Source organism: Zhenhengia yiwuensis (genome assembly GCF_014384995.1).
GTDB classification, from domain to species: domain Bacteria; phylum Bacillota; class Clostridia; order Lachnospirales; family Cellulosilyticaceae; genus Zhenhengia; species Zhenhengia yiwuensis.
In genome coordinates this window covers 1-54398 of the sequence record NZ_JACRSY010000008.1, presented here as the reverse complement: position 1 = coordinate 54398, position 54398 = coordinate 1, and the positions used below count along the sequence as shown (strand labels likewise).

Annotated in this window: 82 protein-coding genes and 1 tRNA gene (1 of these 83 running past the window's edge); 75 read left to right on the top strand and 8 right to left on the bottom strand. The window is 33.8% G+C overall.

The features are described 5' to 3' along the window. The 3 genes from secD to H8718_RS06425 all read left to right on the top strand — a co-directional run. On the top strand, positions 1-1094 hold the 3' portion of the coding sequence (secD, locus tag H8718_RS06435; protein WP_249332324.1) for a protein translocase subunit SecD. 175 nt of this gene lie to the left of the window's left edge; only the last 1094 of its 1269 coding nucleotides appear in the window; the start codon falls outside the window, past its left edge; the stop codon is at positions 1092-1094. A 2-nt stretch (positions 1095-1096) separates the two neighbouring features. Then, a complete protein-coding gene (gene secF / locus H8718_RS06430; protein WP_249332323.1) occupies positions 1097-2035 on the top strand; it encodes a protein translocase subunit SecF in 939 nt (312 codons plus the stop codon). Positions 2036-2355: 320 nt separating this feature from the next. Beyond that, positions 2356-2428: transfer RNA gene (locus tag H8718_RS06425), tRNA-Lys, on the top strand. A gap of 164 nt (positions 2429-2592) precedes the next feature. On the opposite strand, the gene H8718_RS06420 is transcribed toward H8718_RS06425, so the two are convergent. Together H8718_RS06420 and H8718_RS06415 are read right to left on the bottom strand one after the other, a co-directional pair. Next, on the bottom strand, positions 2593-3714 hold the full coding sequence (locus H8718_RS06420; RefSeq protein ID WP_249332322.1) for a tyrosine-type recombinase/integrase: 1122 nt from the start codon (positions 3712-3714) through the stop codon (positions 2593-2595). Positions 3715-3765: 51 nt separating this feature from the next. Next, entirely contained in the window at positions 3766-4203 is a 438-nt protein-coding gene (locus H8718_RS06415; protein WP_249332321.1) for a helix-turn-helix domain-containing protein, read from the bottom strand. Positions 4204-4481: 278 nt separating this feature from the next. Between H8718_RS06415 and H8718_RS06410 the strand changes: the two genes are divergently transcribed. The 46 genes from H8718_RS06410 (at position 4482) to H8718_RS06190 (ending at position 38726) form a co-directional block, all read left to right on the top strand. Beyond that, positions 4482-4724, top strand: a complete 243-nt coding sequence (locus tag H8718_RS06410; protein ID WP_249332320.1) for a hypothetical protein — start codon at positions 4482-4484, stop codon at positions 4722-4724. Next, positions 4714-4977 carry a helix-turn-helix domain-containing protein gene (locus tag H8718_RS06405; protein ID WP_249332319.1) on the top strand — a complete coding sequence of 88 codons (264 nt, stop codon included), beginning with the start codon at positions 4714-4716 and terminating at the stop codon, positions 4975-4977. The genes H8718_RS06410 and H8718_RS06405 overlap by 11 nt, the downstream gene beginning before the upstream one ends. After that, positions 4961-6202 carry an SNF2-related protein gene (locus H8718_RS06400; protein ID WP_249332318.1) on the top strand — a complete coding sequence of 414 codons (1242 nt, stop codon included), beginning with the start codon at positions 4961-4963 and terminating at the stop codon, positions 6200-6202. The genes H8718_RS06405 and H8718_RS06400 overlap by 17 nt, the downstream gene beginning before the upstream one ends. Positions 6203-6219: 17 nt before the next feature. Then, positions 6220-6741, top strand: coding sequence for a sigma-70 family RNA polymerase sigma factor (locus H8718_RS06395; RefSeq protein WP_249332317.1), 522 nt, complete (start codon positions 6220-6222; stop codon positions 6739-6741). A gap of 89 nt (positions 6742-6830) precedes the next feature. After that, positions 6831-7031 (top strand): VRR-NUC domain-containing protein, encoded by a 201-nt coding sequence (locus H8718_RS06390; protein WP_249332316.1) that lies wholly within the window; start codon positions 6831-6833, stop codon positions 7029-7031. Further along, entirely contained in the window at positions 7028-7210 is a 183-nt protein-coding gene (locus tag H8718_RS06385) for a hypothetical protein (protein WP_249332315.1), read from the top strand. The genes H8718_RS06390 and H8718_RS06385 overlap by 4 nt, the downstream gene beginning before the upstream one ends. Continuing rightward, positions 7207-8760, top strand: coding sequence for an AAA family ATPase (locus H8718_RS06380; protein ID WP_249332314.1), 1554 nt, complete (start codon positions 7207-7209; stop codon positions 8758-8760). The genes H8718_RS06385 and H8718_RS06380 overlap by 4 nt, the downstream gene beginning before the upstream one ends. Before the next feature lie 6 nt (positions 8761-8766). After that, a complete protein-coding gene (locus H8718_RS06375) occupies positions 8767-9228 on the top strand; it encodes a DUF669 domain-containing protein (protein WP_249332313.1) in 462 nt (153 codons plus the stop codon). A 48-nt stretch (positions 9229-9276) separates the two neighbouring features. Then, positions 9277-9456: a hypothetical protein gene (locus H8718_RS06370; protein ID WP_249332312.1), complete on the top strand. Its 180-nt coding sequence runs from the start codon at positions 9277-9279 to the stop codon at positions 9454-9456. Beyond that, positions 9453-9962 carry a nucleotide modification associated domain-containing protein gene (locus H8718_RS06365; RefSeq protein WP_249332311.1) on the top strand — a complete coding sequence of 170 codons (510 nt, stop codon included), beginning with the start codon at positions 9453-9455 and terminating at the stop codon, positions 9960-9962. Before H8718_RS06370 ends, H8718_RS06365 begins: the two co-directional genes overlap by 4 nt. Position 9963: 1 nt before the next feature. Next, the gene (locus tag H8718_RS06360; RefSeq protein ID WP_249332310.1) at positions 9964-10203 is read left to right on the top strand and encodes a hypothetical protein; all 240 of its coding nucleotides are present in this window, start codon (positions 9964-9966) and stop codon (positions 10201-10203) included. Next, positions 10200-11372, top strand: coding sequence for a NupC/NupG family nucleoside CNT transporter (locus tag H8718_RS06355; protein WP_249332309.1), 1173 nt, complete (start codon positions 10200-10202; stop codon positions 11370-11372). The genes H8718_RS06360 and H8718_RS06355 overlap by 4 nt, the downstream gene beginning before the upstream one ends. After that, complete coding sequence (locus tag H8718_RS06350) at positions 11372-11557, top strand: hypothetical protein (protein WP_249332308.1); 186 nt, start codon at positions 11372-11374, stop codon at positions 11555-11557. Before H8718_RS06355 ends, H8718_RS06350 begins: the two co-directional genes overlap by 1 nt. Positions 11558-11589: 32 nt before the next feature. Then, positions 11590-12138: a thymidine kinase gene (locus H8718_RS06345; protein WP_249332307.1), complete on the top strand. Its 549-nt coding sequence runs from the start codon at positions 11590-11592 to the stop codon at positions 12136-12138. Between the two features lie 22 nt (positions 12139-12160). After that, complete coding sequence (locus tag H8718_RS06340; protein WP_249332306.1) at positions 12161-12808, top strand: deoxynucleoside kinase; 648 nt, start codon at positions 12161-12163, stop codon at positions 12806-12808. Between the two features lie 291 nt (positions 12809-13099). After that, on the top strand, positions 13100-14860 hold the full coding sequence (locus tag H8718_RS06335; RefSeq protein ID WP_249332305.1) for a hypothetical protein: 1761 nt from the start codon (positions 13100-13102) through the stop codon (positions 14858-14860). 2 nt (positions 14861-14862) lie between these two features. Continuing rightward, positions 14863-15120: a hypothetical protein gene (locus tag H8718_RS06330; protein ID WP_249332304.1), complete on the top strand. Its 258-nt coding sequence runs from the start codon at positions 14863-14865 to the stop codon at positions 15118-15120. Between the two features lie 251 nt (positions 15121-15371). Beyond that, positions 15372-17255 carry a DNA primase family protein gene (locus H8718_RS06325; protein WP_249332303.1) on the top strand — a complete coding sequence of 628 codons (1884 nt, stop codon included), beginning with the start codon at positions 15372-15374 and terminating at the stop codon, positions 17253-17255. Between the two features lie 334 nt (positions 17256-17589). Then, the gene (locus H8718_RS06320; protein ID WP_249332302.1) at positions 17590-18036 is read left to right on the top strand and encodes a sigma-70 RNA polymerase sigma factor region 4 domain-containing protein; all 447 of its coding nucleotides are present in this window, start codon (positions 17590-17592) and stop codon (positions 18034-18036) included. Positions 18037-18375: 339 nt separating this feature from the next. Next, positions 18376-18612 (top strand): HNH endonuclease, encoded by a 237-nt coding sequence (locus tag H8718_RS21040; protein ID WP_408646570.1) that lies wholly within the window; start codon positions 18376-18378, stop codon positions 18610-18612. Positions 18613-18749: 137 nt separating this feature from the next. Continuing rightward, positions 18750-19157 carry a hypothetical protein gene (locus tag H8718_RS06315; RefSeq protein WP_249332301.1) on the top strand — a complete coding sequence of 136 codons (408 nt, stop codon included), beginning with the start codon at positions 18750-18752 and terminating at the stop codon, positions 19155-19157. A gap of 131 nt (positions 19158-19288) precedes the next feature. Further along, positions 19289-19756, top strand: coding sequence for a phage terminase small subunit P27 family (locus H8718_RS06310; RefSeq protein WP_249332300.1), 468 nt, complete (start codon positions 19289-19291; stop codon positions 19754-19756). Next, complete coding sequence (locus H8718_RS06305; RefSeq protein ID WP_249332299.1) at positions 19756-21429, top strand: terminase large subunit; 1674 nt, start codon at positions 19756-19758, stop codon at positions 21427-21429. Before H8718_RS06310 ends, H8718_RS06305 begins: the two co-directional genes overlap by 1 nt. 15 nt (positions 21430-21444) lie before the next feature. After that, a complete protein-coding gene (locus H8718_RS06300; protein ID WP_249332298.1) occupies positions 21445-22704 on the top strand; it encodes a phage portal protein in 1260 nt (419 codons plus the stop codon). Beyond that, positions 22688-23290: an HK97 family phage prohead protease gene (locus tag H8718_RS06295; RefSeq protein ID WP_249332297.1), complete on the top strand. Its 603-nt coding sequence runs from the start codon at positions 22688-22690 to the stop codon at positions 23288-23290. The genes H8718_RS06300 and H8718_RS06295 overlap by 17 nt, the downstream gene beginning before the upstream one ends. Positions 23291-23363: 73 nt before the next feature. Beyond that, positions 23364-24572 (top strand): phage major capsid protein, encoded by a 1209-nt coding sequence (locus H8718_RS06290; protein WP_249332296.1) that lies wholly within the window; start codon positions 23364-23366, stop codon positions 24570-24572. Then, a complete protein-coding gene (locus H8718_RS06285) occupies positions 24572-24865 on the top strand; it encodes a head-tail connector protein (protein ID WP_249332295.1) in 294 nt (97 codons plus the stop codon). The genes H8718_RS06290 and H8718_RS06285 overlap by 1 nt, the downstream gene beginning before the upstream one ends. 11 nt (positions 24866-24876) lie before the next feature. Continuing rightward, entirely contained in the window at positions 24877-25203 is a 327-nt protein-coding gene (locus H8718_RS06280; RefSeq protein ID WP_249332294.1) for a phage head closure protein, read from the top strand. 1 nt (position 25204) lies between these two features. After that, the gene (locus tag H8718_RS06275) at positions 25205-25669 is read left to right on the top strand and encodes an HK97 gp10 family phage protein (protein WP_249332293.1); all 465 of its coding nucleotides are present in this window, start codon (positions 25205-25207) and stop codon (positions 25667-25669) included. After that, positions 25670-26116: a phage tail terminator family protein gene (locus tag H8718_RS06270; RefSeq protein WP_249332292.1), complete on the top strand. Its 447-nt coding sequence runs from the start codon at positions 25670-25672 to the stop codon at positions 26114-26116. 12 nt (positions 26117-26128) lie between these two features. Further along, positions 26129-27232 carry a phage tail sheath C-terminal domain-containing protein gene (locus H8718_RS06265; protein WP_249332291.1) on the top strand — a complete coding sequence of 368 codons (1104 nt, stop codon included), beginning with the start codon at positions 26129-26131 and terminating at the stop codon, positions 27230-27232. A gap of 52 nt (positions 27233-27284) precedes the next feature. Further along, on the top strand, positions 27285-27716 hold the full coding sequence (locus H8718_RS06260; RefSeq protein ID WP_249332290.1) for a phage tail tube protein: 432 nt from the start codon (positions 27285-27287) through the stop codon (positions 27714-27716). 102 nt (positions 27717-27818) lie between these two features. After that, the gene (locus tag H8718_RS06255; RefSeq protein ID WP_249332289.1) at positions 27819-28238 is read left to right on the top strand and encodes a phage tail assembly chaperone; all 420 of its coding nucleotides are present in this window, start codon (positions 27819-27821) and stop codon (positions 28236-28238) included. A 169-nt stretch (positions 28239-28407) separates the two neighbouring features. Beyond that, entirely contained in the window at positions 28408-30606 is a 2199-nt protein-coding gene (locus tag H8718_RS06250) for a phage tail tape measure protein (protein WP_249332288.1), read from the top strand. Positions 30607-30618: 12 nt separating this feature from the next. Then, positions 30619-31251, top strand: a complete 633-nt coding sequence (locus tag H8718_RS06245; RefSeq protein WP_249332287.1) for a LysM peptidoglycan-binding domain-containing protein — start codon at positions 30619-30621, stop codon at positions 31249-31251. Next, complete coding sequence (locus H8718_RS06240) at positions 31251-32195, top strand: XkdQ/YqbQ family protein (protein WP_249332286.1); 945 nt, start codon at positions 31251-31253, stop codon at positions 32193-32195. The genes H8718_RS06245 and H8718_RS06240 overlap by 1 nt, the downstream gene beginning before the upstream one ends. A 4-nt stretch (positions 32196-32199) precedes the next feature. Then, positions 32200-32616 carry a DUF2577 domain-containing protein gene (locus H8718_RS06235; RefSeq protein WP_249332285.1) on the top strand — a complete coding sequence of 139 codons (417 nt, stop codon included), beginning with the start codon at positions 32200-32202 and terminating at the stop codon, positions 32614-32616. Beyond that, positions 32613-33017, top strand: coding sequence for a DUF2634 domain-containing protein (locus H8718_RS06230; RefSeq protein ID WP_249332284.1), 405 nt, complete (start codon positions 32613-32615; stop codon positions 33015-33017). The genes H8718_RS06235 and H8718_RS06230 overlap by 4 nt, the downstream gene beginning before the upstream one ends. Further along, positions 33010-34065, top strand: a complete 1056-nt coding sequence (locus tag H8718_RS06225) for a baseplate J/gp47 family protein (protein WP_249332283.1) — start codon at positions 33010-33012, stop codon at positions 34063-34065. The genes H8718_RS06230 and H8718_RS06225 overlap by 8 nt, the downstream gene beginning before the upstream one ends. Further along, on the top strand, positions 34058-34561 hold the full coding sequence (locus H8718_RS06220; protein WP_249332282.1) for a putative phage tail protein: 504 nt from the start codon (positions 34058-34060) through the stop codon (positions 34559-34561). The genes H8718_RS06225 and H8718_RS06220 overlap by 8 nt, the downstream gene beginning before the upstream one ends. Positions 34562-34571: 10 nt before the next feature. Further along, a complete protein-coding gene (locus H8718_RS06215) occupies positions 34572-36446 on the top strand; it encodes a phage tail-collar fiber domain-containing protein (protein ID WP_249332281.1) in 1875 nt (624 codons plus the stop codon). A gap of 30 nt (positions 36447-36476) precedes the next feature. Next, the gene (locus H8718_RS06210; protein ID WP_249332280.1) at positions 36477-36779 is read left to right on the top strand and encodes a hypothetical protein; all 303 of its coding nucleotides are present in this window, start codon (positions 36477-36479) and stop codon (positions 36777-36779) included. Between the two features lie 29 nt (positions 36780-36808). Then, positions 36809-37054 carry a hypothetical protein gene (locus H8718_RS06205; RefSeq protein WP_249332279.1) on the top strand — a complete coding sequence of 82 codons (246 nt, stop codon included), beginning with the start codon at positions 36809-36811 and terminating at the stop codon, positions 37052-37054. A gap of 15 nt (positions 37055-37069) precedes the next feature. Next, on the top strand, positions 37070-37849 hold the full coding sequence (locus H8718_RS06200; protein ID WP_249332278.1) for an N-acetylmuramoyl-L-alanine amidase: 780 nt from the start codon (positions 37070-37072) through the stop codon (positions 37847-37849). A gap of 393 nt (positions 37850-38242) precedes the next feature. Continuing rightward, positions 38243-38413, top strand: a complete 171-nt coding sequence (locus H8718_RS06195) for a hypothetical protein (protein ID WP_249332277.1) — start codon at positions 38243-38245, stop codon at positions 38411-38413. A 100-nt stretch (positions 38414-38513) separates the two neighbouring features. Continuing rightward, the gene (locus tag H8718_RS06190) at positions 38514-38726 is read left to right on the top strand and encodes a hypothetical protein (protein WP_249332276.1); all 213 of its coding nucleotides are present in this window, start codon (positions 38514-38516) and stop codon (positions 38724-38726) included. Between the two features lie 338 nt (positions 38727-39064). Here H8718_RS06190 and H8718_RS06185 read toward each other — a convergent pair whose 3' ends face one another. Further along, complete coding sequence (locus tag H8718_RS06185) at positions 39065-39250, bottom strand: ribbon-helix-helix domain-containing protein (protein ID WP_249332275.1); 186 nt, start codon at positions 39248-39250, stop codon at positions 39065-39067. A 164-nt stretch (positions 39251-39414) separates the two neighbouring features. Between H8718_RS06185 and H8718_RS06180 the strand changes: the two genes are divergently transcribed. The 6 genes from H8718_RS06180 (at position 39415) to H8718_RS06155 (ending at position 42355) form a co-directional block, all read left to right on the top strand. Beyond that, a complete protein-coding gene (locus H8718_RS06180; protein WP_249332274.1) occupies positions 39415-40008 on the top strand; it encodes a helix-turn-helix domain-containing protein in 594 nt (197 codons plus the stop codon). A gap of 224 nt (positions 40009-40232) precedes the next feature. Continuing rightward, positions 40233-40409 (top strand): hypothetical protein, encoded by a 177-nt coding sequence (locus tag H8718_RS06175; protein ID WP_249332273.1) that lies wholly within the window; start codon positions 40233-40235, stop codon positions 40407-40409. A 10-nt stretch (positions 40410-40419) separates the two neighbouring features. Next, positions 40420-40686 (top strand): hypothetical protein, encoded by a 267-nt coding sequence (locus tag H8718_RS06170; RefSeq protein WP_249332272.1) that lies wholly within the window; start codon positions 40420-40422, stop codon positions 40684-40686. A gap of 2 nt (positions 40687-40688) precedes the next feature. After that, positions 40689-41618 (top strand): ParM/StbA family protein, encoded by a 930-nt coding sequence (locus tag H8718_RS06165; protein ID WP_249332271.1) that lies wholly within the window; start codon positions 40689-40691, stop codon positions 41616-41618. A 34-nt stretch (positions 41619-41652) separates the two neighbouring features. After that, the gene (locus H8718_RS06160) at positions 41653-42159 is read left to right on the top strand and encodes a hypothetical protein (protein WP_249332270.1); all 507 of its coding nucleotides are present in this window, start codon (positions 41653-41655) and stop codon (positions 42157-42159) included. Positions 42160-42172: 13 nt separating this feature from the next. Beyond that, a complete protein-coding gene (locus tag H8718_RS06155) occupies positions 42173-42355 on the top strand; it encodes a hypothetical protein (RefSeq protein WP_249332269.1) in 183 nt (60 codons plus the stop codon). 249 nt (positions 42356-42604) lie between these two features. On the opposite strand, the gene H8718_RS06150 is transcribed toward H8718_RS06155, so the two are convergent. From H8718_RS06150 to H8718_RS06135, 4 genes are read right to left on the bottom strand one after another with little or no spacing between them, the layout of a single operon-like run. Continuing rightward, the gene (locus tag H8718_RS06150) at positions 42605-43780 is read right to left on the bottom strand and encodes a tyrosine-type recombinase/integrase (protein ID WP_249332268.1); all 1176 of its coding nucleotides are present in this window, start codon (positions 43778-43780) and stop codon (positions 42605-42607) included. Further along, complete coding sequence (locus H8718_RS06145; protein ID WP_249332267.1) at positions 43781-43945, bottom strand: hypothetical protein; 165 nt, start codon at positions 43943-43945, stop codon at positions 43781-43783. Between the two features lie 2 nt (positions 43946-43947). Further along, entirely contained in the window at positions 43948-44388 is a 441-nt protein-coding gene (locus H8718_RS06140) for an ImmA/IrrE family metallo-endopeptidase (protein ID WP_249332266.1), read from the bottom strand. 20 nt (positions 44389-44408) lie between these two features. Continuing rightward, on the bottom strand, positions 44409-44816 hold the full coding sequence (locus H8718_RS06135) for a helix-turn-helix domain-containing protein (protein ID WP_249332265.1): 408 nt from the start codon (positions 44814-44816) through the stop codon (positions 44409-44411). Positions 44817-45094: 278 nt separating this feature from the next. Between H8718_RS06135 and H8718_RS06130 the strand changes: the two genes are divergently transcribed. Together H8718_RS06130 and H8718_RS06125 are read left to right on the top strand one after the other, a co-directional pair. Further along, positions 45095-45976 carry an ORF6N domain-containing protein gene (locus H8718_RS06130; protein WP_249332264.1) on the top strand — a complete coding sequence of 294 codons (882 nt, stop codon included), beginning with the start codon at positions 45095-45097 and terminating at the stop codon, positions 45974-45976. A gap of 14 nt (positions 45977-45990) precedes the next feature. Beyond that, on the top strand, positions 45991-46200 hold the full coding sequence (locus H8718_RS06125; RefSeq protein WP_053985033.1) for a hypothetical protein: 210 nt from the start codon (positions 45991-45993) through the stop codon (positions 46198-46200). Here the strand turns inward: H8718_RS06125 and H8718_RS06120 are convergent. Further along, the gene (locus H8718_RS06120; RefSeq protein WP_249332263.1) at positions 46189-46452 is read right to left on the bottom strand and encodes a hypothetical protein; all 264 of its coding nucleotides are present in this window, start codon (positions 46450-46452) and stop codon (positions 46189-46191) included. The genes H8718_RS06125 and H8718_RS06120 overlap by 12 nt on opposite strands. 107 nt (positions 46453-46559) lie before the next feature. On the opposite strand from H8718_RS06120, the gene H8718_RS06115 reads away from it, so the two are divergent. From H8718_RS06115 to H8718_RS06035, 18 genes are all read left to right on the top strand, one after another. After that, a complete protein-coding gene (locus tag H8718_RS06115) occupies positions 46560-46823 on the top strand; it encodes a hypothetical protein (protein ID WP_249332262.1) in 264 nt (87 codons plus the stop codon). Positions 46824-46826: 3 nt separating this feature from the next. After that, positions 46827-47036, top strand: coding sequence for a helix-turn-helix domain-containing protein (locus H8718_RS06110; RefSeq protein ID WP_249332261.1), 210 nt, complete (start codon positions 46827-46829; stop codon positions 47034-47036). A 5-nt stretch (positions 47037-47041) separates the two neighbouring features. Then, positions 47042-47269 (top strand): helix-turn-helix transcriptional regulator, encoded by a 228-nt coding sequence (locus H8718_RS06105; protein WP_249332260.1) that lies wholly within the window; start codon positions 47042-47044, stop codon positions 47267-47269. 112 nt (positions 47270-47381) lie between these two features. Then, on the top strand, positions 47382-47507 hold the full coding sequence (locus H8718_RS20540) for a hypothetical protein (protein ID WP_283246163.1): 126 nt from the start codon (positions 47382-47384) through the stop codon (positions 47505-47507). Between the two features lie 14 nt (positions 47508-47521). Continuing rightward, positions 47522-47701 (top strand): hypothetical protein, encoded by a 180-nt coding sequence (locus tag H8718_RS06100; protein ID WP_249332259.1) that lies wholly within the window; start codon positions 47522-47524, stop codon positions 47699-47701. Continuing rightward, complete coding sequence (locus H8718_RS06095) at positions 47702-47908, top strand: hypothetical protein (RefSeq protein WP_249332258.1); 207 nt, start codon at positions 47702-47704, stop codon at positions 47906-47908. It abuts the gene before it with no gap. Next, entirely contained in the window at positions 47905-48279 is a 375-nt protein-coding gene (locus H8718_RS06090) for a hypothetical protein (protein WP_249332257.1), read from the top strand. The genes H8718_RS06095 and H8718_RS06090 overlap by 4 nt, the downstream gene beginning before the upstream one ends. Then, positions 48246-48620 carry a hypothetical protein gene (locus H8718_RS06085; RefSeq protein WP_249332256.1) on the top strand — a complete coding sequence of 125 codons (375 nt, stop codon included), beginning with the start codon at positions 48246-48248 and terminating at the stop codon, positions 48618-48620. Before H8718_RS06090 ends, H8718_RS06085 begins: the two co-directional genes overlap by 34 nt. 1 nt (position 48621) lies before the next feature. Next, on the top strand, positions 48622-49350 hold the full coding sequence (locus tag H8718_RS20780; protein WP_249332255.1) for an HNH endonuclease signature motif containing protein: 729 nt from the start codon (positions 48622-48624) through the stop codon (positions 49348-49350). Between the two features lie 11 nt (positions 49351-49361). Further along, a complete protein-coding gene (locus H8718_RS06075) occupies positions 49362-49574 on the top strand; it encodes a hypothetical protein (RefSeq protein ID WP_249332254.1) in 213 nt (70 codons plus the stop codon). Between the two features lie 56 nt (positions 49575-49630). Further along, positions 49631-49822: a hypothetical protein gene (locus tag H8718_RS06070; protein WP_249332253.1), complete on the top strand. Its 192-nt coding sequence runs from the start codon at positions 49631-49633 to the stop codon at positions 49820-49822. Next, complete coding sequence (locus tag H8718_RS06065; protein WP_249332252.1) at positions 49819-50745, top strand: YqaJ viral recombinase family nuclease; 927 nt, start codon at positions 49819-49821, stop codon at positions 50743-50745. The genes H8718_RS06070 and H8718_RS06065 overlap by 4 nt, the downstream gene beginning before the upstream one ends. Before the next feature lie 13 nt (positions 50746-50758). Beyond that, positions 50759-51592 carry a recombinase RecT gene (locus tag H8718_RS06060; RefSeq protein WP_249332251.1) on the top strand — a complete coding sequence of 278 codons (834 nt, stop codon included), beginning with the start codon at positions 50759-50761 and terminating at the stop codon, positions 51590-51592. A gap of 102 nt (positions 51593-51694) precedes the next feature. Continuing rightward, positions 51695-52378: a hypothetical protein gene (locus H8718_RS06055; protein ID WP_249332250.1), complete on the top strand. Its 684-nt coding sequence runs from the start codon at positions 51695-51697 to the stop codon at positions 52376-52378. A gap of 2 nt (positions 52379-52380) precedes the next feature. After that, a complete protein-coding gene (locus tag H8718_RS06050; RefSeq protein WP_249332249.1) occupies positions 52381-53061 on the top strand; it encodes a replicative helicase loader/inhibitor in 681 nt (226 codons plus the stop codon). Positions 53062-53065: 4 nt separating this feature from the next. Continuing rightward, a complete protein-coding gene (locus tag H8718_RS06045) occupies positions 53066-53209 on the top strand; it encodes a hypothetical protein (protein ID WP_249332248.1) in 144 nt (47 codons plus the stop codon). A 113-nt stretch (positions 53210-53322) separates the two neighbouring features. Beyond that, a complete protein-coding gene (locus H8718_RS06040) occupies positions 53323-53754 on the top strand; it encodes a RusA family crossover junction endodeoxyribonuclease (RefSeq protein WP_249332247.1) in 432 nt (143 codons plus the stop codon). A 65-nt stretch (positions 53755-53819) separates the two neighbouring features. Beyond that, entirely contained in the window at positions 53820-54179 is a 360-nt protein-coding gene (locus H8718_RS06035) for a hypothetical protein (RefSeq protein WP_249332246.1), read from the top strand. The last annotated feature ends 219 nt before the right edge of the window (positions 54180-54398 follow it).

The window sequence follows — 54398 nt, the reverse complement described above, 5'->3', positions numbered from 1 at the left end:
CAGCAATTGAGAATCCAACTGAAGAGGATATGGATGCAGCTATTCAGATGATCCGTACGAGACTAGATAAAGAAGGTTATACGGAGGCTGATGCCGCTAAAGAAGGCACAAATCGTATTCGTGTAGATATTCCAGGTGTAGAGGATGCTCAAGCGGCAATTGACAGTATTGGTGCAGCAGCTATGCTTAAATTCTTCGACCAAGAAGGTAATGAAATTTTAACAGGTAAAAATGTAGAAAAAGCTACCCCAGTTGTAGTACCAAACAACTTAGGTGCACAAGAACCAGCTGTGTCTATTAAAATGGATGCAGAGGGCACTAAAATTTTCTCAGAGTTTACAAAGAATAATATAGGCAAACCTATTTTTATTAAATTAGATGACCAAGTTATTAGCCAAGCGAGCATTTCAGATCATATTTCAAATGGAGAAGGTATGATTTCAGGCAGCTTTACAACAGATGAGGCTAAACAATTAGCCGAACGTATTGAGGCAGGGTCACTTCCATTTGCACTTAATGCCATTTCGTCTAAAGGTGTAGGAGCTAAGCTTGGTATGGATGCATTAGATACAAGTATTAAAGCAGGTGTAATCGGTTTTATCTTTATCTTAATCTTTATGGTTGCTCTTTACAGATTTAGTGGTATGGCATCAGATATTGCACTTGTAATCTATGTAGCACTTCTTCTTATCGTATTAAGCTTAACAAGTGCAACACTTACATTACCAGGTATTGCAGGTATTATCTTGTCAATTGGTATGGCTGTTGATGCTAATGTTATTATCTTTACACGTATTAAAGAAGAACTTGCAGTAGGTAGAAGTGTACGTTCAGCGATTGATGCTGGATTTAATAAAGCGTTCAGTGCTATTTTAGATGGTAACGTAACAACACTCATTGCAGCAGGAGTACTTTATACACTGGGCAGTGGAGTTATCAAAAGCTTTGCAACAACACTTGCTATCGGTATTGTCGTATCTATGTTTACAGCACTTGTTGTAACAAGGATTTTACTCAAACTTTTAGTAGAAATGGGTATTGATAAGCCAGTGTTATATGGAGCAAAAAAACATACTGAAGAAGGGAGAGCATAAAAATGAAAAACTTACGCGTAATTGAAAATAGAAAAATCTTTTTCATTCTTTCTTCAGTTCTTATTTTAGTAGGATTGCTTGCAATGCCGTTTAACGCTATGCGTGGCAATGGTATGCTTAATTATGATATTGAGTTCAAAGGTGGTTCTGTTATGCAGATTGACCTTGGACAAGATGTGAATCCACAAACTGATATTTTACCAATTATTAATGAAGTCATTCCAGATGCTTCACCAAGGCTGCAAAAAGTAACAGGGACAACAGAGCTTGTTATTACAATGAAACCAACAACATCGGAACAAAGAACACAATTATATGAGGCACTAGCTGAAAAATATAATTTAACAGGTGAGAAAAAAGATATTCTTTCAACAGATTCTAACTTTGCACCAACAATCAGTGGAGAGTTTAAAATGAAAGCTATTCAGGCTGTATTACTTGGTGCAATCCTTATGTTAATTTATATTTCAATTCGTTTCAAAGACTTTAAATTTGGTGCAAGTGCTGTACTGGCACTTCTTCACAACGTACTTATTATGTTAGGTGTTTATGCATTATTTAGAATTCCACTTAACAATTCATTTATTGCAGCAATGCTTACAATCATTGGATATTCTATTAATGATACTATTATTATTTTCGATCGTATTCGTGAGAATAAAGGTAGAATTAAAGGAAGTGATGAAGAAGTTATTGATATAAGCGTAGGACAAACTGTAACACGTTCAATTAATACATCTATTACAACACTTGTAATGGTAGTGCTTCTTTACTTCTTAGGAGTATCTTCAGTAAAAGAATTTGCTTTCCCACTTGTAGTGGGGATTATCGCAGGTACTTACTCATCAATTTTCATTGCCAGTCCATTATGGTATGAAATGAGAAAGTTCCAAAGAAAACATAACAAAAACAAAGTAGGCAAAAAGGCTACTGCTAAATAAAGAGTTGATAAAAGGACTGACACGAAGAGAATTTGGTGGCAGTCCTTTTTGTCATAAAGGGGTTTTCTTTTTATAATCTCATGTTCATCCTCTATAAAGCTGGCAGCTATAACAGCATCAATACACTGACTATGAGCTTATGAATGTACTTGGTCAATCAGGGAACTAGAGGTGGAAGAGCTATAATTAAGGTAAAAAGCACCTACAAGGAATAGGTAGAGTGTATGATTTATTAAAATTATAGAAAAAAATAATAATAAAGTATTTACAATTTGGAATACATATTATATAATAAGCAAGTACACAAAGTTGTGTCATCTGGATCGTTAGCTTAGTTGGTAGAGCATCAGACTCTTAATCTGAGGGTCCTGGGTTCGAGTCCCAGACGGTTCATTAATTGATAAGACTAGAAAAGCCACTATTATCAAGGGTTAGAGCCTTGTTTAATAGTGGCGAGTATTCTCAAAAACTGTCACGTTTTTTCACGTTTTTTCACTATGTTTCACAAAAGTAGGTGGGCGAAAAGTGGGCGAAAAAAGTGGGCAAAAAAAATAATATCAAGTTAAATCATTGAAAAGAGCATCCAGTTTATCGGCTGATGCTTTTTTTGTTTCCTCTAAAACATGACCATATATATTTAAGGTGGTTTGTATGTCTTTATGTCCCACTAGGTCTTGGATGGTTTTTGGACTTTCACCAGCTTCAATCAAACGGGTTACATATGTGTGTCTTAGGGTGTGTAGTCCAAAATTAGGAAGTCCAGCATTAGTACATATTCTGTCATGGTATTTTCTAACATTCCTTGCTGATTGTACATTACCAGTTGTAGTACCAAAGACATATTTATTTAGGTCATTCGGTTTAAGGGGTTCAAGTCTATCATAAAGAAATGTAGGTAGTGGTATGGTTCGGTATGATTTACGCTTGGGTGGCGTTGTAAGCGTTTTTGAATCGCTAGGTGTACCGTCACTAGCATAAGTTCTAACACGCCTTACAGATTGATTTATAGCGATTGTACGCTTAGTAAAATCAATATCTTTCCAAGTTAATGCTAGAATTTCACCAATTCGCATACCCGTAAATAGTGCCGTTAGATATAGATTACCATGTAATTCACCCTCTAGGGCTTTAATATATGCCCTTTGCTGGTCACGGCTTAATATTTCAATCTCCTTTGGGTCTTTGTCTTTATTAGGTATAATTGCACCCTTTACAGGGTTTGTTGCAATTAGGCGATTATTTACAGCACTATCAAAGGCTTGTAAAAGAACTAAATAATATTTTTTGATCGTGGAGTATGCCAAATTATCATATTCATTTAAGAAGTTTTGAACATCTATGGGTGAAACATCTTTCAACTGCATCTTACCTATTTTAGAGTGCTTTATATTATTGTTATATATCGTCATGTAGCCTTCAAATGTGCCAGCCGATACTTTGTTATACTTGTTTACTAAAAGATGCGTATAAGTCCATTCTGATACTGTATACGCCTTATTATTAGCAAGTCCCTTAAATTGATTTAGTTGTTCGTTCCACTCATCCATTTTTTTCTTGGCTTTTGGTTTTGTACTAGCACTAAATTCTTTTTTATTACCTAGCACATCTGTAAACCTAACACGCCATCGCTGATAAGTTTTACCGTTTCTTATCTCTTCACGTTTTTTAAAAGTAGCCATGCTAAGTCCCTCCTAAGTTGAAAAAAGAAGCGTATGCATTATACACTTCTTTTATTTTCTTGTGTCTTTAAACTCTTCTAATACTTTCTTTCTTGTTTCAGCTAATGCTTCAACATATACTTGAAGCATATTTAATTCATGTTCTGTAATGTCCACTAATTCTACATTAGAGAATATTTGTTTTATCTTACCTAACATTTCAAAAGTCTTAGCTTCATTCTTTAGGCGTTCCACATCATACTTTCTCGACCATTCCTCAAATTTAGAACGGTTATCAGATTTACCCATAAGCCAATCAAGACTGACTTTGAAGTAATCAGCAATGGCACTTAGAGAGGATGCATTTGGAACTGTACCATTTATCCATTTTCTTAAAGTACCATTTCCTAAATTACAAGCCCGTTCAACTTCAACGAGTGTCAATTTCTTTTCCTCACAAAGCATTTCGATGCGTTCCCCTAAAAGAGTTTTTTCTTTAGATATAGTCATGCTATTTCTCCTTATGTGCAAGTTTTTTCAAGGTTATTCGATTTCTTTCAATTTTTTTTCTTATTTTTTCTTTACACTTAGAAAGTAATCGCATATTATTAGTATGTAAACGTTAAAAAAGGAAAAAGTTTACAACTTTCTTGATGCGTATGAAAACATGAATTTAAGTTGAAAAAAAAGGAATCTCTCACCCCTTATATTATCTTATTTTCATGTGAATGTAAACGTATTTAAGAGAAAATATGAAAAAAAATGAATGGAAAAAGGAAAAAAAGCTAATGAGACAACACATTAAATTAACACGAATCTCTAAAACCATGAACATTTCACATGATGCGATGGTTAGTATTATTGCCTTGATTGTTATTAAATTCCCTAAATCAGTTAATGAATTTAAGCTAGTCAATGATGAAATGTATGTATCTGAAAAGGGACTAGACTTAATCATTGATTTTTTCTGTAAAGTCACTAAAGTGTATGACCTTATGGACTTAGCACTTGAATTTGAAAATGACAAATAAAGAACTAGAGCAACAGCTTTTTCTATTAACAAAAAGAGTTGAAGAACTTGAAACTGAAAAAGCATCCTTACTTGGAAAGTTGTATAAAATTTCCGATGTTGCTGAATTACTAGGAGTTAGCCAGCGTACAGTATATCACATGATAGAACGTGGGGAACTTCCAACGGTTAAATTTGGTACAACTAGAGTGCGTGCAACTGACCTTTTAAAACTGATAGGGAACAATGAGGAATACCATGAACAAACCGTCTAACGTAACACTATATCCACACCAAGAAAAGGCGTTAGAACTCACTAGAGGTCAAAATAAAGTGGCTTATTATTTAGATATGGGACTTGGTAAAACATTTTGTGCAACAGAAAAGATGATGGAGTTAGAAAGTGATTACACCTTAATAGTATGTCCAAAATCATTAATTGATACATGGATAAAGCACTTAGAGGTGAATTATTTTTACTTAACTGTTAGAGATTTATCTAAAATAAAAGGTGACATTATATTTGATTCTAATGTTGGTGTAATTAATTATGATGTGGTGTGGCGTAGACCCGAATTACTAAAGCTAAAAAATTTCACTTTGATACTTGATGAAAGTTCATATATAAAAAATGATACTTCAAAAAGAACAAAGTTCATAATGAAACTTAAACCTAAAAATACAATCTTACTAAGTGGTACGCCTACGGGTGGCAAATATGAGGAACTTTACACACAAGCTAAATTACTAGGAATGAATATAACCAAAAAAGATTACTGGTCAACCTACATAAGAACAATAAAAATGGACGTTGGTGGGTTTAAGATTGACAAAGTGATTGGTTATAAAAATGTAGATATGCTAAAAAGGAAGTTTCGGGAACATGGTGCTGTATTTATGAGGACAGAAGATGCGTTTGAATTACCAGCACAGATTGAAACTATATACAAATGTAAGTTGCCAACTTCATATAAGAAGTTCTTAAAAGATAGAATAATAACGGTTGATGGTGTTGAAATGATCGGTGATACACCATTGAATATGGCATTATATCTAAGACAATTAGCCAGCCAGTACAACAAAGATAAGATTGATAAATTAAAGGACTTGATAGAAAGTACAAATGATAGATTGATTATATTTTATAACTTCAAAAAGGAGTTAGAAATTATCAAAAGTATAATTAATAGACCAATATCCGTTGTTAACGGCGATACACATGATTTAACAGCCTATGATGAACACGATAACAGTATAACTCTAATACAGTATCAAGCTGGTTCTATGGGCTTAAATCTACAAAAGGCAAATAAAATCATTTACTTTAGTTTAACACGTTCAGCCGAACAGTTTATGCAGAGTAAAAAGAGAACAAATAGGATTGGACAGGAGAGAACTTGTTTTTATTATTACTTACTAACAGATAACTCCATAGATGAAGATATAAAAGCATCTTTGGATAATAGAGAAGACTATACAATTAACTTGTTTATTGACTAGAGGAGAGAAGACAGCGTATGAGGATTACAGATGAATGGATTGAAGATAACATTGGCTTAGTGTGGAAGGCTGTAAATAAATATAAAGCACACGATGAAGATTTATTTCAAATTGCATTATTAGGGGCTATTGAATCAGCACCACAATTTGACGAAACAAGAGAAGTTGAATTTACATCATTTATTTTCACTTGTATGTGCAATAAAATAGCTAACCAGTTAAGAATGGATGCAACTGCAAGACGAGGTGGGGGTATCACATTCAATTCATTAGATTACTTTAATGATACAGATGGTATTGAATACGAGTATTTAACAGATTCGTTCAATATGGAGGATAGACTATATATCGAAAACATTTTAAATGATAGTAGATTGTCTGAAAAGCAATCAGAAGTAATCAGACTTCATATTTTGCATGATTTATCCTTTGCAGAGATTGCAAGATTAAAGGGTCAAACAAGACAAGCTATATACTCACTATTCAAGTACGGCATTAGTAAAGTAACAGATAAAATCATAATTCACAAAATAGCATAATGACAGAAAAACAATTTGAAGATAGACAAGTAAAACCGTTTTTAAAGAATCTTGATAAATGCTGGTTCTTTAAAGTACATGGGGGTTCAATGTTCCAAGTTGCAGGAATCCCCGACATTGTAGGGGTTGTGAATGGTAGATTTATAGCCTTAGAACTAAAGGCTGATAATGGTAAACCGTCACCCCTACAAATAAGAAATATTGATTTAATAGCCAATGCTGGGGGTTATGCAAAATTTGTATACCCTAAGAATTGGGAAGATATTAAAAGGGAGTTGAAACAACTATGAAACACGTTGATGATTATAGACTAGAACCCGAAGAACCACAAGAATTTACCCTTTGTGATTGTTGTTATGAACCAATCTATATTGGGGACTACTTTTATAATATCCCGTTAGATGCTAGTACAGATATGTTTGTATGTTCTGAATGCATATCAGATTTTAAGGCGTGTGCTGGTGAATGAAACAGTTCAGTTATTCAAAAGTAGATTGTTTTAAAAGGTGTCCTTTTCAGTTTGGGTTGAGGTATCTTGAAAAAGTTAAGACGTTGCCAAATCAAGATGCTAACAATGCCTTATATTTAGGGGTTGCCATACATACAGGTTTAGAGGAAAACAGTATTAAACAGGCTATACGGAGTTATTTCAGCAACTATTATTGTGTTAATGATTTGCACCATAACGAAGTAATAAAACTTGAAAATATGTTAGGCAAGACTTTAAAGCTACTAGAAAAGATTAATCAAGACGGTGAACTAGTACATGAATATGAAATCAATACTTACAACTACAAGGGCTATGTTGACTTAATAGTTCAGAAGGATAACGGACTAATAGATATTTATGATTATAAATACAGTAACAACGTTGATTCTTACATGAAATCATCCCAATTACACGTTTATAAATACTACCTAGAACAATTAGGGTATAAGGTTGATAAAATGTACTATTTATTCATCCCTAAAACTCAAATTCGACAAAAGAAAAATGAATCACTATTAGAGTTTAGACAGCGACTAAAAGAAATCTTAAAAGATAAAGAACCATTCATACAAGAGGTTATTTATGACCCAAACAAAGTGATTGATTTTACAAATGGGGTCATTGATATATTTCAAGCTGAATCCTTTGAGAAGAAGCCGACCGATTTATGTTCATGGTGTGAATACTATAATTATTGTCAAAAAGGAGATACAACAGATATGCTACCACAAGCCATAAGACGAGAAAAACAAACTAGTAATAGAAAAAGGATTTGGTGCTATGCCCCACCTTTTTCGGGTAAAACAACCACCTTTGATGCGTGCGAAAGTCCTTTAATGTTAAATACCGATGGGAATATTAATGAAGTTACAGCACCATATTTAAGCATTAAAGACCAAGTTGAAATGGTGGGAAGGGTTAAAAAAACCACCCTAGCTTGGGACTATTTTAAAGATATTGTTGATGAACTGGAAAAAGGTCAACATGAGTTTAAAACATTAATCATTGACCTAATAGAAGATATTTATGAACATTGTAGAATTTGGGGCTGTCAGAAATTAGGACTTGACCACGAATCAGACCAAGCCACAAAAGCATATGATTATGTACGTTCCGAGTTCCTAAGAACCATGAGAAGACTTATGAACTTAGATATTGAAACAATCGTGCTATTGTCACATATGGATATTAGTAAAAACATTTTTAAGGCTAATGGTGATAATATCACAAGAATTGCACCATCCATTAATGAAAAGGTAGCGAATAAACTCGCTGGAATGGTGGACTTTGTAACACGTATTGAAATAGAACGTGATTCAAGATATTTTGCATTTAAAACGGATGATGTTACTTTTGGTGGTGGCAGACTTAAAAATGTTACTGTAGACAAAATCCCTCTTTCATGGGATGCCTTATGTGGTTTATATGAAAGTCCAGCACCAAAGAAAAAACCAGTTACAGATGAACCTACACAAGCTAATGAATCAAACGAACAAACTAGAACTAGAAGAACAAGAACGGGAGAATAATAAATTATGACGAATATCTTTGCTAAATGGAAAAATACAGTTGACGTTGAAGGACTTAAAAAAGACTTTGAAAATGCTAAATCTAATACAGGGAGTGCAAGTGATAGGGTGGAAGTTCCACATGGTACATATGAAGTTGCCGTTGAAAAACTTGAACTAAAAGAATCTAAAAAAGGTGACCCGATGGTTAGTATTTGGTTTAAGGTTCTTGCTGGTCAATATGAGGGTCAAATTATTTTCTATAATAAATTAATGACTAGGGGCTTTTGGATTCACCAAAATGTAGAGTTAATTAGGGCGTTAGAAAGTGGTGTAGTAGTTGACTTTGAAGACTTTGAACCATTCCACAATATACTATGTGAAGTACATGACACAATTAAAGCCGAGGGGCTAGAATACGCTTTAGAGTATAGTAAGAACTCAAAGGGATTTGATGAATATAAAATTGTTGAGGTATTCCAAGACTAATAATCTAGGAGGGGTGAAAGTCCCCTCTTTTCAATAAGGAGATATGGAATGAGTAATATTGTCAGTATTGGTTTAATTGAAAATTGTGACCCACACGGATTCATGGATGAAGTTACTGAAAGAGTGGAAGGTTTACAAAAGCGTAGGTTGATTGTTGATGTGCAGTACACCAAAGAAAAAAATAATTATTCAGCTTTAATTATAGGAAGAAAGAGAGATTATAAATGATGATTCAATGGAACAAAGTGCCAAAGGGGACAAAATTAAGCGTTAGAAAAAGAGATAGAGGGGAGGTAACATATAGCACAGCAATTTTCAATGAATATGATGAACAGAATGGACTTGTATTTGTAATGAGTGGGAAAGGTCAGAACCTAGCATACAGGGAAAGAGATTGTAGGATAGATGATGATAAGGAGTTTATAAAATATCGTGTTTCTTATGAGGACTTTATAGCTGGTAAAACTCCAAACGTTGAACGTATTGCCTTAGAAATTGCTGAACTGGTGAGTAGAAAAAATAATGACTATAACAACAGTTTTGAAAATCTATTTAATGAATATGGGTGGACAGCGTTTACTATTCGATTATCTGATAAACTAGGAAGAATTAAGAATCTTACAGATGGGAAACAGGATGCACAAATTAAATCTGAAAGTGTAGAGGACACAATTAAAGATATTATTGGCTACTCATTATTAATGCTTGATGTACTAGAAAGAAAGGGTGCTTAATATGAACTTAGGCGATAAAGTTATATTTTGTGGAACTGAAAAAGATTTACGGAGTGCATTTGTAAATGTAGGGGTTGCACAAAAAATTTTAGAGGAAAAACCGATCGGGACAATCGTTGATATAGATACATTTTGCAGACTAAATATGTGTGTTGAATTTAAGGGTATTACCCAAAAAGTGTGGTTAAGTGATGAAGATTTGACAAGCTACGTTGAGAAGAAGAAAGGTAAGAAAAAATGATAAATACTATTATATTAATTAGTTTAATATTCCTTGCTGGGTTTCTACTGTCAGAGAATAGGAAAAAGATTAATTGGAAAAGTGTAGGTATTGCTACAGTATTACAGTTGACCTTAATTCTATTTGTTATGAAAACATCTATAGGGCAAAAAATCCTAGAGATTATGTCCAATTCATTAAATAAAGTTCTTTCTTTTGGGAATGAGGGGTTAGCATTTGTATTTGGTGATTTTGCAACAAATAACTATTCATTTGCAATTAATGTACTAGGTATGATTTGTTTTACAAGTGCAGTAATGTCAGTCCTTTATTACATAGGCGTGATTCCATTTCTAGTAAAACATATTGGGGGATTCTTGGCTAAGATTCTAGGAACTACACCAGTAGAAACATTCGGTGCTGTAGGTTGTTCTTTCTTTAGTGGTACAGAAGCACCATTATTAATTAAACCATATTTAAAAGACCTTACCCGTTCAGAATTATTCACGTTATGTCTGGGTGGTTTTGCTAGTGCATCCGTTTCAATCCTAGCTGGATATACATTACTAGGTATTCCAATGAAGTATTTATTGATTGCAACATTTACTTCACCACTAGCAACGTTAATTTTTGCTAAGTTATTAGTTCCCGAAACTGAAAAGAGTAAATTGGATGTATACGAAGTCAGAAAATCCGAGGACACAAATATTTTTGAAGCTATTGGGAATGGGTCTGTACAGGGTGTGAACATTGCAATTTCCGTTGGTGCAACATTGATTGGTTTTTTAGGATTCGTAGGGTTATTGAATTATGGCTTAGGATTTGTAGGACAAGACCTATCAAGTCTATTAGGTGCGTTATTTACCCCTCTAGGATGGTTATTTAATATTCCACAGGAGGAAATTAGTACATTCAGTTCATTAATCGCTATGAAAACAGCCATTAATGAATATGTGGCTTATACGGATATGTCCATAATTATTGGTAGCTTATCCCCAAGAACACTTGCAATTTTATCTGTAGCCCTTTGTAACTTTGCAAATTTTAGTGTGATCGGTATTCAGACAGCCTTCTATAAAGCCGTTTGTCCAGAACGTTCAACAGAGGTTGCAAAAATGGGACTAAAAGCATTAGTGGGTGGTTTACTTACTACTTTATTAAGTGGTGCAATAGTGGGGTTATTTGTATAATGAATAAGTTAAAGATATTTTTATTGCTGACATTAGTTCTAATTGCATCATTTATGTTGTTACAAGCCTTGCTATTTGCAGGTGGAGTAGTTGGTTATTTAATAGCTGGAAATATAGGAAGAATCATAGGTCAAATTGTACTGGTGAGTATGGGCTTAAGTGCATACTTGCTGGTGGCAAATTAAATAAAAAGTGAGGAAATAAAGTGCATAACCCAATGATAAACAAATTGATAATTAATACAGGTTCAATGTTTAGTGGTAAATCAACAGAGTTACAAAGACAGGGAGAGAGACATTTATTAGCTGGTCATAAAGTAGTATTTTTAAAGCCAGACTTAGATAATAGATATGGTGTTAATGAGATAGTAAACCATAAAGGGGTTAGAGTTACAGCCCAATCAATACCCGTTGATGATGATATTAGGACTTATATTTCAGATGATATTCAAATTGTCTTAATTGATGAAGTTCAATTTTTTGATGGTAGAATCTTTAATGATATATGGGACTTAATAGAACGAGGTAAAACTGTATATTGTAGTGGGTTGGATATGGATTTTAGAGGGCAACCTTTTGAAGTTATAGCCAATCTAATGTGTTTAGCTGATGAAGTAAATAAATTTCATGCTGTATGTTCACATTGTGGGGCTGATGCCGTTTATTCGGCTAAGTTAGAAAGTGATAGCACACAAAGAGTTGAATTAGGTGAGAAAGATAAATATAAGCCATTATGTAGAAATTGTTATTATGAATTTATGGAATAAAATATAAAGGAAGAGGTTATAAATGGTGATTGTAGTAGCTGGAATGATAGGAATAGGAAAAAGTACATTAGCAAGGATGCTTGGAAAACATTTTAATAGTGAGGTATTTTATGAATCAGTAGACGATAACCCGATTTTACCTCTATTCTATACTGCAAGCGATGAAGAAATAGAAAGTAAGCGTTATCCATTCTTATTGCAACTATGGTTTTTAGATACTAGATTTAAGAGCATTAAACAAGCATTGGTTAAAGATAACAACGTATTAGATAGAAGTATTTATGAAGATTGGTACTTTGCAAAGGTCAATAAAGAATTGGGGCGTATTAGTGATTTAGAATTTGGAGTTTACGAGAATCTATTAAATAACATGATGGAAGAACTGGAAGAACTTCCTAAGAAATCACCCGATATATTAATTTATTTAAAAGGTTCTTTTGAAACTGTATTAGATAGAATCTGTAAGAGGGGAAGAAGTTATGAATTAGATTCAAGTCTAATAGAATACTATAGAAAACTATGGCAAGGTTATGATGATTGGGTACAAAATCACTATAATGCATCCCAAATCCTTGTAATTGATATGGACAAAGTAGACCTTGTAAATAATAAAAACGACCGTGAAATGGTCATTCGTGAGATTGAAAATAAATTAAATGAATTACGCTAGGGAGTTTCTTCCTAGCTTTTCTTTTTTTAAAAAACATCATTAGAAAAATATCTAAATGTTTCTTTACATATAGACTTTAATCGCATATTATACAGTAGATACAAAAAACGGCAAATTATTTCAAGATGTAAAGAAAGAGGAAATTTTATGTTAAAGATTTTATTATTTGGTGTAATTCTCTATGTGATATGCACCAGCAAAGAACTGTACTATTTAAAGACCCTAGCCATTTTAGGTTGGATTTACTACGCATTAAACAATCTATAGATGGGTTAGAAAGGTGGATGAAAGATGTTATTTTTTGACTGCGAGGTTTTGAAACATGATTGGATGGTTGTATTTTTGGATATGGACAGCCAGCAAGAAATAGTAATAGTTAATGATAGTGAAAAGCTATCAACATTCTATGAAGATAATAAGGAACGCATATGGTGTGGCTATAATGCTAGGCACTATGACCAGTATATTATTAAAAGTATTCTCTTAGGAATAGACCCTTATTGGACAAGTACACAGATTATTGAAGAAGATAAGGCTGGATGGATGCTATCAGATGCGTTTAATAAAGTCCCATTACTTATCTATGATGCTATGGTCAATAGGATGAAAGGTTTAAAGGAACTTGAAGCCCATATGGGAAATTCAATTAAAGAATCCAGCGTATCATTTAAGTTACAGCGAAAATGTACGGCAATAGAAATTGCAGAACTGATTGAATACTGTAAGCATGACGTTTATCAAACGGTAGAAGTATTTATGAACCAACTGGAAGAATATCAAGCACATATAGGACTTCTTACAGCGTTTAATCTTCCTTTACGCTATCTTAATAAGACTAAAGCCCAACTATCAGCAATAATTTTAAATGCCCGTAAGAGCGTGAGGAATGATGAATTTAATGTATGTCTACCCGATACGTTAAAACTTAAAAGGTATAAACATATTGCTGATTGGTATTTAAACCCCGAAAATCACAATTATGAGAAATTCCAAGATGTTGTAGTAGCTGGATGCCATCATATTTACGGATGGGGAGGGGTTCACGGTGCTTTAGATAAATATTATGGTGAGGGGTTCTTTGTAATGTCAGACGTTGCCAGCCTATATCCAGCAATTATGATCGAATATGATTTTCTAAGTAGGAACGTAAAAGACCCAAGTAAATACCGTAAAATTAGGGATGATAGGTTAGTAATGAAAGCCCAAAAGAATCCAATGCAGTTACCAATGAAAATTGTTCTGAATGGTACATACGGGGCTAGTAAAGATAAGAACAACGCCTTATTTGACCCTTTACAGGCTAACAATGTTTGCATAGCTGGTATGACTACATTAACTATGTTAATTGAAATGTTAGAAGATGAATTTGGTTCAGATATGTTACTGGTTCAATCAAATACAGATGGTATCTTAGTTAAATTAAGCCATGAGAAATTATTTGATAGATATAAAAAAGTATGTGATAAGTGGTCAGAACTTGTACGCCTAGACTTAGAGCATGACATTTATAAAAAGGTAATTCAAAAAGATGTAAATAACTATGTAATCATTGATGAAAAAGGAAAGTATAAGTCAAAGGGTGCATACGTTAAAAAGTTAAATGTAATGGACTATGATTTACCAATAGTGAATAGAGCTGTAGTTGATTATCTAGTTAAAGGTATTCCAGTAGAAGAAACTATAAATAATGAAAACCGATTAAAAGAGTTTCAGAAAATAGTTAAGGTATCATCTAAATTTAATGGTGGTGCTGTATTTGGTGGAGAGGTGGTTAAAGAAAAATTATCAGATGGAAAGACATTAAGTAAATTAATCGGGGGTGAACCTATTCCCGAAAGAGTGCTAAGAGTATTTGCCAGTAGGTCAAGAAATGATAAGACTATTTATAAATTGAAAGATGGTAAACCCAACAAGGTTGGTAATACTGCTGAAAGGTGCTTTATTTTTAATGATGATGTGAATGGTGTATTAGCCCCTAGAAAATTAGATAAGGGGTGGTATATAGATACAGCAAAAGATAGATTACAAAAATTCTTAGGATATGAGGTGTAGAAATGGCTATGAAACATGATGATGATTTTGTTAGAGGTATTAGGCTTGTACAACTAGATTATGAAACTGGTGTATATATAGATGAATATTCTAGCGTAAGAGCATTTGCACAAGATTACGACATTGATTTAAAAAATCTATATAGACATATTCACCGTGAAGATTCTCTATTTATCAGATTGAAAAAACATAAATTATTACTTATGAAGAAATCTAAATATGTTGCATTTAAGAAAGTTATAGATGAAGGGTTATTTTAATATTAAATTTGTAAATTAGGGAGAAAAATAACAATGATTGGTGATTTATTTTTATACATGATAGACAAAATTTGTTGCTTTGGTGAAATATTTTACAAGGTGCTTGAATGGTTAGACCAGCAAACGTGCATACATGATTATGATTGTAGGTCACTTAATATTGGTGTACAAACCTTTCAGATTAAAACTTGCAAGAAGTGCAAAAGAAAAAAGATAGATTAAGGGAATTTATTTTTAAAGGAGTGTAAACGATGCTGGAAAATATGTTAAAGGGATATATCCCAACATGGAAGAAAGGGAAACTGCCTACAGAAGAAGTTAAAGGGCGTAAAGAATTTTATAGTTTGGATGCAGTAAAACAATTAGATAGTTATGGTGGTGTTTTAGAAGATGATGTAATTATGATTGATGTAGATGATATGGAAGAATCAAATTTGCTTCATAGCATGATTGATGAAATGGGAATATCATGTAATATCATTAAAACCACTAGGGGGAAACACTTCTATTTCCGAAATGTTGAGATTACAAAAGAATGTACTAATAAAACATCATGTGTTGGTATATCTCATATGGATATTAAGCTTGGAATTAATAACCGTATTACACCATTAAAAATAGATGGTGAATATAGAGAAGTTTTACGAGAAGTTGAAGAACTAGACTTTGTACCTAGATGGTTAAAACCCGTAAGGGCAAATGTTGATTTTAAAATGCTGGATGAAGGAAGTGGAAGAAATCAAGCATTATTCAATTACATTCTTACTTTACAACAAACAGGAATGAGTAAAGATGAAGTAAAGGAAACTATAACATTAATTAATAAATATATCCTTAAAGACCCGATAGGAGAAAAGGAACTAGATACAATTCTACGAGACGATGCTTTTATGAAACAATCTTTCTATGATGAACGTGGAAAATTACAGTTTCAATCATTAGCCAATTATTTAAAGCATGAATATAACATTATAAAAATTGATAGCCAGCTACATATTTATCACAAGGGGGTATATGTAAGAGATACTGACGAGATCGAGAGGTTATTAATCAAATATATTACAAACAGTACAAAATCAGCTAGGGCTGAAATGCTTAGATGGTTAGAGTTGGTTTGTGAAGAATATAAGCCAGCAAGTGAAAGATATATTTTATTCAAGAATGGAATATATGACATTTACGAAGATACATTACTTGCACATGACCCGTCAATGATTTTCCAAAATATGATTCCGTGGAACTATAACCCAAATGCAGAAAGTAAATCAGTTGATAAGCTACTGAATAAGGTATCATGTAACGATGAAAATATTAGAGCATTAATAGAAGAAATGTTTGGATTCTGTTTATATAGACGTTCAGAAATTGGCAAGTTCTTCATATTAACGGGTGAAGGTAGTAATGGTAAATCAACAACCCTAGAAATGTTAATTGCTATGTTAGGTGAGGACAACATTTCAAGTATTAGTATGAAGAACCTAACAAAAAGATTCAATGCATTCCATCTACACGGGAAATTAGCCAATGTAGGGGATGATATTAGTGGTGCATTTATTGAGGAATCGGAAGACCTTAAAAAAATGACTATTGGTGAACGTATGACCGTAGAAGAAAAAGGGAAGAATCCTTACATTATTAAACCATACGCAAAGTTAATCTTTAGTGCCAATGATATTCCAAAGGTGAAGGATTCAAGTTTTGGATTTAAGCGTAGGATGATGATTATTCCTTTCAATGCAAAAATACGTCATACTGATTCAGATTTTGACCCAAGAATTAAGGATAAAGTATTAACGACTGAATCTATGGAATACGTTATACTTCTTGCGTTAGAGGGGTTGAAAAGAGTTACCCTTACCAATACATTCACACAGTCGGCAAAGGTTGTGAAGGAATTAGAAGAGTATCACAGAACAAACAATCCTATTTTAGATTTTGTCGAGGAAAAAGAAGGTAGCATTGAAAATAATACTACAAAATATGTGTATAGAATGTACACTCAATGGTGTTATGATAATGGTTACAATCCTTTGACAAGTAGAAGATTTACATTACAACTTAAGACACTATGTAGCTATGCAACTAAGCAAACAAGAATGAATGGTGAAAGGGTTCAAATATATGTGTCTATTTAATTTTGGTACTGTCTATTTTTGAAAAAAAGAAGTTAGACAGCGTTAAAACTAGTAATATCAAGGGATAGGGTTAATTGTATTTATAATTCAGAATTGGAGTACAATAGACACATAAAAGTGCTTTAAACCCTTGAAAATACTAGGGTGTCTATAAACTTGTTAGACAATAAGATTCTTATTATATATATATTAAAAGAAAGACTATATATAAATATATATAAGAAATATATATATATTATAGTCAATAATGATAGACGGCTAAAAGCCTTATATATCAAGGGTTTTAGCGTTTAGTGTCTATAAAGTGGCAACATTTACTTTTTTGAGGTGTGATATGGATAATAATTTATACTGTAAAGTAGAGGGGATGTTATATAGTGTCCCAAAACTAAAGATTGAAATAGATAATTTAAAGATTGATTTAGAAGAATTAATGGAATATGAAGGTATTAGAGGTGCGAGTGATAATGAAAAAGCTGGTAGTCCTACATATGCAATTAATAGTAGTGTAGAAAATGAAGTAGTGAACAGGATGGAAAAACTAGCTGATAAAGAACAAGCCATCATTAGAAAAATTAATAGTAAGGAAAGAGAATTAAAAAGGATCGAAAATGCATTAAGTATTTTAACAGAGGGAGAAAGGTTACTCATTGAATTTTGGTACTTTAAAAGATATACAGTAAATAGAATTTGTGACCTATTAGAGATAAGCGATAGAAGTTTTTCAAGAAGAAGAAAGAACATTATTATAAAACGATTAATACCAATTTTCATGGCTTAAAATAGTCCTAAAATCGTCATAAAATTGTCGTATAAATGGTATTAAAAGTGTCGGGTTAAACATGGTAATATATCAGTATCAAGTTGTAAATATTACATACGACTTGTAATTAGGTTTCCTTATTTCGTTTTACAAAATCGTGCAAGCATCATTAGTAGTGTATGGCTAATGGTGCTATTTTTTATGGGGATAGGGTAGGTGAATTTTATCAAAAAATATTGTTCATGTGGAAAAATAATAAGATTAAATGAAATCTGTAGTTGCAAAAATTACACAAGAAAAATAGATAAGGATAAAAGCCGATTTTATTCCTCTTATGCTTGGAAAAAGCTAAGGAACATGAGAGTAAAAGAACAACCTTATTGTGAAAGATGCTGGTCATTACATAAATTAATTGTGACTGACTGTCTACAGGGTCATCATATATTATCATACAAGCATTACAACCACCTCAAATTAGATTACTTGAACGTGGCTGTCTTATGTAGGACTTGCAACGTACAATTGGGCGATTCTAATGTGCTTGACTGGAAAGTAAGTGAGGAAGTAAGGGAGTATGTGGAGGTAAACAGATAATACCCCCCTTGAGTGCATACCCCTTATCAATCCCACAACCAACACCACGAGTCCACCTCTTTTTACATTTTTTTTTAGAAATGAAAGTATAGATTTTGCCTATATTACACAAAATATTGGTATGGAGGTGATAAGGATTGTTTGTTCGCTATGATGGGACAATTATAAACCTAGATAATATTAGCTATATCAATGTAACCAACACACAGGCTGATTTTTACTGCATGAATGGACTGTTACTAACTTCAGTACCATTGACGAATAAAGAAGATGCTATAAATCTAATCGAAAGTGCAATGTCTTATTCGGGGTTGATTCAAGCAATAGACCGTTTAAAGGATTCCTATGACGGGTTATCAGAGAGGTTTACTGATTGTATGAAGGATTTTGGAGATTTAATAGATAATCTTGGGGTGCAACGCTTAAATTATGCAAGCCTTATGAATGATACAATGGAACAATGGGCTGACATATTAGGGGTTAAACATAAAGTAACCCTTCGTAAAATAGGCGAAAAACAAGAGGAAAATGGTCAAAAATCATAGATTTTGGCTAGTTTTTTATGTTATTTAAAGGTGAAAAAGTAATGAAGAATGGGAAATTACCATGTGGACTATATATATGTACTTTCCTATTCTTTATTACTTTTTTTTATGAAGAAAGGATGGTGAAAAAGATGGCTAGACCTGCAAAGTCTATTTCAATGAAAACTGGTTTAATGACTAAAGAAGAAATTAACGCACGTTTAGAGGGGGAACAAAGATTACGAGGTCAAAGTGATGCATTAAAACCACCATCTTACCTTAGTAATACCCAAAAGAAAATTTTTAAATTCATTCATAAACAATTGGAATCAAGTGGAATACTTGGGAACTTAGATGTTTATGTATTGGCACAGACAGCAATCACAATAGACCGTATACAAGAATGTGAAGCACATATAAATGAAAATGGTTTATTGGGTATTGATGGTAAGCCAAGTTCATCTGTTAAAATCCGTGAATCATACATGAAGGATTTTTTCAGATTATGTAATGAGTTAAGTTTAAGCCCACAATCGAGGGCAAAACTAGCTAATATTAATTTCCAATCTAAGCAAAATGAAGCTGACCCCCTTTTAAGTATTTTAGGAGGTGACGAATAGTGAATTTTATTAAATCTACATTGGGGTATGAATACGCTGTAGATGTTATCAATGGTAAATTCACTACTAATAAGTACATACAAAAAATTTGTAAGAAATTCTTATATGAGATAGACCACCAAGAGGAATTAAACTATTTCTTTTGTGAAGCTACTGCAAAAAAGATTATTGGTATTATGTCCCTAATCAACTTTGCAACTGGTGCTGTAGCTGGTATGAGTTTAAAGGATGCTTGTGTAGGTTATCAGTATTTCTTAATATTAAACATTTTTTGCTGGAAACGTAAGGACAACCCCACAAAAAGAAGATATGAAATTGCTATCTTATGGATTGCTAGAAAGAATAGTAAATCTGTAAATGCTGGTTTAATTATGATTATATTAATGTTCTTAGAGCCTAAATATAGTGAATTTTATCTAGGGGCAAATACCCGTGAACAAGCAAAAATTGTTTATGCCGAAACAAGAAAATTAATTGAATCATCGCCATTTATTCGGGATAAGTTCGACATTAAAAGGGATGTCATAACGTGTAAGTTGAATCAGAATACACTAAAGGCACTTTCTAGTGATTATAACACTACAGACGGGTTACGGGTGTGTGGGGCTTGCATAGATGAAGTAGGGGCTGCTAAAGATGGTGGGCTTATTGAATCTATGACATCGGGTATGTTATCCGTACAAAATAGGCTTTTAATTCTTATTAGTACAAGCTATCCAAACACGCAAAATCCATTCTTGGAGTATACAGAATACGCTAAGAAGGTAATTGATGGACTTGTGGAAGATGAAAAGATGTTTGCTATGCTTTATAGCATGGATGAAAAGGATGAAATGACTGTTGATAACTTTATTAAAGCCAATCCACTACAGGCAGTATTGCCAGAGGGGAAGGAATACTTGGAAAGTGAATATAAAAAAGCCCTTGAAATGGGTGGGGCAAAACTTACCTCATTCAAATGTAAGCATCTTAACTTATGGATGGATGGTGTAGAGGGTGAAATATATATTCCTACTGATGATTTGAAGAAATGTAAGTTGACAGAGCCATTCGATTGGACAGGACAAGAAGTTTATCTTGGAATAGACTTAGCTATGACTACAGACAACTGTTCCGTATCAATGGTTTGTGAACACAACGGAATTGTATATGCTAAGTCATGGGCGTTCATCCCACTAGATAAGATTGAGGAAAAGACTAGACTTGAAAAGGTTGATTATAGAGCAATGATAAGAAATGGTTATTGCTTTTCTTGTGGTGAAGGTGTAGTGGACTATCTATTTATAGAAAACTTCATCATGGAATTAGAGGAAAAGTATGGTGTGTATGTTATGGGTGTAGGGTATGACCGTTACAACTGCATGAGTACGGCACAGAAATTGAATCAAGCTGGATATGAAACTATTGAGATTAAGCAACATTCAAGTATTTTACATAGTCCTACTAAGTTACTAGAAGAATTGATTCTTACAAAGATGTTTGCATATGAACCTAATAGATTACTTGAAATCAACTTTGCTAATGCAAGATGCTTATATGATACAAACTTGAATAGATACGTCAACAAAAGGAAATCAAATGGAAAGATTGATATGGTTGTATCTCTTATAAATGCCATGAAGCTACTGGAAGATGTATTAATTCAAGAAGAATTTACAGTACAAATTATTTAGAAAGGGGGTGAAAACATGGGACTAAGTGATTTTTTAAAAAATAAGAGGGTGCAAGTTGAAGAAATTCCACTAGATACTCTATTGGAAGGTAATAATGAGCCATCCAAGCAAGAAAAGGAAACTAGGGTAGATTATAATACAGCAATAGGTCTACCAGCAGTATATTCAAATGTTGAATTAATAGCTAATGTTATAGCTGGTTTGGAAATTAAGTTATATAAGGAATCAGACGGTAAAATTGAAGAAGTCTTTGGGGACAATAGAACAACTTTACTGAATGATGATACTGGAAATTTAATGACAGGCGATGAACTTAAAAAAGCTATGATTAGGGACTATTTAATTCATGGTGTAACTTATGTATACAAGAATGGACACACTAAAGATATAAAGTCACTTCATTACATACCAGTTCGTGACGTATGTGTATTGATGGATTCTGACCTGATCTTTAGAAATGCAAAGATAAGAATTAGGGAACGTGAATTTTACACAAATAACTTCATCATAGCAACTAAAAACACAGAAAACGGTGTTGAAGGATTTGGAATACTGGATGAATGTAATGTCTTACTTAAACAAGCATTAGATAATCAAATTTATACATCTAATGTTATTAAAAATGGTGGGGTTAAACGTGGAGTGCTACAAAGTCAAAGACGTTTAACACAAACAGCAATTGATGAATTGAAAAAGGCATGGCGTAGACTTTACGCTGGTAATAATGATTGTATTGTATTAAATGAGGGTATCACATATAAGGAACTACAGCAAACATCTAGTGAAATGGAATTAAATAAGAATAAAAAAGAAATTGATATAGACACAGCAAAAGTATTTGGCGTTCCAGTTAATCTATACGATTCAAATATTCCAGAAGACGTTTGGGCGTTATTTATTAAAACAGCCATTATGCCTATTATATTAAAAATTGAAAAAGCCTTGAATAAATCTCTTTTATCACTAGATGAAAAAGGGATTTTTTATTTTGCCTTTGATACTAAGCAAATTAATAAAGGGGACATTGAGAAAAGATTTAAGGCTTATGAAATTGCACTTAAAAACTCATTTATGACCCCAGCCGAGGTTAGATATGAAGAAGATATTCAAGAGGTTGAACATCTTGACTTTATTAAATTCTCACTTGGGGATGTATTATTTAATACAAAAACAGGCAACATATACACCCCTAATATGGATAGCACACATTCCAATGAAAAAGTTGCCACAGATAACTCATTGAAAGGGGGTGAAAATGATGGATATAGAGATTAGAAGTGACGGTTCTATGGTTGTTGAGGGTTACGTTAATGCAGTAGACCGTTTTTCAAGGGAACTTTATGGACACAAAGGTAAATTCATTGAAAAAGTAGAACCTAACGTATTTAAAAGAGCATTAGAAATGGCTGATAGTATTTCAATGCTTTTAAATCACGATTCACGCAGAAAATTAGCTGATACAAAAGACGGTTCACTTGAATTAGTAGAAGATGCTATTGGACTAAGAGCAAGGGCGATTGTTACAGACCCCGAAGTTATTCAAGAGGGTAAAAAAGGGAATCTTAAAGGGTGGTCATTTGGATTTAGAAACTTAAAGGATTCTTGGGAAGAAGACGGGGAAATTCAAAAACGTACCCTACATGATATTGACTTAATGGAAGTATCACTATTAACAATTACACCAGCTTACATTGCAACATCAGTTTCAGTTAGAAGTGAAGAAATCGAAACACGTTCAGTTGAGGATGCACCAAAGACAGCACCTACAACAGAAGAACTTGTAAAAGACAGTCAAAGAGCGTTTGAACAGCAAATGCTGGATATAGATATTTGGCTACTAAAAAATAAAAAATCACATTAAAAAATTAGACCTCATTTTTTGGAGGTCTTTTTTTATACACAAATTTTTATAAAAAAGAAAGAGAGAAATACATATGAACTTAGAAAAATTAATTGAACAACGCACAGCAGTTATTGAAAAATTAGAAGCACTTAAGGCTGTAGCTATGACAGAAACTAGAGCATTTACAGATGATGAAATTGCAAAAGTTGATGGGTACAAAAAAGAAGTAGCACGCTTAGATGCAACTATTAAAGAACTTGAAGAAACACGTTCGTTTGAACCAAAAGCAAAACCACAAGCACCAGCAGAAAAAACAATTGCTGATGAAATCCGTGCTTTAGATGGTACAAAAGAAATTGAAGTTGGTATGATTGAAGTTAGAGGAAATATGGCAAACGTTCATTCAATGACTACAGTACAAGGTTCACAAGCAATTGGAAATGTAGCAAAGAAAACATTTGCTGATACAATCTTAGATAAATTAGCATATATTTCCCCACTTTACGGTGCAATCAGAAAAGAACGCTTTACAAGTGCTAACCACCAAATTCCAGTACAAGCAAATAAACTTGGAAAATTTGTTCCAATGACTGAACTTGCTGACTACGCAAAACAAAGTGCCACATTTGCACCAATCAACCTTGAACCACATAAATTTGGTACAATGATTAGTTTTTCAGAAGAAGTATTAGAAGATGAAGGGTACAATGTTGAAGGTGAACTTATTACACAATTAACAGATGCATATGGAATTACACTTGATGAACTTATTATTAAGGGTGAAGGTGATGTACAAGGTCTTGAATCATTCGGGGTTAAACATGATACATTAGCACCAGCAGACGGTTCAAAAGGTGTAGCTATTGCACAAGCTGGCATTGAAATTGACAACATTATTGATATGTACTATGCACTACCAATCCGTTATCGTCAAACTGCAACATGGGTTATGTCTGATAAAATGGCGTTAGCATTATCAAAAATGAAAGATGCAAATGGGATGCCATTATTAACTCAAAACTATAATGTATCACCATTCGGGGCAACTCATACTGTATTAGGTAGACCAGTAATCATTTCAGAATATGTTTCAAGTACAGGTGAAGAAAATAGTAAAGAAATCTATTTTGGTGACTTAAAGCGTGCATTAATCATTGGTGAAAGACGTTCATTAAAACTTACAAAATCAACAGAATATGGTTTTGTTCGTGACGAAATCGCAATTAAGGCTTCTATTAGATTAGATATTAAACGTGGTCTTGGTGAAGCTATGGTTGTCGGTGTAGTGGCTAACGCTTAATGAAAATAAGTGAAATTAATTTAGATATTGCAAAAGAATATCTAAGACAAGATGATGATTCAGATGATAGAATTATACAATTAATGCTTGATTCTGCAAAATCATATGTTGTCAATTTCACGGGTACAACTATGGAACAGTTAGACGAACAAGAGGACATTTGCCTTGCAGTCCTCTTGTTACTAGCTGAATTTTATGATAACCGAACAATTGCGATTAATGACAAACTAAATCTTAGATTTAATGAAATGCTTGTAAGTTTACTTGGCAGACATTCAATTAATTTACTGTAAGGGGTGATTCAATGCACTTTGATGTAGGTAAATTAAATAAACGAATTTCATTCCTAACCTATGGGGAAAGAGTGAATGAGATTGGTCAAACGGTAAAAGGGGAATTGGTTCATAGAACTGTATGGGCGAGTGTTAGAAAGCTAAGAGGATATGAATTGTCGGTAGCTGAAAGACTAAACCCCGAATCCGTATATCATATCACAACAAGATATTTTAATGATATTTTTGAAGATATGAAGATTGTGTACAATAACAAAAAGTTACATATAACAAATATAGTTGATGTTGACGAGGGGCATTTTGCCCTAGAAATTACTGCAACTGATAAGGGGGAGTAATATGTTTGAAATTAATGGACTAGATACATTAAGTAAAAAACTTGAAGTTCTCGCCAATAATTACCCGAAACAATCAGATGAATTATTGGTTAAGATGGGTAATAAATTTAGGAATCACGTTAAGCAGTTAACTCCCGATAGTGGAAACGCTAATACTAAGCGTAAATTGATGAAATCATATAGAGTAAGTAAGGTTCAAGGGTACGGGTCAGATAGATTTGTTGAATTTAGGTCAACAGCACCCCACTTCCACTTAATAGAACGTGGTCACGATGTTGTAGCACCTAAAAGCCAGCCAAAGAATAAGAAAAGGCGTAGGGTATCCACAGCAAATAGAAAGAAGTATGAAAAAGGTAAATCAAGGGTAGAAGGTAAATATATGGTTAAAAAGACAACCATACAATTCCAAAAAGAATTTCCATCGGATGTTGAAAAGATGGTTAATAAGATGATTAGGAATATATAAATGGTTAGATACTTAGATATTGCAAGAAGTGTAACAAGTACCCTAACAAAAACATTCCCTAAAATTCCCGTGTACGGTGATGAAGTAACAGAAGGTTACAACAAACCGTGCTTTTTTATTGGGCTTTACCCCGTAGATACCACCACGGAAACAAGGCACATAGCTACTACAACTATTTTGATCGTGGTTACATACTTCACTAATGATAAAAACAGCCTTGCAAATTATGACATGATGAATCAATTAAAAAGGGCATTTGGTATAACATTAGAAGTTGGAGAGAGAAAGTTATTAATAGAAAATAGTGAAACTGAAAAAGCAAATGAGGATGGAGATACATTTCAATTTTCTTTTTCAATCAGCTATAAGGAAGTTATTAATGATGTACCAATGGATGATGTGCCGACAGCCAAAGACATAAACTATAGGACTAAATTACATTACTAGAAAGGAAATAACATGGCATTACCAAATATTATAATTAACTTTAAAGAAAAAGCCGTGACTGCAATCAAACGTGGTCAACGTGGTGTGGTTGCGTTAGTAATGACACATAGTAGAGAAGGTGCTACACAAAGTATCTATGAATATAGAGGTTTTGGAGATGTGCCAGCAGGTACAGACACAGCAACAGAAGAAGCACCATTTACAAAAGAACAATACCTATTAATTCAGCTTGCATTTATGGGTTATGTTACACCACCAAAGAAACTAATCGTTGTTATGCGTGGTCAAGAGGATGTAGAAAACTATACAAATGTACAAACTGCATTATCTACGCTTGCATTTGATTATTTAGCATTTCCAGAAATTGAAGGAAAAGACGTTGCTACAGTAAATACATGGTTCAAAGGACTAGATAAGAAAGCAACTATTGTATTACCTAATGTAGTGGGTGGGGATAGTGAAAAAGTTGTTAACTTCACAACAGAAAACATTGTAACAACATTAAAAGATTCAGCTTTTACAACAGCAGAATATACAGCACGTATTGCTGGTCTATTAGCTGGTACACCACTTACAATTAGTGCCACCTACGCACCACTTGCAGAAGTTGTTGACTTTACAAGATTATCAAAAGAGGATATGGACACAGCCATTGATAATGGTGAACTTGTTTTATATCACGATGGGACAAAAGCTAAAATTGCTAGAGGTGTAAACAGCTTCACAACAACTATTGTAGATAAGGGAGATTCATTCAAGAAAATTAAACTTGTGGATGCTATGAACATGATGTACATGGATATTAAAAAGACTTGTGAGGATTCATATATTGGTAAATATCCAAATAGCTATGACAGTAAATGTATTCTTATTACTGCAATTCAAGCATACATTGATGGTTTAGTATACGACAACATTCTTGATAACTCATACGAGAATAGAGTGGAAATTGATGTTGAACGCCAAAGAATCTATTTAAAATCTATTGGTGTAGATGTAGAGGAAATGGATGATTTAGCTATTAAAAAAGCTAATACCCGTGACCAAGTATTCTTAGTAATGAATGTTAAGTTACTTGATGCATTAGAAGATATTACATTAAATGTAAATATTTAAGGACTGGTAAAAATACCAGTCCATTTTTTATACAACTTAGGGAGGACAAAATATGAATAAATTTCAAGCACAACAAGTGATGAATGGTACATTTGGGGAATTGTGGGTTGATGGTGACTACATGGCAGAGGTTACGGCTTTTGAAGCTAAAGTGAGCCTTGATATGACGGATGTTAATATGTCCCGTAGACTTGCAAAAGCACAAAAAGTAACAGGGTACTCTTGCAGTGGTTCAGTAACACTCAATAAGGTATCATCTTACTTTATTAAAAAATTAAATGAGAACATGAAACAGGGAAAACAGACAGTTTGCACAATCATTTCAAAATTAGATGACCCCGATGCAATCGGTTCTGAACGCATTGTGATTAAAGATGCAGTATTCAGCGAGTTAACACTTGCCAACTGGTCAGCTAAATCATTAGGTGAGGAACAATTACCATTTTCATTCAGCGAGTGGGATATTTTAGATACTGCTGAATAGTAGTTGATAAAAACATACAAATTTAAAAGCATCCTTATAAATGGGATGCTTATCTTATTAAAAACGCAAAAAAATAACAAGATAACAAGGAGAAATTACAATATGTCTTTAATTGATAAACTTTTACAAATGGATTCAAAAACGATCACAGAAATGCCAAAGAAAGAAATTGAAATTCCAAGACTTTCTAAACTTATGGGGGAAAAATTTAAAATCACTTGTCAAGCTATTGACGGCGAAAGATATGCAGACATTCAAAAGTCAGCTATTGATTTAACTAAAAAAGGTGGGGTTCGTGACATTAATCTTTTTGATATGCAAGTATTAACAATTATTGATGGTGTAATAGAACCTAGTCTTAAAGATAAAAAACTTATGAAACATTTTGGATGTGTTACACCTAAAGAATTAGCTAAAAAATTATTCTTAGCTGGTGAAATTGCTGACATTTCAAATACTATTCAAGAATTATCGGGTTATGACAAATCAGAAGATGATGAGGAAGAGGTAAAAAAGCAATAGAAAATGATTGGGAAATGCAACTAATGTACTTAATGTTTAAGTACAAAAGTATGTTGCCTTCACAATTTTATAAACTCCCCTATGGTGAAAAACGCATCCTATTATGTTTTATGAAACGTGAGATTGAAGAACGAAACGAGGAAATGAAACAGATGTACGGGGGTGAATAATGGCAAATATAATTGATGCAGTAATTAGACTTAAAGACCAATTCACACCAGTTTTAAATACTGTTCAAGGTGGTATGACTAAATACACTAGACAGGCACAAAGATTATCAAAAGATGTTGATAAGATTGGTAAGAGTATCGAGGGTGCTGGAACTAAAATGGCTACGGGGTTAACCCTACCAATGACGGCTATTGCAACAAGTAGTGTTATGGTTCAAAAAGACTTTTCAGCATCTATGAGTAAAGTTGCAACCTTAGCTGGTGCTACTGATGCACAACTACAACGCCTATCAGAACACGCTAAGTTGTTGGGTGAGGAAACGGCATGGTCAGCATCCCAAGTTGGCGATGCTATGCAGTACATGGCATTGGCTGGTTGGGATGCTGACCAAATGATAGAGGGTACGGCTGGAATACTTAACGCTGCAAGTTTTACGGGTGAAGATTTGGCAATGGTTACGGACATTATTACCGACAGTTTAAGTGCATTTGGTTTGCTTGCTGGTGAATCATCACGCATGGCTGACGTACTAGCAAGTACAGCAACAAATTCAAATACAACTATTGGTATGATGGGTGAAGCGTTTACATACGTTGGGTCTGTAGCTGGTGCTTTTAATTACACTATTGAAGATACAGCACTTGCTATTGGTCTTATGGCTAATAGTGGTATTAAAGCATCCCAAGCTGGTACAGCATTGAGAAAGATTATGACAGAAACAGTTGGTGCTATAGAACTTAGTGGTAAACAGTTGGGGAAATATGTAATTGAAACAACAAATGCCGATGGTTCTATGGTTTCATTTAAAGAAACTATTCTTGAACTAAGAAAAGCCTTTAATCAAATGACTGAAGCTGAAAAAGCAATGAATGCTGAAGCTATTGCTGGAAAAACTGGAATGGCTGGTCTATTAGCCATTGTTAATGCTAGTGAAGAAGAATTTATGAAGTTATCAAACGCCATTGATACATCCAAAGGTAGTGCCGAGAAAATGAGTAACAGGATGCTTGATAACTTAGCTGGTGACTGGACAATGTTAGGGAGTAAGCTAGAGGGCATTCAAATGATTATAGGTGATAAGCTAGAGCCTAAACTAAGAAGCGTGGCACAATGGGCTATGAAACTAGCTGATAAGTTCCTAAAACTAGATGCAAGTACACAAGGTACAATCTTGAAAATTGGTGGTATGGTTGCTGTCATGCCCCTAATGGTGATTGCATTTGGTAAGGTAATTAGGATGGTAGGAAGTGGTATTAAAATGTATGGTGACTTTGGGCGTAAAGTATCACAAACTGGTGGTATTGTCAAAGCACTATCTAGTATCATTTTAAGTCCAGCAAATAAGATTGTCTTTGCAATTACAGCTATTGCATTAGTGGCTGGTTTGGTCATTAAGTATTGGGAGCCAATAACAGCATTTTTCAAAGGGGTTTGGGATAAAATCAAATCATACTTAGAGGGGCTAGGCTTAGACTTTGAAGCATTGAAGCAAGCATGGACTAATGTCGTAGATATTATTAGTGGTCTTTGTTCTGTATTGTGGAGTGTATTCAGTTCACTTTGGAATGAGTTTCTAAAGCCAATCTTATTTGGTATCATTGGTGGATTCTTTGTTATGGTGAACGCCGTTGGTGGCTTATTGGGTGGCTGGATAACAGGCATTGCAGACGTTATTAATGGCGTGGTTGATATTTTCAATGGTCTAGTGGACTTTATCGCTGGTGTATTTACTGGTAATTGGGCGAGAGCATGGGAGGGTGTTAAAAACATCTTTACAGGAATCTTTGAGGGAATCAAAGGTATTGCTAAAGGTACTATTAATGGAATTATAGGTTTTATTAATGGTGGTATTCGTGGAATTAACAAAATCGGGTCATTTATCGGTTTTGAGGGTAAAGATGGAAATGGTGTAATTCCCGAAATTCCAAAACTTTATACTGGTACTGATAATTGGCGTGGTGGTACGGCTATGATTCACGATAAAGGGGCAGAAATTGTTGACTTACCAAAAGGAACAAGAGTATATCCACATGATGAATCTATGAGAATGGCATATCAAGATGGCAAGAAATCAGCAAAAGGTTTTAGCCTTGAAAAATTGGCTGACACAATCATTGTCCATGAGGATGCAGACATTGACAGAATAGCAAATGCCCTTTATAACAAATTCCAAAAACAAGCATTAAATATGGCATAAGGGAGGTATAACATGGATTATTATTTATCTTTTAATAACAACGAGGATAGGCTACAACTACCAGTTATACCATCCTCATTTGAAATAACATTACCAAACCAAAATACTACGGTTAATATAAATAGTATTGGTGAAATAAATCTAATTGGAAAAGCTGGACTTGCATCTATTAGCATATCCAGCTTTTTCCCTAATCAAGAGTATTCTTTTTGTTTATATAAGGGATTCCCAAAACCTAGTGAATTTATAAAATACATTCTTAAATGGAAAGAAAGTGGTAAGCCTATTAGATTGATCGTAACAGGCACACCAATTAATTATGCTATGGCTATTGAATCATTCACCTACGGGGAACAGGATGGAACAGGTGACGTATATTTCACACTAGAATTAAAAGAGTATCGTTTTATTAAAACAAGTACAGTTACCCAAACTACAACAAAGAATGGAACTACTGTTTCAACACCAAGCACTAAAAGGGAAACTAAGGAAGTTGGTGGGACTTATATTGTTAAAGCTGGTGATACATTGTGGACTATTGCAAAGAAAATGACGGGCAATGGTGAAAACTATAAAGCGATTGCAAAGAAGAATAATATAAAAGACCCTAATAAAATTTCAGTTGGTCAAAAGTTGGTGATTTAATGCCTATTATATTATTGAAACATGGCGATATAAAGCAAAATATAAGTGACCTAGTAGGAACTATTACATGGAGTGGTAGCAAGAATGAAGTTTCAAGAACCTTACAATTTGAGGTACTTCATCCTAAACATGATTACTACGCCCCAAGAGTTCAACCAAAACTGGGTGATATAATTCAGCTACTAACAGATGATGGTTCAGAAATTTTTAGAGGGAAAGTATTTTATTCAGAACAAGTTTCAGAGCAAGGGACAATACAAGTTACTTGCTATGATGATGCCATTAGACTTTCAAAAAGCAAGGGTACATTTAACTTTAAAAATGCAACGGCTGAATCAATAGCTAGGCGAGTGTGCGAAGAAATAAATTTACAAGTTGGAGAACTAGCACCAACAAGCATCCCTCAAAAGATGATTGTACAGGGTGGGGGATTGTATCAAACCCTAACAGATGCCTATAAAGGTGCTAGTCTACAAAATGGAAAAAGATATTTGCCTATTATGATGCAAGGGCGTTTAAATGTCATAGAAGTTGGTGCAATAGTTATAGATTATGTGTTAAATGATGCAATCAATATTATTTCTAGTTCATTTACTGAAAGTGCTGACAGTATCATAAATAAGGTTAAAATCTATGACGAAAATGATAAGTTCCTAGATGAAGTAGGTAATAAAGAATCTATGAATTTATTCGGGATATTCCAAGATACATATACAAAAGAAAAAGATAAACAGGCTAGGGCAGTAGCCACAAATATGTTGAAATCCGTTGAGTATTCGGTGGATGTTACAGCAATAGGAAATGTGAAGTGTATAACAGGATTTAATATAAAAGTTGAAGATTCTACAACTGGTGTTGTTGGTGTATTTGAAATTAGTTCAGACACGCATACATGGTCTAATGGTCAGTATGAAGTCAACTTACAATTAATTTATAAGGGGTGATAAAATGGAGAATCCATACGCTGGACTTTTAAACTTGATGCAAGAACAGGGAAAAAAATACAATCCACCTACAATATCCATTGGTACAGTCATTAGTACATCCCCCTTAACTATTAAGACGGGAGACTTGATTCTTGAACAAGAGGACTTACTAGTAAATTATGAGTTAACAAGTTCTTATGAAAGAACTTGTAACGTGACAATAAATGGAACATTGTCAAGTTCAACAGCAAGTGCTAGTGGTGGTAGTGGAGAGGCTTCATTTGCCAGCCATTCACATTCAATTAACGCACAAGCAACGCTGAATGGTGATATGAAAATGAGTGGTGAAACTACTCTAAAAGTTAATGACTTAGTTGTATTACTTCCTACTGAAAACAGGCAAATATATGTGGTATTCGTAAAGGTGGTGAATTTATGATTTTTATTCCATTCATGCAAGATAAAGAAATAGTTGTTGGGTCAATTCCAAAACACTACCCAAGAGAATATGCCTTTGACTTTAAAACTGGTGAAATGACAGGGTTAATTGTTGAGGGAATAGATGCAGTAAAGGTTTGGATATATAAAGCACTTAAAACCAGCCGATACACATATGACATTTATTCATGGGACTATGGGGAAGAATTGGAAGAACTCATTGGAAAAGGTTATGAAAAAGGTTTTATTGATAGTGAGGTTGAAAGAATCATTACCGATACATTGACAATTCACCCGAACATAAGCCGTTGTTATAACTTTGATATAACTTTTAAGGATTCCCACCTAACAGCGAGTTTCACAGTTGATACAGATTTTGGGGAGGTTGATATAAATGTATAACTTAACTTATGAGGAATTGTTACAAAGAGCATTGGACAGGGTGACAGCCACAGTTGATAAAACAGAGGGTTCTTTTATCTATGATGCTATTGCACCAACGATTGTTGAGTTACACCAATGCTATTTGTACATAAATGAGCTAGAAAATAAGGTTTATGCAGATACAGCACAAGGGGAATACCTTGAAAGAAGGACTGCTGAACGTGGTATTAACAGGAAAAATGCTGTAAATGCCATTAGAACTATTACTTTTAATGCAGATGTACCAATTGGAAGTAGATGGGGTAAAGAAGATTTAATATATACGGTGCAATATCGCACCAAAAAGAATCAATTTGGTGCAATTTGTAACCAAGCTGGTTCAATCGGTAACCGATACACAGGAAGTATGATTAATATTGATTCAATTAGTGGTATAAATGATGCACAATTGGGTGAAATTGTCGTTGCTGGTGCAGAAAGTGAAACAGATGAACAATTAAGAGAAAGATTTTTTAACAGTTTTAATGATGATGCTTTTGGTGGAAATGTACAAGATTATAAAAATAAAGTTAGTGCATTGGAAGGTGTAGGGTCGGTTAAAGTTTATCCAACTTGGAATGGTGCTGGAACTGTTAAGCTGGTGTTACTAGGTAATGATGGTTCAGTCCCTAATGATGAATTAATACGAAAGGTACAAACCCAAGTTGACCCAACACAAAATGCTGGTGAGGGTCTAGGGATTGCCCCAATTGGTCATATGGTTACAGTCAAGCCAGCTAAAAGTGTACAAGTGAATATTGAACTAAACTTAACATTTAAGAGTGGCTTTAGCTGGTCTAATGTAGAATCTAGTGTAAGGGAAGTTATTACCACATACTTGGAGGAATTGAGAAAAGAATGGGCTACTGTAAATAATGTAATTGTTAGGATAGCACATATAGAATCAAGAATATTGAATATTGCTGGTATTGAAGACATTAGCAATACCACTATCAATGGGGAAACTAATAACTTATCACTTACAGATGAAGAAGTGCCAGTTGTGGGGGATATTACAAATGGCTAGATTAAGTAAGCACCTACCACAACACGTATATAACATTAGAGAGTTCGGGGATATTGATAAATCTATCAGCCCCGAACTTGATAATTTAGATAAGTTTTCAAAGGAAGTTGAAGATAATCAATTCATTCAAACAGCCCGTGATCGTGGTCTAACTAGGTATGAAAAAATGTTTAAATTACCTACAGATAATGACATAGAGATTAGGAGAGTGAATCTTTTAAACCTATATAATACTAAGGCTAATTATACTCATAGATGGTTAAGACAATACTTAACAACATTAGTTGGTGAAAGTGAGTATCTGGTATTACTAAATGGGTTTTCACTTACTGTTAGTATCTCAACGGGTAAAGCACATCTAAGAGATAAGATTTTTGAAGACCTTAGAAATAAAATTCCAGCTAATATTGCACTAACTGTAAATTTATTAGCTTCACATGATATGGACATTTATACGGGATTCATCCATAGAACGATGGATAAATTCAACTATTAAGGGGGTAACAATGAGCGTATTTACTAATAAAACAATCACAAATGCTGGTATGAACCTAATCGCACAAGGTATGGCTGGTGGTTCTATCACATTTAAAAATATTTTGCTAGGTTCGGGTACATTTACAGGACAGGACTTAGCAAACCAAACGGCATTGGTAAAAGTTGAAAATACATTACCAATCACGGGTGTTAATAGAAATGGGTCAACTGTCAGCCTAACGACTACACTTACACCACAACAAATCCAAAGTGATTATGCATGGTCTGAATTAGGTGTCATTGCAGAAGGGGAAACTGGTGGAGAGATTCTATACTTATATGGTCACACCACACAGACTTCTATCATTTCAAGAAATGGACTTGATGAAAAGATTATACAAGTAACCTTGCTTGTTTCTAATGTACAGAATGTAACAGCTACCATTGATAGTTCATTGGTGTACTTAACACAAGCTGAATTAGATAATCATAATGAGGGAGAAGATTCACACGCTGATATTAGACAAGAGTTAGCAAGGCTAAATGAGCAAATGGAAGCGATAGATATTTCTTGGGATTCCGTAAATGGAAAACCACAAAAATTCCCACCAGAAGAACATACTCACCACGATAGATATTTGCAACTTAGTGGTGGGGAAGTTCACGGTAACATTGAATTTAAAGGTATTAGAAGCCTAGTTTGGGATGTTGGTAGACCCGAAAAAACTAATGTTTTTTGGAACGCAAGTACGACAAATGATTTTGGGCTGATGTATCGAGTGGATGGGGTTGATAGTTTCATTATTAACAAACAAGCTAGACCACAAGTATATTTAGATGGTGCATGGTATACAACTGCAATAGAACAAGATTTAGCAAATAAAGGGCTTGGAACAACTAGTGCTAATTTACCAAGTGGGACTAATTTAGATGATGTTATTAATAATGGCTTTTACATGGTTAGTAACCCTAACAATGCACCGATTACAAATGGCTCCTATTGGTGGTATATTGATGTTAAAAATCACAATGGACAATATATACTTCAAAAGGCTACATGGTTAAATCCACATGGTGCTATTACACACGCTTGTACAGAATGGACTAGGATTAGAAATGGTGCAAGTTGGGGGAAATGGTGTCCTAATACTGCAACTGTACATACTATTGAATACGGGGTTGATTTTAATAGTATAACATTAGCTGGTACATATTTATTCCCACTAAATGTAAATGCACAAGCGTGTCCAAATGTACCAACACATGAAGCTGGGGTATTAGAGGTTATTCCAGTTGTTGGACAAGCAAATGAGGGTTGTGTATTGCACAGATATACTACATTTTCACATTGTGTTGTTTATCAACGTAGAAAATACGAAAACGCATGGTCGGCATGGGTTAAAAACCCAACTGCAAATGATTTAGATAGTTTAAAGCAATCTGTCAGTAATGGGAAAAATGCAATCGCTTCCGCCATTACTGCAAAAGGTGTTTCAGCAAGTGGAAGCGATAGTCATAGCGTACTTGCCAATAAAATTGGTCAAATTCCCGTAGGACCAAACTCCACTAGAAAAGATGCAATAGCTGATAAAATTTACCTATCACTATATTATAATATCCACGATGATGGTCTAGGAACGGACACATTTAAGGAATTCATTACACCCACAAGTGGTTGGAAAGTTGGGACAGAATTTAATTCCTCTACATATAAATATGTAATTGGCGATGCCCTACAATTAGATACTACAAATGGACAAGCTGTACAGGTTGGGCGTGCTGAAAGTGTAAATAACTTAACAGTTCGAGTGTGGCGTATAGTAAGTGGTAAGGTTAGTATAAAAAGTCACAATTATAGTAGTTTCTATGTGACACACGCACAGTATAATAAATTATTTAGTTAATCACGATATTTGAAAGGGATGAGTATTAAAATGAAACAAAGGTTATTTATTTCAAAAGACATTCAAAATAATAAATTAATTGACTATAAATTGCTTTTTGATGATGAATTTAGCGAGCATTATATTATTGATGAACCACCAGTAATGGAGGTTATCGCTGGCAAAGAGGGAAGATATGAACTTGATGAAGATGGTAATGTAGTTGTTGTATATTACGATGTTCAAATGACGGAAAGTGAAAAAATTAAAGCGTTAGAAAAGAGGATTGAAGACCTTACAAAATCAATCGAAGAATTTTATAAACTAATGAGTGTAAAAAAGGTGACCACGTAGTCATCTTTTTTTATTTTGGGAGGATGAAGATGGAATTTATAACATTAATTGAATCAGTTGGGTTTAATTTAGCTTTAATAATTGGTCTTTGTTATTACGTTGCTAAGATGCAGAAAGAGAATAGGGAAGATTGGCAAAGGAGAGAGGATAACTTCCTTGCAACACTAGCTGAACAAACAGACGTTAACAAAAAATTACTGGAAACAAACGCTACCCTAACGTATGGCATTATCCCACGTTTGGAGAATATCGAAGAAAAACTTGAAAACATTTAAGAGAGGTGTTTAAATATGAGATTTGTATTAGATGCTGGACATAGAAATAATTCAAAAGACTTTGGGGCGTGTGGTCACGGTCTAAAAGAATCAGTATTAGCATTAGCTATTGTTAAGAAGTTGAAATACGCACTTGAAAAATTAGGCGTTGAGGTTGTATTAACTCGATCAAGTGAAGATGAACTTATAACACCATCACAAAGACCAGTAAAGGCTAAACAATTAAAAGGTGATGTGTTGGTATCTGTACATATTAACGCCCACAGTAACGATTCAGCAAGTGGTATTGAAGTGTTATATAAGACACAAAAAGATTTGGCTACAGTTGTGTGCAATGGAATGTGTAAAGCAACGGGGGCTAAAAATAGGGGTGCTAAATATAGGGATGATTTGGCTGTACTTAATGGATTCAATGAATCTATCCTAGTTGAATGTGGCTTTATTTCAAACAGGGTTGAAGCCAATCTATTAAACCAATCAGCATATCAAGATAAGATTGTAAAAGGCATTATAGAGGGAATTAAATCACACTATAAGATACAAGAATCCGATATAGCTTTATATGATGCAGTAGAAAGAATTATTGAAAGTGGTATTATGATTAATGCTACAGCATGGAATAAACTTGACAATATCAAACTACAGAATGTACCAGCGTTACTTTCAAAGTTTGGTGGTGTAGATGTCCTTATTGCAAAGGGTGTTATTTCAAGTGCTGATATTTGGAAGAATGGGACATATACAAAGGATAATGTAAGAAGTTTATTAATTAAATATAGTGTGAAATTAGGCTAGGGGTAACCCTAGTCTTTTTTTTTTGTTTGTGTAGAATAATGTAAAATAATGTAGAATTTTACTTGACTGAATATACTATCCGTAGTATAATAAAAGAGTAGAGAGGAGGTAGAAAAGTGGTAGAAATAATAAATGAGATTAACGAAGTGGTATCAGCACTCATTAATCTCACTCTAAATGTTGGCACACTCTTAGCCGTGGTCAAATTGGTAAGAGATAGCCTAAGATAGTTATATAGGGGATTTACTCCCCTATATATTAAAATATCACATATACCACTTGAAAACAATATGGAACTATTAACAGCAATATCAACTTTATTATTTAATATATTAAGATTGATAGTCTTAATATTAGGTATGAAAATTATATTTTTCAATGGGAGAAAATCAAATGGCTACAAAACAAACAGAAGCCAATAAGAGATGGCAAGAGCAAAACAAGGAATATTCAAACTATCTAAAATCTAGGTCAACAGCTAGGGGTTTTATTAAGAATAAAGCAACCGTAGAAGACCTTATGGACTTGAAAAAAATGATTGAAGAACGCATTAAAGAGGACTAATTTATATTAGTCCTCTTTTTTTTTATTCAGATACGAATTTTATAAAATAAAAGAGTTAAAACTAAATCTGTAAAATTATATGTGATAGGAGGGTTTGAGAATGCCTAAGATATTCGATATTTTGGATTTAATATTTGTCACCATTGTTAGAGGTTTATTTATGGGATGTGGAGTATTCTTGGCACTAATTTGTGAGTTTTTAGGGCGTATTCCATTCCCACTTGGCTTGATAATAGCTATCATGTTTGCTGTAGCATATATTTATAGTGTAATAGATGAAGTTATTTTAACTTTTAAAGATGTAAAAAAATAGAACTATTTCACTTTATTTTTACCCACATTTTATCCACATAATTATTAACATACCCTTTGCCCCATATGTATTTCTACCTATCCCCCTAGTTATATTCACCTATCCCCCTATGTGTAAATACCTATGGGGGTATGTGTAAATACCTATGGGTATAGTTATTTGTACCTATGGGGATAGGTGAAAGTACCTACAAATAATATCTTTTATAATATCTTTTATAATATCATCATAATAATTAAAGATAGTATTTAAGAACCTCCCCTTTTAATAATGACGATCGGTCACAATGTGAATTTATAATCTTATCTAAAAACAGTAACAAAAAAAGAGACTAACTTTTACAGTTCAGTCTCTTTCTTAATTTCTTTGCCATATTCTTTAAATAATAGTTTTAATGCTTCATCATACAATCTTGATTTATTACATCTTTGTTCCTTTGCTAATTCTTCTAATGTAGCAAGTAATAATTTATCAATAGATGTAGATGTTTGAGTTCTATATTTTTCTTTTCTTTCAGTAGCCATAATGTACTTAACACCTCATATTGGTTTTTATTCTGTTTACTCTATTATATCATATTTCGTGTATGGGTACAATGAAATGAATTGGAAACGTAAATAAAATGTATTGACATTACAATGACGTTATTGTATTATTAAAACATAAATTACTAGAAAGGAATCAGCACATGATGAACAACGAACAAAAACAAATGGATGGGTTATGGATACCAATGGAAATACTAAATGATGAAAATTTGTCACTACAAGAAAAATTTGTCCTATCTATGATTAAAGCACTTGATAAGGGTCAAGGTTGTTATGCATCTAATAAATATCTCGCAATGTTCGTTGGCGTTAGTGCTGACAGAATTAGTAAAATCATTACAAACCTACATAAAAATGAATATATTACAGTTGATGTTGTTGGCTACAATACAAGAACTATTAAAATGAATGTAGTTGAATCAATCGTAGAAGAAGTACCAGTTGCAGAAGAAGTACCAGTTGCAGAAGAAGAAGTGAAAGAACCTATTATGTGGAAGGGGCATGATTTATCTAAATTTAGTGCAGATGCCCTTGAAAGAATCAAGAGAATGTTTCCAGATGTTGAACGCCTATTAAATGCTGAAGTGGTGGAAGAATCTATTACACCAGCTAAAGATGCAACGCCAGTATTATCTGTTATTTCTAGTGAACAAGCTATACCTAGTGCATTAGACGGACTTCTTGAAGAGGTGGAAAGTGAATGGGCTGACTGCAATCAAGTAAAATTTGCGTAACTGGAAAATAAATCATTAAAATGTATTGACATTGTATTGACATTGATGTATTATAATATATGTAAGAACCAATCAAAACAAGCCAGTCGGCTATCAAATATATGTGGCATCCTTTCAAGTCCATTCCTCGGACAAGCCACGATGAATATTTTTTTAAGCTAATAATAGAATTTAATCTAATGAATATAAATTAAACGGAAAACAATCTAAAGGAGGACTAGAAAATGACAGCATTAAAAGTTGGGCTTCTTAAAATAGCATATTACACATTGGCAATAGTAAAAGTGTTAACAGTATTTTATTACATAGGTGTATGTGGTGGATTTGAAAATGGCACATATACAGGGTTAGAGTTCATTATAAATACAATCCTTACATTCATTATCCTTATTGTTCTATAGGGGTGAGTGAATGGAAATGGTAAGGTTCAGTATTTCAATACCAGTTGAAATGCGTAAAACTATGGAAGAATTGGCAGTTGCAAACTTTAGGAACTTAAATGGTGAGATTGCAAAAGCACTAGATTTATATATTAAGGGTGTGAACGGTCAAATAGTAGCACCCGAACCAATATATTATCAGCCAAGAGTACAGCAAGTAGAAATACATCAAGAAATAAAAGAGAACAAGACATTAAGCCTTGATAGTTTTGGTGAAGATGAAGTGGAGGAATTTTAATCATGTGTAATAAAGTTAAAAAACTAGGCATTGATATGGGTAACAGAACAATTTGCGTAGCTGGTTTAAATGAATTTAATGAGATTGTAAAAGCATACACAAATAGTGTGTATTCACTTGATACAGCCTTAATAAGTGGGGATGTAGTAACATTCAACGGTTTAAGTCTTGCACTTGGAGTTGGTCAGATAACCTTAACAAATGTTGATAAAACAAACCGTGAACACCTAGAACATCAAATATTGTGGTCTGTATATAGCGTATATGGTACTGGCACACATTATATTGATTTAGGCATTGGCTTACCAATTAGCATATACAAGGCTAAGAAAGAGCAATACAAGGATGAAATAGAAAAGTTAGGGACATTAGAGGGGACAATTAATGGTAAAGCAATTAGTGTAAACCTAACCAACGTGAAGATATTTGCCGAGGGTCACGCAAGCATTAAAACTTTAGCTAATTACATAGATAAGGATAACACAACATTACTCATTGATATTGGTATGAAAACAACTGATGTATTACTACTTGAATATAATGGGAAGTTCACAATTAATAAGTATGCAACGATCAATATAGCATTATATGACATTTACAAGGTCTTACAGGATGAAATAGCACAACAAGGCGTTGAAGTAAGCATTGAGGAAATAGATAAAAGAATCAATGGGAATAAGCCAGTTATTAGAACTGAAAAAGGTGACTACAACCTAATGACCAATTTAAAAAGTACCGTTCATGTATGCAGAGACATTATGAAGGACATTGAAAATAAATTTGGAAAGACAATCTTGCATGATAAGGTGTTTACGGGTGGGGGTTCTGAAAAGTTCCTTAATGCCGTAGCTGGTAAGATTAAAAATAACATTGATATTCCAACAGATATGAGATATTACAGTAATTCAATCGGGTATTTGTTAGGACTATAGATTAAATAAAAGGTAATTACAGGAGGAAAAGAAAATGAAAACATGGCAAAAAGTAGTATTAGGAGTAGTAGCAATTAGTATAATTGGTACATTTATGGGGGAGGATGTTCAACCAACTAAGGAACAAGCAACGGTTATTGAAGAAAAGCAATCAGATGTTGTTGAAGAAATGCCAGTAGTTGAAACTATTAAGGATGCAACTATTGGTGATACGGTTGATAATGGTAAATATAAAATAACCCTAAACAACATGGAGGGAGTAGAAAACACTTATATTTTTGACATTCTAATTGAAAATCTAACAAACGAGGATGTTATAAGTAGTACAATGCTAAGTTATTCAGTAAGTGGCGATGATGGTTATCAAGGTGAAGTAGACTTTTTTGCTGATGTAAAAGGTTCACTTGATGGTAGTGTGCCAGCACAAGGGAAGTTAAGAGGTCAAATAGCATTTACAATGCAAGAGGGGTCAAATCCCGAAACATTAAGCATTAATTTAGACGTATTCAGTAATAACCCAATCAAGTTTAAGCTTAACTAATAGGGGGCTTAAAATGTTACAATATAATCTTGCAGAAGTAGAAGTGGTTAAATATCCAAAACGCATATCAAAGGCAGAAATACACTTGGCAATTGTGACTGGTGATGTAATACAAGATGTAGTACATAAAGGCGATGGGATATACGAAGGATATGTAAAAGAATTAAATGCATACATATTATTTAAGTTAAAGTAGGGGGGGTGAAAACCTCCTATTTTTTATGTGGAAGTGGGCGAAAAATCATTATTTATATGTAGGTGGGCGAAAAGTGGGCGAAATGCACATATTTATAAATGAGAATGTAGTATTATCAAGGGTTTTTATAGTGACATAATAACAAACTCTTATCTGAGGGTCCTGGGTTCGAGTCCCAGACGGTTCATAGGTTTGAAGGTTTTAAATAGGTGATTGACACCTATTTGACACCTACAGCGGCAAAAAAAATTAAAACATATTAGCGAAAAGGTCGTCTTGCACTTGTGCAGCGGCTTTTTTGCTTTCTTCTTGAACATGAACATATATGTTATAGGTCATTTGTATTGAAGAGTGTCCTATCCACCCTTGTACTGTTTTTACATCTACACCATTTTCTATCATTCTAGTAGCAAATGTATGTCTTAATGCATGAAAGCCTACATGTGGTATCTCAGCACGTGTGCATGTCTGATAGTGGGCTCTTTGGGCGTTACGGGCATTTAATGGAGTTCCGGTATCTGAGCAAAATACATAATTATTCTTATTAAATTCGTTTCTTCCAAATTTCAAGGACAATTCATTTTGGTGATTTTTATGATCGAGTAATATTTTTAGGAGTATTTTGCTGATAGGAACGGTTCGCTTTCCACTTTTAGTTTTAGGAGGTTGTTTTATAGTTACCCATTCTGTTTTACCGTTTTCGTGAATTCTCGTTTCTTTAAGACTGGAGTCAATTTTTATTTGCATATTTTTAAGGTCTACATTATCCCAAGTTAATGCTAGTATTTCACCCAATCTCATGCCTGTAAATAATGCGGTTAATAATAATCCTCTGTAAGATGTAGAGGTTGTGGATTGTATATAAGATTTTTGCTGATCTAATGTGAGTATTTCAATTTCTTTAGTTTCTTTTGTTGAGCGTGGAATATTAATTGCAGTTAGAGGGTTTTTAATAATAAGGTCATTTTTTACTGCACCATCAAAGAACATGTTTAAGAGGAGATAAATCTTTTTTATAGAGCTTTTAGATAAATAAGATTTACCATTAAGATATGGTTGTAAGTGATAGGGTTTTATATCTTTAAGTTTCATAAGTGCTATATCAGCATTGTAAATATGATTTCTACAGATGGTATCATAAGAATCAAAAGTAGTTATTCTAACAGTATTTTTTATAAAATCATTCATATATCGTTTTCCCCATTGTTCCAGGGTAATGACATCATCACGAACATAACCATCATTAATGATAATGTCATTTTGTAATGCTAATAGTTTTGCCCGTAATTTTTCTCTATCTTTATCATAAATATATTTTTTCTTTTGTTTTCCATTTTCATCATATCCTATAGTAACAGCAGCACACCAACGCCCATCTTTACGTTGGTATATGCTCCCATCACCATTAGCATTTCTTTTAGCCATTTAATTATCCTCCTTAAAAAAAGTATCATTAGTGATGAATTCGATTATTTCTAATGCAGTTTCTTCTGTAAGAGGTTCTCTGCCAGTATTAATATGGCGTATACCTAACTCATTAAGTTTCTTAATTGTTTCTTCGCTTAAAAGAGATGTATTATTTGACAACATTTTTATTCTCCTTCACAACAATATTTTCTATAGGTTTCTATAAATTTAAAATCAGCTTTAGTTAGTTCTTTTTCATAAATGCATAAATTTTCATTTTCCCAAAATCCTATAGCTTGAAGTAACTTGCAAGCGAATAGATTAGCTTCATTCTCTTTATAATCTTTTTTAGGTATTCCTATAGAAGTAAAAGCTGAACTTTCATGAGGGTGAAGTATAGCATGAGCGATTTCATGCGCTAAAACTATCTGCTGGTGATAATAAGATAATCTATTATTAATAATAACTACTTTGTTCTTATCTATTAGTTTATATAATCCACCCTCTTTATTAAGGTCACTATACAATATTATAATTTTTTTACTTCTAGCTATTTTTTCTAAATCCGTTAAAGTGTAGTTTTGAGTTAATGATTTTATTAATCTTTTGTAACGACTTTGGTGCAAACCAATTCCCCCTAGAATACTTATCTTTTATTTTTATGAGGGTTGTATTTTTCTTTATTTTTAAGCTTTACAACCTCTAAAGCGTTTTGAATTGCGATTTTATAAAGTTCTTTATCTTCTTCAGATACATCTCCACCGTATGCTAAAACACCTTCAGGGCCAGTAAGGTCATCCATTATAATTTCTAGTTTTTTTGCAATATCTCTTTTATCTCGGTTATTTAGTTCAACTTGTTTTTGCTCTCTTCCTAATAGGTAGTCAACTGATACATGGAAGTAGTCAGCTACTTTTTGAATGTTATCTATATTAGGAGAGCTGGATGCCCACCTTTTGATTATTCCTCTACCTATATTTAATTCCCTTTCCAAACCTGTTAATGTTAACCCTTTTTGGATACATAATGTTTGAATTCGTTCAACTACAGACATAGTATTAGCCTCCTGATTTGAAAATATCGTAAAATATACAAAATCGTATTGACTAGTAGCGTAAATTATACTATACTGTGTTTAAGCAAAACAAAACGACAAAAATAAACAGCAGTAAACAAAAGGAATAGCCATAAAGTACATCCGTTCCCCAACGTGTGTTTATTTGCTATACCTACAAAGTATATTTTGCGCTACTTTTAAGTATATAATATACTGTTTATATTCTACTGTCAATATGTTTAGCTAAAAAATAGAACATATTAAGGAGGTTACTTATGCCTAAAAATGCATTAGTTAAAGTCCAAGGAACACAACAATTTATGGGAAAAGAAATCCCAGTAGTATTAGGTGGATTTGGAGAAAATCAAAAAGTAGTTACAGATAAGATGATAGCTGAAATACATGGTATGGAAACTAGAAACGTAAGAGCAAGAATCACGGATAATATTAAGCGATTCAAGGAAAGCATTGATTTTATTGACTTAAAAGAAGGTGCTTATCAGACAAGCACCTTAGAAATTCTACTGAAGTTAGGTTATACGAAATCAGCAATAACTCAAGCTGAACACATCTATCTTCTATCAGAGAGAGGATATGCAAAGATAATCAAAATTATGGATACAGACTTAGCTTGGGATATCCACGACCAATTAATGGATGAGTATTTTCATTTAAGAGAAGAAAAACAACAGATGCAATCAATGAGTATGGAAGACATCATCATCTACCAAATGCAACAATCCAAGATGATGAAGGAACAGCTAGAGCAAACTCAAACAGTAGCTATTGAAGCAAAGGCAACAGCAGAACAAGCAACTAAGCAAATGGAAATAGTCAAAGATGCTATGCTACTAGACCATGATAGCTGGCGAAAGGATTGCAATAACATTATCAATAAAGTAGCCAAAGAGCGTGGAGGAACTAAAGAGGCTTATCAGCAAGTACGTGATGAAGTTTACAACCTACTTCAACAACGAGCAGGTGCGAGTCTAAAGACGCGAGTCATTAATAAGCAAGACAGAATGAGGCGAGAGGGTATCTCCAAAAGCAAGGTTGATAAAGTAAGTCAAATTGATGTTATTGCAGAGGACAAGCGTCTTAAAGAAATCTACATAGCAGTCGTAAAAGAAATGGCTATCAAGTATGGAGTAGCTTAGAGAGGAGCATAAATATGGAGAATGAAAATGTCAAAATCGATTTTGTAGAACATGCATATATGTCTATGCAACAGACAGAGAGTTTGGATGAGGCTAAACTAGAGTTTTGTAAAAAATTCATAGAGGAAATTAGCAGTTTAAAAGCATATGAACTAGAAAAACACTTAAAAACTGCTAATTTCAATTGCTTAGAAGGTAAAACTACTATTGTACTAGAGTTTTAGATTAGATTTGCAATAATCTAAGCCCTTTTCGGTCAGCTCAAATTCTAATAAGTTATCAAAGATACTTATAGAATCTTCGAGGATATTGTCAGATAGTGCTTCTAAGTATTCATTATCACATAAGTAGCTAGCTGCTGTGTGATAATACATAAAATCATTTCCATTACGCATACGAAAGCTACCATATGTAGAACCAGTTTGAAGATAATTTTTATAAGCTATAGACAAGAGTTCAGATTCAAATTTATTCATCTATATCACCGCCTTTTATTTTATATTCCAACTTGGCAGAGTTGGTAAGTAAATTTTAAATTAGTATAAAAATTAATTCAAGAATTGACATAAGAAAGGAGAATAACATGAAGGTTCAATGGATAGAGCTATCTTCTCAAAAGAGAAAAGCATTACATATTATTTTGAAAGACATAAACAAAACTTTAGATGAAATATCAGTAGGTACAGGAATCAAGAGACAATCGTTGTTTAATAAATTGAACGAAGTTACTAGGTTTAAACAACATGAGTATCAAAAGCTTTTAGAAGTGCTAGGGATTACAGATGAAGTTTTAGAGGACTTTGCTCAAGGAAGTCTTATAGAGTTTTTATTAAAGAAAGGAGCATAAAAGATGGCTAGAAAAATTAAACTTACACCTTTTGGAAAAGAGGTAGAAAAGGCATTAATCGATAAGGATATGGATAAGGGGGAACTTGCTAAAGCAGTAGGGATTTCACAAGCATATCTTACAGATATTCTTAAGGGTACTAGAAATGGTACAGAAAGAAAGAAGCAAATTGCAGAGTATCTCAAAATAGATTTAGTTGTAGTGGGTAGGTAATAGCTATGAATGAATTCGAGATTGTTAATACAGAAGATGTACTTTGCTTTACTCCTAATGATGTCATGAAGATATTAAATCGTTCTAAGTCACAAGTATACGAACTATTTCGTAGAGAAGATTTCCCAAGCTTCAAAACTGGAGAAAGAAGCTTAGCAGTTAAACGAGTAGATTTTTATAAATGGCAAGAAGAAAAAAAGGAGGAGTTTAAAAAGTGGAAACAGCAACATTAATCATACCAGTTGATGATATAAAGCTCCAAAACGAGCCTATGAAATCAACCGTTAAAAGCAGAAAGCAAAAATGTACAAGCTATAAGCGATTTAGTCCAAAGGAGGTTCGTAAATGTTTGAATACGTATTCGGGTTCCTTGTAGGAGCTGTAACGATGTACATATGCTTTAAATTTCAACTACAACAGTTTGACCAAATACTTAGAGAAATTAACCAAAAGCTAGATAGCAGGTACTAAGTATGAGGCTTTATATGGCAGTCACACCCGATAGATTTGAGTTTCCTGTTTTCATTGAAGATAACTGCAAAGAACTTGAACGAAAGACAGGTATTAAAAAAGCTAATATTTTTAGGCAGATTTCAGAAGGTGCTAGTGGCATTAAGTTAGGTTATAAATTTGTAAAAGTTCAGATTGAAGTAGGTGAAGATTAGATGACAGTGTGGATGATGGTAACAGCAGATAAGTATGAATTACCGTTAGCTGTGGCAGAATCATGTGGAGAACTAGCAGATATACTTGGAGTAACTCGAAGTGCTATAAGTCATGCATTAGAAGGGAGCGGTTATAGAAAAAGCATTGAAAGAAATGTGAATCGAAAATATGTAAAAGTAAAAGTTGAAGAGGAGGATTTAGTATGAGAACAGCAGAAGAAGTTGTAATCGGTGATTTAGACCGAACAATAGGAAGAATTAAGGCTATGAGAGCTTTAGCAATCGAAGAGGAAGAAATAGAAGCGTGTGGCGTATCACAAAGTTTATGCGAAGCCTTAAGAGTAATTCTATTTGAACAGGTAGAGGTTAAGAACAAACTTATTTCTAAACTTATCCCTCGTAAAATCAATGAGGTAAGAGGGCAACTAGAATATTTCGAAGAGTTGCTTATGACAGAAGACGGAAGGAAAGTTTATAGAGACATAGACAATGCTTTGATGTACATACGTGACAATTATTATGAGATGAAAAGAGGAGAAAAGGTATGCAAAAGTATCTTAGTACTACAGAGGATATAGAAGCCGAAGAGAGCCTTAAAATCATTAGTCATGCATTAAAAAGGATAAGTGAAACAAATATGCGATTAACTTTGTGTATAGATAAGGCTATCGAGGTGTGTTTAGAATCACGTAGGGCATCGTGCTTAAAAAGAATGGTACATAGAATACAACTTAACAAGTTAGAAAGACAGGAAGAAAAGATACGCATAGAACTCTATGAGGCTGAAAAGGCTTTATTAGCTATAGAAGGATTTGAGGAACACATTGAGCGTATTGCAAAGGCTCATAGAGAAATTGCTAATGGAATTATTCATGAAATAAATACTATCAAACATGAACATAGGAATAGGAGGGTTTAAAGTGGAAAAGCAATTTATTCTTTTTGACCCACGTACTGCAGAAAGAAAAGTTGTGACATTAGAGTTGTTAGCAGGCATGGCTGGTAGAACAAAGGAAGGATTAAGATATGCCCTTCAACATAGGAGCAAGATAAGAAGCCTTAATTGCTACTTGCTAGAAGAAGACACACCGATTAGCGTATTTAGGGAACTCCTAGCAAAAGAAGTTATACTGGATGAAGTTTGGCGGGATATTCCTAATAGCAGATGGCAAGTAAGTAGCTATGGTAGGTATAGGTCTCGTGTACAAGAGAGGTGGGTTTATAGGCTTCCGGATATGAACAAAAAGAAGGGAAGTTTAAAGATCAGTATTCAGATAGCTGGAAAGGTTGAAAGGTTAAATGCTCATAAAAAGGTTGTTGAATTATTTATTGGAGAAGTTCCAGAAGGCTATGTCATTTACCATAAAAACGGGAATAAGTCCTATAATCATGTGGATAATTTAGGATTTATTACAAAATGGGCCTTATTTCAGAGAGAGGCTACAAGCCGTCTTAAAAAAACTGTTGTGAAGATTGATAGAAAAAACGGAAAAGTAATAGAAGAATATCCATCATTGATTGTAGCAGCAGATGCTAATTTTACAGATGAATCCACTATTCAGCGCGCAATAAAACAAAATCGGCCAGCTATAGGATTCATATGGAAGTGGGAAGAGCAAGTGGCTGATGAACTACTCTATGCAGATTAAGGAGGGAGAGAGTGTATTACAAAGATTGTAAAGGTACGCTTATCGAAGAAGGCGATAAGGTAAGGTATCGAAAGAAAAAAGGCGTTATTGTAGATGATGAATTTGAAGGTTTATATGCAGAGCTAGAGAATGGACATAAAGTACGTGTTCAAGATGTACATAGGCGAATGTATATCATTTACAAGGCAAGAAAAAAGCACCACAACGTCGGCAAACGTATGTGATGCAATTACAAAATAAAATAACATTTTAAGTATATCGTATTGGAGCTAAAAAAGCTATGGAAAATTTAATACATACACTTTGCAGTTTGTTAGATCAAACAGAGTACTGTGTAAAAGATGAATTAGAGCAGGATATGCAAAGAAACAAAAACTTAGAGAAGTATATTATTGCATATTGTAAGAGTCATGATTGTGATACTTGCTGGAGTGACTTGGCAGAAAAAATAGAAGAAGGAGATATAGTATGAATGCTATTAGACTAGTAAATACAAAAAATATGTCCTATGAAGAGTGGCTGGAATGGAGAAAAAAAGGGATTGGAGGCAGTGATGCTGCAACAGTAGCAGGCCTTAACCCTTGGAGAAGTCCTATTAATGTGTACCTAGATAAGACAACAGACCAACCACCACAGGAAGATAACGAACGTATGCGAGTTGGAAGAGACTTAGAGGATTATGTCGCTAAGCGTTTTGAAGAAGCTACTGGCGCAAGAGTAAGACGTGAGAATTATCTCTTGCAACATCCGGAACATGAGTTTATGCTTGCGAATTTAGACCGTGTGCTTATTGGAGAAAATGCCTTTCTAGAGTGTAAGACTACAGGGAGTTATAGTAAGTCTGAATGGGAGGAAGGTATTCCTCTTCATTATGAATTACAATGCTTACATTATATGGCCGTATGTGGATTTGATTATGGTTATATAGCTTGTTTGATAGGTAATGAGAAATTTATCTATCACAAAATAGAGCGTGATGAAGAAACGATTAATAACCTGATAGCCATAGAGAAAGATTTTTGGGAACGTTACATATTAGGGGATGAAGTGCCGGAACCAGATGGAAGTAATGCGTATACAGAGGTTATTAAGAAGAAGTATCACACAAGTATAGTTGAAAGTATTGAACTTAATGACTCATTCTCTGAAAAGTTTAATAGGCGTGATGAGCTGGAAAAGTACATCAAGGCTATGGAACAGGAGAAAAAGCAGATTGACCAAGAGATACAGCTAGAAATGAAAGAGTGTGAAGTGGCTGTATTAGGTGATAGAAAGGTTACTTGGAAGACTCAATCTAGGGATACAGTAGATAGCAAAAGGTTGAAAGAAGAAGAACCTGAGATTTATAAGCAGTATATAAAAACATCATTAAACAGAGTGTTTAAGGTTAAATAAGGAGGATTTAATTATGGCAAGTACAACAGCAAAAAATGCATTACAAGCAAAGGCAGCAGGTGAGGTAAAAGTAAGTCCACAAAAAGGTATGCAACAAATGATGAAGGCGATGGCTAAAGAGATTGAAGCAGCATTACCTAGTATGGTATCAAGTGAACGTTTTCAGCGTGTAGCACTCACCGCATTTAGCGCTAATCAGGCATTACAAAAATGTGATCCGAAGAGTTTTATTGCTGCAATGATGCAATCTGCACAACTTGGATTAGAACCTAATACACCACTCGGACAAGCTTATTTAATACCATATGGTACAAATGTACAGTTCCAAGTTGGGTATAAGGGTATGCTTGAATTAGCTCAGCGTAGTGGAAAAATTAAGACTATCTATGCACATGAAGTACGCGAAAATGATGAGTTTGATATTGACTATGGTTTAGAGCAAAGCCTTAAACATAAACCTCTTCTTAAGGGAGATAGGGGTGATGTGATTGGATACTATGCAGTATATCACACTATTGATGGTGGTTTTAGTTTCGTGTTTATGACTAAAGAGGAAGTGAATGAATTTGCTCAAAAGAAGAGTAAGACTTTCAATAATGGACCATGGAAAACAGATTTTGATGCGATGGCTAAGAAAACAGTGATCAAACAACTTCTGAAATATGCACCTATTTCTATTGAAATACAACAAGCTATTGTGGCAGATACATCAGTTAAGACCAAAATAGATGCTGATATGAGCCTTGTTGAAGATGAATCAGATGATTATATTGATACAACAGCTACAGAAGTTGTTGAGGTAAATGATAGCGAAACAATGCCAGGGCAACAAGCATTAGATAAGTAGGTGATAAGGGTGGCCGGATGGATAAAAATATACAGGGACATACAAGAGCACTGGATATGGCAGGACGCAAATAAGCTCAAATGGTGGCTGGATATCATTCTGATGGCCAACCATAAAGACAATAAATTCTTATTAGGAAATGAACTTTTTGAGGTTAAAAGAGGTGAGTTTCATACCAGTGAACTAAAGCTTGCCGAGCGTTGGGATGTTAATCGAAAAACAGTTAGAAAGTTTTTAGAGTTGCTTGAAAATGACCAGATGATAGCACTACATAAGACCCAAAAAGGGACAACAATAAAAGTTAATAAATACAATGCTTATCAAGGTAATTTTAGTGAAGGAGTGGACAGCCCTATGGACAACGGTGGGGACAGCCCTATGGACAACGGTGGGGACACAAACAAGAATGAAAAGAATAATAAGAATGATAAAGAAAGTAAGAATGAAAAGAATGAGGAGAATAAAAAACATATAGAGCAACAGGTTGCTCATGTATGGAATAGATATCCTCTCAAAAAGGGGAAAGCTACAGCTATTAAAAAAATACCTAAGCTTATAGAGCAGTATAGCTATGAGCAGTTAATACGCTGTATCGAGCGTTATGAATTAGGACTCCAAAAAGAAACATGGAGAAAGCCACAAAATGGCAGTACGTTTTTTAATAGTGGGTATGTAGATTACCTTGATGGAAACTATCAGGAAGTAGAAATTGTTGTAGAGCAGCATAGTGGCTATGAATTTCAACCTAAAAGTCCTGAAATGATAGCATTTTTGGAAGGAGAATAAAAGTGACAAAAGAACAGTGTGCAGAATTATTAGTCCTGATTAAATCCTGCCATCCTAAATTTGAATTACAGATTTATACAAAGGATGGTAAGTATACGGAAGCGTGTAAATACTGGATGGCTTTTTTAAATGAGCTTGATTATAATATGGCACTTATTGCTGTAAGGAAACTTATTAATACATCAAAATGGGCGCCAACAATAGCGGATATAAAAGAAGCTTATGCAGAACTTTTATTACCAGAAATAGTAGACCCAGAACAAGCTTGGGGAATGGTCCATCAAGCCATAAATAAACACGGAGGTATTTATTCGCAAGAAGCAGTCATGAATGAATTACCGCGGCAAGTACAAGAAGCTGTTAAGTGGGTAGGGGGTGTTCGAGCTATTAGCATATGCCCAGAAGAAGAGGAAGGTGTTCTGAGAGGGCAGTTTACTAAAGCTATGAATGCGGTAAACAAGAGATTTACCAAAGAAGTATCATTAGGACCTAAGCTAAGTAGTCAAATAGACAATATAAGACTGGCTACAAAAGAAAAAGAAGAAATGCTTAAACTTGAAAACAAGGAATCCGTTCCTAAAATTACATATGGTCCAGTGATAGAAGATAGCCAAATAGAATTCAACATAAGACAGTGTGGAATGCTTAGAGAAGTTTATGCAAAGGCACAGGAAGGAAGATAAGTGAATGAAGAGACGAAAGAAAAGGACTCCCAAATCCCCAAGTAATAGGCAGAGGGTAAAGGAGCAGGCTAAGGAGCTTAAAGAACTTCGCCATGAGTGCTCTACCGATAAAATTAGAATTAATTACTTAAGAGCAACAGTTTTATAAAGACAACAGTTAATCAATGAACAGGCTAGAACTATTGAATCCTTAAAAGCAGAAATTAGGGATTTAGAAGTTGAATTAACTGCAAAGAAACCATTTTGGAAGAGGGTGCTGGGATGAATATAAGATTTGTTATTCCTGGAGAACCAAAAGGGAAGGCGCGACCTAGAGTGTTTACCAATAATCAAGGGAGAAGGCAAGCTATAACCCCAAAAGAAACGCTAAGCTATGAGAACTTGGTTAAATGGGTCTATCAAAATACATATGGAGCAAGGAAATTAGAGGGGGAGCTAGAGGCTAGGATTGTTGCTATGTACTCTATCCCTAAAAGTATGACCAAGAAAAATAGGCAGCTTATTGAGGAAGGCAAGTTGCATCCTACTAAAAAACCAGACCTTGATAATGTGGCTAAAATCGTTTTAGATAGTCTGAATGGTATAGCTTATTCAGATGATAGCCAAATTGTAAAACTCAATATAGAGAAGCATTATAGTGAGAATCCAAGGGTAGAAGTAACCTTGTACGAAGTAGATGTAGAAAAAAAGTAGAGTACATAGAAGTTGTAGATGAGTTTGGAGAGCTGCAACTTCGGTTTAAATAGCAGGAGGTTTTGATGGTTATTTGGAAAAAGGATATGCCCTACATAGTAAGAGAACTGGAAGATTTAAAAGATATAGTTCCAGAAGATATCCTTGAAGATTTAAAAGAGTTTATTGAAGATTATGTTGAAGATAGTGAACAAGTTAAAAGACTAAATGATAAAATAGAAAGTCTTGAAGATGACCTTGATGGATGTGAAGATGAGCGTCAAGAACTAGAAGAAGCACTTGAAGAGTTAAGAGATAAGTACGCTGATTCAAAGCAAGTCATCGAAATACTCAAAGATTTTATAGATATTATGGAGGATTCTAAACTAACTAAGGATCAAATGTATTATTGGGATAAGCTAAAAGATGCAGTAGAAAGTTTATAAAAGTAACTTTTGTAAAAATAAAGGGCTCACTAAATAAATACTAGTGAACCCAATATATATAAACAAAACTCTACTTAATAAAAAATTATACGCATTAAAAGTAAGCGGTTAATAACTGAGTATATTTCCATACTTCCTTATTAATGAGATAATTACTCCAAGACATTCATTGTTTTGGAGTCTTTTACTCTAACTCTATTTGAAATAAGGAGGTACTCT

Coding starts and splice junctions, on each gene's coding strand:
- secF (WP_249332323.1), top strand. CDS start 1,097: ATGAAAAACTTACGCGTAATTGAAAATAGAAAAATCTTTTTCATTCTT.
- H8718_RS06420 (WP_249332322.1), bottom strand. CDS start 3,714: ATGGCTACTTTTAAAAAACGTGAAGAGATAAGAAACGGTAAAACTTAT.
- H8718_RS06415 (WP_249332321.1), bottom strand. CDS start 4,203: ATGACTATATCTAAAGAAAAAACTCTTTTAGGGGAACGCATCGAAATG.
- H8718_RS06410 (WP_249332320.1), top strand. CDS start 4,482: ATGAGACAACACATTAAATTAACACGAATCTCTAAAACCATGAACATT.
- H8718_RS06405 (WP_249332319.1), top strand. CDS start 4,714: ATGACAAATAAAGAACTAGAGCAACAGCTTTTTCTATTAACAAAAAGA.
- H8718_RS06400 (WP_249332318.1), top strand. CDS start 4,961: ATGAACAAACCGTCTAACGTAACACTATATCCACACCAAGAAAAGGCG.
- H8718_RS06395 (WP_249332317.1), top strand. CDS start 6,220: ATGAGGATTACAGATGAATGGATTGAAGATAACATTGGCTTAGTGTGG.
- H8718_RS06390 (WP_249332316.1), top strand. CDS start 6,831: ATGTTCCAAGTTGCAGGAATCCCCGACATTGTAGGGGTTGTGAATGGT.
- H8718_RS06385 (WP_249332315.1), top strand. CDS start 7,028: ATGAAACACGTTGATGATTATAGACTAGAACCCGAAGAACCACAAGAA.
- H8718_RS06380 (WP_249332314.1), top strand. CDS start 7,207: ATGAAACAGTTCAGTTATTCAAAAGTAGATTGTTTTAAAAGGTGTCCT.
- H8718_RS06375 (WP_249332313.1), top strand. CDS start 8,767: ATGACGAATATCTTTGCTAAATGGAAAAATACAGTTGACGTTGAAGGA.
- H8718_RS06370 (WP_249332312.1), top strand. CDS start 9,277: ATGAGTAATATTGTCAGTATTGGTTTAATTGAAAATTGTGACCCACAC.
- H8718_RS06365 (WP_249332311.1), top strand. CDS start 9,453: ATGATGATTCAATGGAACAAAGTGCCAAAGGGGACAAAATTAAGCGTT.
- H8718_RS06360 (WP_249332310.1), top strand. CDS start 9,964: ATGAACTTAGGCGATAAAGTTATATTTTGTGGAACTGAAAAAGATTTA.
- H8718_RS06355 (WP_249332309.1), top strand. CDS start 10,200: ATGATAAATACTATTATATTAATTAGTTTAATATTCCTTGCTGGGTTT.
- H8718_RS06350 (WP_249332308.1), top strand. CDS start 11,372: ATGAATAAGTTAAAGATATTTTTATTGCTGACATTAGTTCTAATTGCA.
- H8718_RS06345 (WP_249332307.1), top strand. CDS start 11,590: ATGATAAACAAATTGATAATTAATACAGGTTCAATGTTTAGTGGTAAA.
- H8718_RS06340 (WP_249332306.1), top strand. CDS start 12,161: ATGGTGATTGTAGTAGCTGGAATGATAGGAATAGGAAAAAGTACATTA.
- H8718_RS06335 (WP_249332305.1), top strand. CDS start 13,100: ATGTTATTTTTTGACTGCGAGGTTTTGAAACATGATTGGATGGTTGTA.
- H8718_RS06330 (WP_249332304.1), top strand. CDS start 14,863: ATGGCTATGAAACATGATGATGATTTTGTTAGAGGTATTAGGCTTGTA.
- H8718_RS06325 (WP_249332303.1), top strand. CDS start 15,372: ATGCTGGAAAATATGTTAAAGGGATATATCCCAACATGGAAGAAAGGG.
- H8718_RS06320 (WP_249332302.1), top strand. CDS start 17,590: ATGGATAATAATTTATACTGTAAAGTAGAGGGGATGTTATATAGTGTC.
- H8718_RS21040 (WP_408646570.1), top strand. CDS start 18,376: ATGAGAGTAAAAGAACAACCTTATTGTGAAAGATGCTGGTCATTACAT.
- H8718_RS06310 (WP_249332300.1), top strand. CDS start 19,289: ATGGCTAGACCTGCAAAGTCTATTTCAATGAAAACTGGTTTAATGACT.
- H8718_RS06300 (WP_249332298.1), top strand. CDS start 21,445: ATGGGACTAAGTGATTTTTTAAAAAATAAGAGGGTGCAAGTTGAAGAA.
- H8718_RS06295 (WP_249332297.1), top strand. CDS start 22,688: ATGGATATAGAGATTAGAAGTGACGGTTCTATGGTTGTTGAGGGTTAC.
- H8718_RS06290 (WP_249332296.1), top strand. CDS start 23,364: ATGAACTTAGAAAAATTAATTGAACAACGCACAGCAGTTATTGAAAAA.
- H8718_RS06285 (WP_249332295.1), top strand. CDS start 24,572: ATGAAAATAAGTGAAATTAATTTAGATATTGCAAAAGAATATCTAAGA.
- H8718_RS06280 (WP_249332294.1), top strand. CDS start 24,877: ATGCACTTTGATGTAGGTAAATTAAATAAACGAATTTCATTCCTAACC.
- H8718_RS06275 (WP_249332293.1), top strand. CDS start 25,205: ATGTTTGAAATTAATGGACTAGATACATTAAGTAAAAAACTTGAAGTT.
- H8718_RS06270 (WP_249332292.1), top strand. CDS start 25,670: ATGGTTAGATACTTAGATATTGCAAGAAGTGTAACAAGTACCCTAACA.
- H8718_RS06265 (WP_249332291.1), top strand. CDS start 26,129: ATGGCATTACCAAATATTATAATTAACTTTAAAGAAAAAGCCGTGACT.
- H8718_RS06260 (WP_249332290.1), top strand. CDS start 27,285: ATGAATAAATTTCAAGCACAACAAGTGATGAATGGTACATTTGGGGAA.
- H8718_RS06255 (WP_249332289.1), top strand. CDS start 27,819: ATGTCTTTAATTGATAAACTTTTACAAATGGATTCAAAAACGATCACA.
- H8718_RS06250 (WP_249332288.1), top strand. CDS start 28,408: ATGGCAAATATAATTGATGCAGTAATTAGACTTAAAGACCAATTCACA.
- H8718_RS06245 (WP_249332287.1), top strand. CDS start 30,619: ATGGATTATTATTTATCTTTTAATAACAACGAGGATAGGCTACAACTA.
- H8718_RS06240 (WP_249332286.1), top strand. CDS start 31,251: ATGCCTATTATATTATTGAAACATGGCGATATAAAGCAAAATATAAGT.
- H8718_RS06235 (WP_249332285.1), top strand. CDS start 32,200: ATGGAGAATCCATACGCTGGACTTTTAAACTTGATGCAAGAACAGGGA.
- H8718_RS06230 (WP_249332284.1), top strand. CDS start 32,613: ATGATTTTTATTCCATTCATGCAAGATAAAGAAATAGTTGTTGGGTCA.
- H8718_RS06225 (WP_249332283.1), top strand. CDS start 33,010: ATGTATAACTTAACTTATGAGGAATTGTTACAAAGAGCATTGGACAGG.
- H8718_RS06220 (WP_249332282.1), top strand. CDS start 34,058: ATGGCTAGATTAAGTAAGCACCTACCACAACACGTATATAACATTAGA.
- H8718_RS06215 (WP_249332281.1), top strand. CDS start 34,572: ATGAGCGTATTTACTAATAAAACAATCACAAATGCTGGTATGAACCTA.
- H8718_RS06210 (WP_249332280.1), top strand. CDS start 36,477: ATGAAACAAAGGTTATTTATTTCAAAAGACATTCAAAATAATAAATTA.
- H8718_RS06205 (WP_249332279.1), top strand. CDS start 36,809: ATGGAATTTATAACATTAATTGAATCAGTTGGGTTTAATTTAGCTTTA.
- H8718_RS06200 (WP_249332278.1), top strand. CDS start 37,070: ATGAGATTTGTATTAGATGCTGGACATAGAAATAATTCAAAAGACTTT.
- H8718_RS06195 (WP_249332277.1), top strand. CDS start 38,243: ATGGCTACAAAACAAACAGAAGCCAATAAGAGATGGCAAGAGCAAAAC.
- H8718_RS06190 (WP_249332276.1), top strand. CDS start 38,514: ATGCCTAAGATATTCGATATTTTGGATTTAATATTTGTCACCATTGTT.
- H8718_RS06185 (WP_249332275.1), bottom strand. CDS start 39,250: ATGGCTACTGAAAGAAAAGAAAAATATAGAACTCAAACATCTACATCT.
- H8718_RS06180 (WP_249332274.1), top strand. CDS start 39,415: ATGATGAACAACGAACAAAAACAAATGGATGGGTTATGGATACCAATG.
- H8718_RS06175 (WP_249332273.1), top strand. CDS start 40,233: ATGACAGCATTAAAAGTTGGGCTTCTTAAAATAGCATATTACACATTG.
- H8718_RS06170 (WP_249332272.1), top strand. CDS start 40,420: ATGGAAATGGTAAGGTTCAGTATTTCAATACCAGTTGAAATGCGTAAA.
- H8718_RS06165 (WP_249332271.1), top strand. CDS start 40,689: ATGTGTAATAAAGTTAAAAAACTAGGCATTGATATGGGTAACAGAACA.
- H8718_RS06160 (WP_249332270.1), top strand. CDS start 41,653: ATGAAAACATGGCAAAAAGTAGTATTAGGAGTAGTAGCAATTAGTATA.
- H8718_RS06155 (WP_249332269.1), top strand. CDS start 42,173: ATGTTACAATATAATCTTGCAGAAGTAGAAGTGGTTAAATATCCAAAA.
- H8718_RS06150 (WP_249332268.1), bottom strand. CDS start 43,780: ATGGCTAAAAGAAATGCTAATGGTGATGGGAGCATATACCAACGTAAA.
- H8718_RS06145 (WP_249332267.1), bottom strand. CDS start 43,945: ATGTTGTCAAATAATACATCTCTTTTAAGCGAAGAAACAATTAAGAAA.
- H8718_RS06135 (WP_249332265.1), bottom strand. CDS start 44,816: ATGTCTGTAGTTGAACGAATTCAAACATTATGTATCCAAAAAGGGTTA.
- H8718_RS06130 (WP_249332264.1), top strand. CDS start 45,095: ATGCCTAAAAATGCATTAGTTAAAGTCCAAGGAACACAACAATTTATG.
- H8718_RS06125 (WP_053985033.1), top strand. CDS start 45,991: ATGGAGAATGAAAATGTCAAAATCGATTTTGTAGAACATGCATATATG.
- H8718_RS06120 (WP_249332263.1), bottom strand. CDS start 46,452: ATGAATAAATTTGAATCTGAACTCTTGTCTATAGCTTATAAAAATTAT.
- H8718_RS06115 (WP_249332262.1), top strand. CDS start 46,560: ATGAAGGTTCAATGGATAGAGCTATCTTCTCAAAAGAGAAAAGCATTA.
- H8718_RS06110 (WP_249332261.1), top strand. CDS start 46,827: ATGGCTAGAAAAATTAAACTTACACCTTTTGGAAAAGAGGTAGAAAAG.
- H8718_RS06105 (WP_249332260.1), top strand. CDS start 47,042: ATGAATGAATTCGAGATTGTTAATACAGAAGATGTACTTTGCTTTACT.
- H8718_RS20540 (WP_283246163.1), top strand. CDS start 47,382: ATGTTTGAATACGTATTCGGGTTCCTTGTAGGAGCTGTAACGATGTAC.
- H8718_RS06100 (WP_249332259.1), top strand. CDS start 47,522: ATGGCAGTCACACCCGATAGATTTGAGTTTCCTGTTTTCATTGAAGAT.
- H8718_RS06095 (WP_249332258.1), top strand. CDS start 47,702: ATGACAGTGTGGATGATGGTAACAGCAGATAAGTATGAATTACCGTTA.
- H8718_RS06090 (WP_249332257.1), top strand. CDS start 47,905: ATGAGAACAGCAGAAGAAGTTGTAATCGGTGATTTAGACCGAACAATA.
- H8718_RS06085 (WP_249332256.1), top strand. CDS start 48,246: ATGCAAAAGTATCTTAGTACTACAGAGGATATAGAAGCCGAAGAGAGC.
- H8718_RS06070 (WP_249332253.1), top strand. CDS start 49,631: ATGGAAAATTTAATACATACACTTTGCAGTTTGTTAGATCAAACAGAG.
- H8718_RS06065 (WP_249332252.1), top strand. CDS start 49,819: ATGAATGCTATTAGACTAGTAAATACAAAAAATATGTCCTATGAAGAG.
- H8718_RS06060 (WP_249332251.1), top strand. CDS start 50,759: ATGGCAAGTACAACAGCAAAAAATGCATTACAAGCAAAGGCAGCAGGT.
- H8718_RS06055 (WP_249332250.1), top strand. CDS start 51,695: ATGGCCAACCATAAAGACAATAAATTCTTATTAGGAAATGAACTTTTT.
- H8718_RS06045 (WP_249332248.1), top strand. CDS start 53,066: ATGAAGAGACGAAAGAAAAGGACTCCCAAATCCCCAAGTAATAGGCAG.
- H8718_RS06040 (WP_249332247.1), top strand. CDS start 53,323: ATGAATATAAGATTTGTTATTCCTGGAGAACCAAAAGGGAAGGCGCGA.
- H8718_RS06035 (WP_249332246.1), top strand. CDS start 53,820: ATGGTTATTTGGAAAAAGGATATGCCCTACATAGTAAGAGAACTGGAA.